Source organism: Mesorhizobium sp. B2-7-2 (assembly GCF_006440775.1).
Classification (GTDB): Bacteria; Pseudomonadota; Alphaproteobacteria; order Rhizobiales; family Rhizobiaceae; genus Mesorhizobium.
In genome coordinates, this window is the sequence record NZ_VFTZ01000029.1 from 5,001 (window position 1) to 60,764 (window position 55,764).

A 55,764-nucleotide genomic window follows, 5' to 3' on the forward strand; every position below is an offset into this window, starting at 1 on the left:
GTTCGGGATGACTTGTGGCTAGGGGTGAAAGGCCAATCAAACTCGGAAATAGCTGGTTCTCCGCGAAATCTATTTAGGTAGAGCGTCGACCGAATACCCCAGGGGGTAGAGCACTGGATGGGCTAGGGGTCCTCACCGGATTACCAAACCTAACCAAACTCCGAATACCTGGGAGTACTAGTCGGCAGACACACGGCGGGTGCTAACGTCCGTCGTGAAAAGGGAAACAACCCTGACCTACAGCTAAGGTCCCCAAGTTATGGCTAAGTGGGAAAGGATGTGAGGATCCCAAAACAACCAGGATGTTGGCTTAGAAGCAGCCATCATTTAAAGAAAGCGTAACAGCTCACTGGTCTAAATAAGGGTCTTTGCGCCGAAAATGTAACGGGGCTAAAGCCATACACCGAAGCTTAGGGTTCGTGAGCAATCACGAGCGGTAGCGGAGCGTTCTGTAAGCTGATGAAGCCGTACCCGTGAGGGGCGGTGGAGGTATCAGAAGTGCGAATGCTGACATGAGTAACGTAAGGGGAGTGAGAGACTCCCCCGCCGAAAGACCAAGGGTTCCTGCTTAAAGTTAATCTGAGCAGGGTTAGCCGGCCCCTAAGACGAGGCGGAAACGCGTAGTCGATGGGAACCACGTTAATATTCGTGGGCCTGGAGGTAGTGACGGATCACACAAGTTGTCCAATCTTATCGGATTGAAAGGGCAGCGGAGTGGTTCCAGGAAATAGCTCCTCCTTATAGACCGTACCCGAAACCGACACTGGTGGTCAGGTAGAGTATACCAAGGCGCTTGAGAGAACTATGCTGAAGGAACTCGGCAAATTGCACGCGTAACTTCGGAAGAAGCGTGACCCTTTTCTGCGCAAGCAGAGGAGGGTGGCACAGACCAGGGGGTAGCGACTGTTTATCAAAAACACAGGGCTCTGCGAAGCCGCAAGGCGACGTATAGGGTCTGACGCCTGCCCGGTGCTGGAAGGTTAAGAGGAGGGGTGCAAGCTCTGAATCGAAGCCCCAGTAAACGGCGGCCGTAACTATAACGGTCCTAAGGTAGCGAAATTCCTTGTCGGGTAAGTTCCGACCTGCACGAATGGCGTAACGACTTCCCCGCTGTCTCCAGCATAGACTCAGTGAAATTGAATTCCCCGTGAAGATGCGGGGTTCCTGCGGTTAGACGGAAAGACCCCGTGCACCTTTACTATAGCTTTACATTGGCATTCGTAGTGGCATGTGTAGGATAGGTGGTAGGCTTTGAAACCTGGGCGCCAGCTCAGGTGGAGCCACCCTTGAAATACCACCCTTATTACTATGGATGTCTAACCGCGGCCCGTTATCCGGGTCCGGGACAATGTATGGTGGGTAGTTTGACTGGGGCGGTCGCCTCCTAAAGAGTAACGGAGGCGCGCGATGGTGGGCTCAGAACGGTCGGAAATCGTTCGCTGAGTGCAATGGCATAAGCCTGCCTGACTGCGAGACTGACAAGTCGAGCAGAGACGAAAGTCGGTCATAGTGATCCGGTGGTCCCGCGTGGAAGGGCCATCGCTCAACGGATAAAAGGTACGCCGGGGATAACAGGCTGATGACCCCCAAGAGTCCATATCGACGGGGTTGTTTGGCACCTCGATGTCGACTCATCGCATCCTGGGGCTGGAGCAGGTCCCAAGGGTATGGCTGTTCGCCATTTAAAGCGGTACGTGAGTTGGGTTCAGAACGTCGTGAGACAGTTCGGTCCCTATCTGCCGTGGGTGTAGGAATATTGAAAGGATCTGTCCCTAGTACGAGAGGACCGGGATGGACGGATCTCTGGTGGACCTGTTGTGGCGCCAGCCGCATCGCAGGGTAGCTATATCCGGACGGGATAACCGCTGAAGGCATCTAAGCGGGAAACCCACCTTGAAACGAGTATTCCCTGAGAACCGTGGAAGACGACCACGTTGATAGGCCGGGTGTGGAAGAGCGGCAACGCTTGAAGCTTACCGGTACTAATAGTTCGATAGGCTTGATCGTTCTCATTACTTATATCCATCTTGTTCTCACTCACGCTTGTTCCGCCCTGCGGGGCGGCGCTACGTGGGTGCGGCGCATCGGCGCCGACGGTCGGTCGACCTTGCGAAGCTTCGCTTCGAAGGGCGCCAGGCTGAAAGAACGTCAAAGGCACAACAAAGACCAGCGAACAGCTTAGAGAAAGCAGCAAATAGGGCTCCCTATTCGCTACTCACTATTGGCTATTCGCTCAAACAGCTTCTCGATTTGAACGTGCGTTTTGCCGACCTGGTGGTTATGGCGGAGCGGCTGCACCCGATCCCATTCCGAACTCGGCCGTGAAACGCTCCAGCGCTGATGGTACTTCGTCTCAAGACGCGGGAGAGTAGGTCGCTGCCAGGTCTGCCAAGCGCACGTTCACCTCACATCCGGATCGATCCGGACGGAGACCAAATCTTCTCTCTACGATCTTAAGGCCCGCCAAACGGGAGCCTGGGCCGCGCGAGCGGCCCTTTCATTTGGCACCCTCTTGAATCCGGTAAGGTCGCACTTACCTCAAAGGACGCAAGCAAACGCTTGCTCGTAGTCGCAAGCAAACGCTTGCTCGTAGTTGACGCGGGGTGGAGCAGCCCGGTAGCTCGTCAGGCTCATAACCTGAAGGTCACAGGTTCAAATCCTGTCCCCGCAACCAAATCCAAAAACGGCCCGCATCCACGCGGGCCGTTTTGGTATGTGCGCTGCTCTTCGCAATCCGATCGGCAAGCGACCCAGGCGAACCGATGTTCCGCTCCCCGTTGTCGTATCCGTCCTAATCTATGATCGCCTTTTCCATGGACGAGCAATGGAAGTTTCTCCCGCCACCGCGGGCTCTACGGTCGGCATGGTGGCGCGTATCAGCCAGATTCGCCGCTAATCCGAAAAACCGATTGCTGCCCTGATCAGGTGAAGCGGTCGGTTGAGCGTCCTCAGGCAGAGTTCTCTCGAATTGAATGACATGATAAACGGCGCCTATGGGAATCAAGAACTACCTGATCGAAGGCGGTTCCGGCACTGGAAAGACGTCTGTCGCTACCGAACTGGAGCGGCGGGGTTACCATGTCATCCATGGTGACCGGGTCTTGGCCTATGTCGGCGACCCCGAAACAGGCAAGGCACTGCCAGGACCACCCGAAGGCGCGGATCGCATCGTTTGGGAATACGCGCACTGGATTTGGCCCGTCGACAAGGTCCGGGCCATTGCTTCCGACACTAGCCATCCTGCCACTTTCTTCTGTGGCGGCTCGCGCAATTTCCATAAATTCCAGGACTTATTCGACAAGGTCTTTGTGCTCGACGTAGACGTTGAGACGTTGAACCGACGATTAGATGGGCGACCGAATGAGCCAGGTTTCGATCCGGCCGAGCGGCGGCTGGTACTGCGCTACCATCATACCCGGGAATATCTTCCCGTTGGCATCGATATCGACACGGCGGGTACGGTCCCAAGCGTCGTCGACAATATCCTCGCTCAACTCGCCTGAAGTCCTGAACGCATCGTGAATGGGATGGGAAGCACTCGAATATTGCGGGAAGACGCCGCCTGAACGGCTCACCGGCGGCGCTGAGACTTTGTAGCGACCGGCAGCTTGCGGATCGGCAAGCCGGACGCGCAAAGACCTGAGTCGTGCGGGACCGCTGGCCGGATCGACCTCGGCTTCAGCTGGAATTCAGGGAAATTTCGGCTGGTGGTGGCATGGGGGCCGGGCTGTTCATCCTTGCTCGCCAGATCGGGCGGGATCGCCTTGCGCCAATTCCTCCAAATATGCACGCAGCGACCGCGGCTCCCGGCCCAAGATCGCATTTAGCGTCAGTGGGTTGCCGAGCAGGCCGTGGCGATCGTAGTGATCGAACATCGCCCGCAAGCCGGGAGGAACATCGCCGAGCACATCGGGATCGCGGCGCTCACTGATTTCATGGCCCAGCACATCGCTCATCAGCGCAGCGACGTCGAGGCGGTTAAGTTGCCCCGGTGCGCAGAGCTCGAACGTTCCAAAAAGCAGCCGCTCTTCGGTCAGGGCTATCGCGGCGACCTCGGCGACATCGCGATAGTCGACCAGCGAAAAGCGTGTCCCCGACGACCAGGGCTCCGCAAGCACGCCCTCCTTCACGACTTTGGGCCAGAATGCCGCGTAGTTCTGGAAGTAGCGCGCCGGATGGAGGAACGTATATTCCAGGCCGGAGTTGAGAACCGCCTCCTCGACCGGCGCTTTGGCGACATGATTGACGAGGTCCGAAAGTACCGGGTGGATCACGGCCGAGAACACAAACCGGCGCACACCGGCGTCGATAGCGGCCTCCACGACTTTCTTTCCCACATCAGCCTCGGCGGAAATGAACGCTGGGGCGATATAGAAGACGGCGCCCACATCCTTGAGCGCCGCATCCAAAGCTGCACGATCGCGCAGATCGCCGATGGCAACCTCGGTTGCGCCGTGACCGCGTACCAGTTCAGCCTGCTCAGGCTTGCGGATGAAGGCACGCACGCGCGCACCCCGCGCGGCAAGGGCCGGAATGACGCTGCCCGCAAAATTTCCCGCTGCACCGAAGGCGAGAATCATCATGATCATGTTCCTGCGCGTTTCGTGACGATCACGGATCTGTTCGGGCACCGGGGGCCCTCAACCAAATCTGGTTCCCGCGACCGGGATGTCACCTCCCCGCCGGCATATTTTTGGGTAACGCTTCAACAGGCCGCGTAAGACGAATTTGCGCGAAGGCGCGCCGCGTTCGGAGGTTCTCGTGTTTCGTCGTCGCGAAACCCATTGTAGGTAGGCTCGCCTCGGGCTTTTTGCTGACGTGCATTAACGTCCGAAATTCCGGCAAGCATTCGCCCTTGGCGATCTCGAATGAACGCAACCAAACTGACGGAGAGGAAAATGCGGCAAGCGCTGATCGTATGGGGTGGCTGGGAGGGGCATGAGCCCGAGGCCGGCGCCCGTGTCGTCAAGGCGATGCTCGAGGAAGAAGGCTTTGCCGTGCGCGTCGAAAACACGACGGCGGCGTTTGCCGACCCGGCGATCGCCGAACTCAGCCTGATCGTGCCGATCTATACCATGTCCAAGCTCACCAAGGCCGAAGAGGCGAACCTGACCGAGGCGGTCGAAAACGGCGTCGGCCTCGGCGGCTATCATGGCGGCATGGGCGACGCTTTTCGCGAATCAACGAATTATCAGTTCATGTGCGGCGGCCAATGGGTCGCGCATCCCGGCAACATTATCGACTATCAAGTGAACGTGGCGCGGCGCGACGACCCGATCATGCAAGGCATCGAGGATTTCCCCTACCGCTCCGAACAGTATTACATGCATGTCGACCCATCCAACGAGGTGCTGGCGACCACGACTTTTTCCGGCGACCACGCGCCGTGGATCGATGGTGTCATGATGCCGGTGGTGTGGAAGCGCCGGTACGGCAAGGGACGCGTGTTTTATTCTTCGCTGGGTCATGTGGCCTCGGAGTTCGAGGTCCCGCAGATGCGCACCATCCTGCGCCGAGGGCTGGTCTGGGCGGCACGCTGAGCGACCGGCTCAAGGTCGGCTAAACACTTTCGAGATAGGTCTCGATCTCGAAGTCGCTGACGTTGAGCGCGAAAGTGTTCAGCTCCTGGCGCTTGCAGGCGACGAAAGCGTCGCGCAGCACGTCCGGGAAGATCTCGGCGACACGCTGGCCCGCCTCGAAGGCAGCGATCGCCGAGGCCCAATCCGGCGGCAGCTTGGCGAGCGTCAGTCCCTGGCCTTCGCCGCCGGTCGGCTCGCCGGGCGAGAGCTGACGCTCGATGCCGATCAAGGCCGCGCCGAGAATCGCCGCAAGCACCAGATAGGGATTGGCGTCGGCGCCGGAGACGCGATGCTCGATGCGGCGCGCCGCCGACGGGCCGCCCGGAATGCGAATGGCCACCATGCGGTTTTCATAACCCCAGGCGACGGCGGTCGGCGCATAGGATCGCGGCCGCAGCCGGCGGTAGGAATTGAAATGCGGCGCGAACACCAGCGTGCTTTGGGCCATCGCGGCAAGCAGGCCGCCGACAGCGTGGCGCATGGCGTCGGAACCCTGATCTGAGCCGTCATCGAAGATGTTGCGGCCTTGCCTGTCGAGGACGCTGAAATGGACATGGAAACCGTTGCCGGCGCGTTCGCCATAGGGCTTGGCCATGAAACAGGCGGCGAAGCCATGCTTGCGGGCAATGCCCTTGACGGTGCGCTTGAAGAGCACGGCGTCGTCCGCGGCGCGCAGGGCGTCGGGCACATGGTTGAGGTTGATCTCGAACTGGCCGACGCCGTTCTCGGCGATCGCGGTGTCGACCGGAATGTCCTGCATGCGGCAGGCTTCGTAGATATCGTGGATGAAGGCCTCGAAGTCGTCGACCTCATCGATCGAAAGCGCCGCGTCGGAATCGAGACGCCGCCCGGTTACCGGCGAGACCGGTCCGACAGGCCGCTGCGACGTCGGGTCGACAAGGTAGAATTCGAGCTCGGTCGCGGTGACGGGCGTCAATCCTAGCGCGGCATACCGGTCGAGGATGCGGGCCAGCGCGCGGCGCGGATCGCCAAGGTAGGGCGCGCCGCTGTCGTCCGCCAACCAGACCGGCAACAGCGCCGTCGGATGTGCCGTCCAGTTGACCGGCAATATGCCGCGCCCCGTCCAATGGCAAAGCCCGTCGGCGTCGCCGGTCGAGAACACTTGGGCGTTGCCTTCGATGTCCTCGCCCCATATGTCGAGCCCGATGGCCGAGTAGGGCATGCGCAGCTTGCCTTCGAGCGCCTTGCGCGCCTGCTCGACCGGAATGCGCTTGCCGCGCATGATTCCGTTCAGGTCGCACACCGCCGCCCGCAGGCTCTGGATGTCGCTCCTGCTGTCCAGCCACTTCAAAACGTCTGCAATCGCATCGCTCAATTTCCAGCCCCTGTTTTTCTGGGTGCTGTAGCCCTGTCGGCTACGATATCCAATTTTCGGCTTGTGAGTTCGTGAAGGCCAACGCGGCTGATGCCGAGCGATTTTCCTTCATTTTTTCAAGTCACTAGCCGGGATATCGGGAGGCATTTCAGGTCCAAATTGTGCGATCTGCGATCGCAACATAGCGGCCCGATCCGCGAAAGCCAAGCCGGATTCGGAGGCCCGCTTGCCTGTCAGTGGCGCAGTTCCGGAAATTTCACCTGGCCGAGGATGTGGGCCGCGCCCTCGGCGATATCGCGCACGATCGCGGCCCGCGCCCTTTCGCCGTCATGAGCCTCGATCGCCGCCACGACCTCCTCGTGATAGTCGATGCCGAGAATGCCTGCCAGGTCATCCTCGAAACCGATGTGCAGATTTCGCAGGAATGGGCCGACCTGCATCCATACCGTCTCGATCAGAAAGATCATCTGCTCGTTGCCGCAATGGCGGTAGATCGAGAATTTGAAGTCATAGTTCTTGCGCAGATAGTTTTCGATTCCGCCGCCGCGGGCGGCTTCGGTAAGTTCGGCGCAGTGGCGCCGGATCGCGCGCAGATTGTTGCCGTTGATGAGTTTTGTCGCGAGCTCGGTGGCCGTGCCTTCCAGGATCGTGCGCACGGCGGTCAGTTGCTGGAAGCGGTCAGCGGAAATCAGCGGCACCTCGACGCTGCCGTTCGGCATCGGGCTCAGCGCTCTCAGCGCCTGCAGCCGCATGAAGGCGCTGCGCACCGGCATGTCGCTGGTGCCGAGCTCCTTGGCGAGCTTGCGTGAGGTCAGCTTCTGGCCGGGCTGGAGCTGCCCCGACATCAAGGCCCGCACGAGCTCCAGATAGACTTTCTCATGCAGGGGAACGGTATCGACAGCGGTCAGTCCGAATTGCGATTTGTCGGCCATTGGCGATGCGCTGCTTCACTCGTCCTGAAATCTGTCTCGTCACCTGATCCGCCGCCGGGATAGCTGGCCGGTCGTTTCGGCCGCACGATAGACGCTCAAGGCGAACCGCCGCAAGGGCGGCCGGGGTTGCTATCCGATCCGCGCGTCGATGATCTCGACGAAGCGCGCGAAGAGACCCGCCTGCGACTTGATCTTGAGCTTGCGGTAGATGTTGCGGCGGTGGACCTTGACGGTCCCCGGGACGATGCGCAGCGCCCTGGCGATCGATTCCGTGGAATGGCCCTGCAGCACCAGGTCGACGACCTGCTTTTCGCGCGAGGTCAAGGACAGGCTCTTCCAGATATGCGCGCGGTCGAGCTCGTTGGTCATCGCGATGGTATCGCCTGAGGGTTGGGCCGCAACCTCATCTGCAGGTAGAGACGGCCAGTGCTGCCTGCAGAAACCGATCACCGCCGGCGCCATGTCACGCAGCAGCCTGGCATCCGCCGTTCCGAACGGCCCAGTGGCGCGCAGCCGCATCAGCGACAGCACCAGCGCATCCTTGCCGGCTAGCGGCACGAAGAAGCCGACCTCCTCGGCAAGTTTGGTCTGGCTGTAATAGGAGCGGTAGTATTCGCTGGCATAGAAGCGGTCCGGCGCGAGCTCACGCATGCGCCAGAAACCCTCCTTGCGCTCGACCGCGGCGTGGTGGAACGGGTCGAGCAAATAGGGCCCCTCCTGGTAGAGCGCGACGAAGATGTGACTCTCCGCCGGCGAGAAGGTCTCGAACAGGAGCGGTGGCCGTGCGGCACCGCGATAGCCGAAGATCACGCAGTGATCGAAACGGACATGTCCGCTGAGCCAGCCGACGATCGCCTTGCCGAAATGATCGCCGCCGGTCTCGCGCGACGCGGCGATCACGGCGGCCAAGGCGTTGTAGTCGTCACTGCGGGAGGCCGCCAATTCATACCCCTCTAAACGATAAAATCGGCTAACTATACCACCTGCGAGGTATATACCAGGTGCATTGCCTCTGCTAGCGTCAAGGAATTGCCTCACGCTGTCGCTGGAGCCTTGGCTTGACTGCAGTGCCCGATATCGAATTTCGCGCGGTCACCAAGCGCTACGGCGCCATCACCGCGGTGAGCGATATCGACCTTGCCATCCCGCCTTCGGCTTTCGTCGCGCTGCTCGGGCCTTCCGGCTGCGGCAAGACGACGTGCCTGCGCATGATCGGCGGCTTCGAGCAGCCGAGCGAGGGCCAGGTGCTGATCCGCGGCCGCGACATGGCCGGTACGCCGCCCTACCGGCGGCCGGTCAACATGGTGTTCCAGCAATACGCGCTGTTCCCGCATCTCGATGTCGAGGAGAACATCTCCTACGGGCTGCGCCAGGCCAGGCCCAGGCTGTCGTCGCGCGAGATCGCCTTAAGGGCAGGCGAGGCACTTTCGATGGTGCAGCTCGCCGGCTACGGGCGCCGCAAGATCCACGAGCTGTCCGGCGGCCAGCAGCAGCGCGTGGCGCTCGCCCGCGCGCTGGTCAACAAGCCCGCGGTGCTGCTGCTCGACGAGCCGCTGGCAGCGCTCGACAAGAAGCTGCGCACCGACATGCAGATCGAGCTGCAGAACCTGCAGCGCGAGATCGGCATCACTTTCGTGCTGGTCACCCACGACCAGGAAGAGGCGCTGTCGATGAGCGACTTCGTCTGCGTCATGAATGGCGGCCGCGTCGTCCAACTCGGGCAGCCGAGCGAGATCTATGACGAGCCGGCCGACCTGTTCGTGGCCGACTTCGTCGGCAAGACCAATCTTCTCAACGGCAAGGTGGCCGGGCTCTCGGGTGACCTTGTCGATGTCGCGCTTGCCGACGGCACGGTGATTTCGGCGCGCAAGCGGGTGCCGCTCAGCCGCGGCGAGGCCGTCTCCGTCAGCTTGCGGCCGGAATCGCTCAGCCTTTCGGCGCCTGGAAGCGGCGCTTTTAAAGGCATCGTGCGCAACCGCATCTTCCTGGGCTCGACAGCCGAATACGCGATCGAGGTCCAGGGCATCGGATCGCTGCTCGCCAAGGCCGATCACGTGATCGGCCAGGGCAATCTGTTCAAGCCGGGCGAACCCGTCGCCATCGGCTTTGCCGCCGGAGCGCCGCTGGCGTTTCCGCACGCCAACAATAACGGGACCAACCAGAGGGAAGACCAACATGCCGAAATCCTATCGTGACGGACTGCCGATAACCCCCGATAAATTCGTCGACCAGTTGATGCGTCTGAAGCGCGGCTCGATCAGCCGGCGCGACTTTCTCGGCCTCACCGGACTCGGTGTCGCCACCGCCGTGATGGCGCGTGAGCTCGGCATCATGCCGACACCCGCCTTCGCCGCCGAGAACCTCGGCGACCGCATGTCGATCGCCACCTGGCCGAACTACCACGACCCGCAGACCTTCGAGAATTTCAAGGCCGAGACCGGCGTCGCCGTCGAGGTCAATGTCTTCGGCTCGAACGAGGAGATGCTGGCGAAGCTCCAGGCCGGCGGCTCGGGCTGGAGCCTGTTCGTGCCCACCAACTACACCATCTCGACCTACAAGAAGCTCGGCATTATCGAGGCGCTCGACATGGCCAAGCTCGGCAATTTCGACGGCAAGTCGGAAGATGCGCGCTTCACCGCGGAAGGCACGATCGACGGGACGATCTACGCGGTCCCGAAGAACTGGGGCACGACCGGTTTTGCGGTCAACACCAAGAAGCTCGCCAAGCCGATGTCGAGCTGGAAGGAATTCTGGGACACGGCCATGGCGGAAGGCGACGGCCGCGCCATGGTGCATGACTATCAGCTCACCACCATCGGCAATGCGCTGAAATATTACGGCTATTCGTTCAACTCGTTGAAGCAGGACGAACTCGCCAAGGCCGAGGAATTGCTGCTCAAGGTCAAGCCGCATCTGTTCGCGGTGTCGAGCGACTACCAGCCGGGAATGCGCGCCGGCGATGCCTGGATGACGATGTGCTGGACCAATGACGGGGCGCAGCTGCATCGCGATGTTCCCGAGATCGCCTATGTGCTGGGCAAGGAGGGCGGCGAGATCTGGACCGACTTCTACGCCATCCCGAAGGATGCGCCGAACAAGCCGGCCGGCTATGCGCTGCTCAATTACCTGATGAACCCGAAGGTGGCGGTGAAGGAGCATCTGGCCAATGGCGCGCCCTCGACCGACGCGCGCGTCAACGCGCTGCTGCCCAAGGAAGTGCTCGACAACCCGATCCTCTATCCGGCGGCCGACCTGTTGAAACCGCTCGAATTCGGCGCCGCCGCGACGCTGACCGATCCGGGCCGCGCCGAGCTGATGGCGCGCTTCAAGTCGGCTTGAGCGGGACCGGCAACAAACCAGAACCAGACAATGCGACCGGCGGACAAAAGTCCGCCGGCTCCCAACCGGCTTTCCCGATGCGCCGCAGCCTCTTTCGTAAAAATCTCGTGACGGCGCTGCTGCTCGCCCCGGCGACGCTGTGGCTGGTCGTGTTCCTGGTGTTGCCCTTCGTCGCCATCGCCGTCTTCAGTGTCGGCGAGCGGGCGCCGGAGGGCGGCTACCAGGCCGCGCTCACGTTCGCGCAATACGCCAACCTGCCGGCGCGGGCGACCGCCTTCTGGAACACGATGGTGCTGGCGCCGGCCGGCGCGCTTGCCTGCCTGCTCGTCGCCTATCCGGTCGCCTATTATCTGGCGCTGCGCGCGCCGCAGCGCTGGCGGCTGATCCTGCTTGCGCTGATCGTCATCCCGTTCTGGACCAGCCTTCTGATGCGCACCTATGCCTGGATGTACATCCTTGGCGGGCGCGGCATTCCGGCTTTGCTCGCCTATGTCGGCATCGAGGACCTCAGGCTGATCAACACGCCGGGCGCGGTGCTGCTCGGCATCGTCTACGGCTATCTGCCGCTGATGATCCTGCCGATCTATGTCAGCCTGGAACGGCTCGACCGGCGGCTGCTGGAGGCCTCCGCCGATCTCGGCGCTACGCCGCTGTCGACCTTCCTCGGCGTGACGTTGAGACTGTCGCTGCCCGGCGTCATGACCGGCTTCTCGCTGGTGATGATCCTGCTGCTCGGCGAATATCTGATCCCGACGCTGCTCGGCGGCGGCAAAGTATTCTTCATCGGCAACGCGCTGGTCGATCTCTTCCTGCAATCGCGCAACTGGCCGTTCGGATCGGCCATCGCCATCACGCTTGTGCTGGTCTCGGTGGTGGTGCTGATCGTCGCCAACCGCATCTCGACCCGGCTCTCGGGCGCACGCCGGGTGGACCTGATCTGATGCGCGCCTTCGTCGTCGCCGTCTTTGTCTTCCTCTATCTGCCGATCGCGCTGGTCGTGCTGTTCTCCTTCAACGCAGGCCACCATGCCAGCGAGTTCACCGGCTTTTCCGTGCAATGGTACGGCAAGGCGCTGTCCAATCCCTTCCTGGTCGAGGCGCTGAAGAACAGCCTGTTCATCGCCACGACGAGCGCGCTGCTCGCGGCCTTATGCGGTACCGCCGCGGCGCTCGGGCTGCAGCGAGTCGGCGTACGGACCCGGGCTCTGTTCGACGCGCTGCTGGGCGCGGCGATCGTCGTGCCAGGCGTCGTCATCGGCATCTCGACGCTGGTGGCGCTGGTGCAGCTTTTCGCTGTCGTCAATCCGTTCCTCGCTTCGCTCTGGCCGACAGACCAGCCGCCGCGGCTTTCGCTGGGCTACGGCTCGATCATCGCCGCGCACGGCCTGTTCTCGATGGCGCTGGTGACGATGATCGTCGGAACGCGGCTGAGCAGCCTCGACCGCAATCTGGTCGAGGCCTCGAGCGATCTCTACGCCACGCCGCTGACGACGTTCCGTTCGATCGTGCTGCCGCAGATCATGCCGGCGGTGATCGCGGGCTTCCTGCTCGCCTTCACCTTCTCCTTCGACGACTTCATCATCGCCTTCTTCGTCGCCGGCGCTCAGACGACGCTGCCGATCTACGTCTTCGCCTCGATCCGGCGCGGCGTGACGCCGGAAATCAATGCCATCGCCACGATCGTGCTCTGCGCGTCGGTCCTGCTCGTCCTGCTCGCGCAATGGCAGCTCGGCCGGCGAAAGCCATCGCCTTGAGAGACCAATCCATGATCCTGAAAGACCGCATCGCCGTGGTGACGGGCGCCGGGTCGGGCATCGGCCGCGCCGGCGCGATGATCATGGCCAGGGAAGGGGCGCATGTGGTCATTGCCGACCGCGATCCGGCGGCCGGCGAAGCCACCGCTTCCGACATCCGCGGGGCTGGCGGCCGGGCCGAAGCGGTCGCCACCGATGTCGGCGACGATACGGCCGTCGAAGGTCTCATCGAGGGAACGCTCGGCAGGCATGGCCGGATCGACATCCTGCACAGCCATGCCGGCATCCAGATCGGCGGCGCGCTCACCGAAGTCGGCACCGACGGGATGGACGCCTCTTGGCGCATCAATGTGCGGGCGCAATTCCTGGCGGCCAAGACCGTCATGCCGGCGATGATCGCGCAAGGCGGCGGCGTCATCCTCAACACGGCGTCCAATTCCGGCGTGTTCTACGACCGGGAGATGATCGCCTATGCCACCTCCAAGCATGCCGTGGTGGCGATGACCAAGCAGATGTCGCTCGATTACGCCAAGCACAATGTGCGCATCAATGCGCTCTGCCCGGGCTGGGTCGACACGCCGTTCAACGCGCCGTTCATTGCCCAGATGGGCGGGCGCGACGCGATCGAAAACTATGTCCGTACCAAGATCCCGATGGGGCGCTGGGCGAGCGCGGAGGAGATCGCGGAGGCGATCCTGTTCCTCGTCTCCGATCGTTCGTCTTTCATGACCGGCCAGGCGCTGGTGGTGGATGGCGGCGAGAGCATCGGCTGAGGCGCCCGTGGCACACCGCCTACCGGTCGTTGGGATTTCCGAATGTCGGATCGCGGCGCCGCGAGTAGGTGTCGATGCGCGGCAGGTCGTCGGCGAATTCCAGCCAAGGCAGCCGAAGGCGCCAATAGGCATGCGCATGCGGCTTGAACCGCTCCGGATGATCGAAGAAGCCGATCGTGACATAGAGTTCGTCGCTCAGCCCTTCGTCGCGATACGTGATCGAGGTGCCGCATTTGTCGCAGAAGGTGCGAACGACACCTTTCGTCCTCGAGAAGCTCCGGGGTTGCCCGCGCGTGAAGCGGAACTGGTCTGGCCGGTAACCGACCCAGATGGTCAGCGGGCTGCCAATCGCGCGGCGGCAGTCGTCGTCATGATCGAAGCAGATCCAGAACGGATCGCCCTGCATCTCGGCGGCAATCGCTCCGCAAAAACATGCGCCCGTATCGCTCCTGCTTTCCATCTGATCGCTCCTGGTTGCTTCGGAAATCGTTCTGTCGGCCTGCGGCGCATATGGGGGAACAGTACAAGCAGGAACCCGTTCCCTCCGTCCGTTTGGGCCAACAATGTGCAGCGGTTTCATGGGCGGGCTTGCGCTGCGGGCAACGATCGGCCAAACCATGCCAGGTTCTCGACAAGGCTTGTCATGCTAGCGGTAGAAAGGCTTTCCACCACCCGGCCGTTTCCAGTTGCGGCCGCAACGGCGCGCGCTTTGGTGGGGCGCCGCTGATCATGCGTTGCTGCCGCCACGAGAACCTGCAGCGCGCGGAGGAGACCAAGGTCGGCTCGCATGTCGTTCGCGACGGCTGGACCGAAGGGGTGCAAGGCGCGCTGACCCGGCCTTCGGCCGGTCAACAGGCGGGCGCCCGTCCTCGGATAACGCAGCTTAGATAACGCCCTACCGGAACGGACATGCCCGCCGAAGCGATCTCTCCTTCGTACGGACATGACCAATGCCTGACAATCTGAACACCTCATTTCCCGGCGCGGACACGCAAAGCTGGCTGAAAACGCACGCGATCAACGAGGTCGAGTGCTTCGTGCCGGACGTCAACGGCGTGCTGCGCGGCAAGACCCTGCCGGTCGCTAAATTCCTGAAATCGCTCGACGACCGCGCGCTCTATCTGCCGAGCAGCGCCTTCCTGGTCGCCATCGACGGCCGCTATTCCGGCTCCATCGACGAAGGCTTCGCCTACCAGGATCCGGACATGCGCATGGTGCCGGACGTTTCGAGCCTGTGTCTTGCGCCCGGCAGCGCCGGCAAAGCCTACGTTTTCGCCGACACGTTCCACATGGACGACCGGCCGTGGATGGCCTCGCCGCGCCATGTGCTGAAAGCCGTGCTCGACCTTTATGAGCGGCGCGGCTGGCGGGCGGTGGTGGCGCCGGAGCTCGAGTTTTATCTGACGGCGCCCAACCCCAACCCTGACCAGCCTTTGACCGCGCCGATCGGACGCAACGGCCGGCCGGAAAGTGTGCAGCATCCTTACGACATGCAGGCGATGGAGGAGTTCGAAGCGGTGACGCGCCAGCTCTATGAGCATGCCGCCGTCACCGGCTTGCCGGTTGAGACGCTGATCCATGAATCCGGCACGGCGCAGCTCGAGATCAATCTGCTGCATGGCGATCCGCTGACGCTTGCCGACCAAGTGCTTCTGTTCAAGCGCCTGGCGCGGCAAATCGCGCAGGCCAACGGCATGCACGCCACCTTCATGGCCAAGCCGATCGCCGCGCAGGCGGGCAGCGCGATGCATCTGCACATGTCGATCGTCGACAGGAAGGGCGAGCCCTTGTTTGCCGGCGACGACGGCGAGGACAGCGAGATGTTCGCGCACTTCATCGGCGGCCTGCAGAAATACATCCCTGAAATCATGCCGCTGTTTGCGCCGCACGCGAATTCCTACCGGCGCATCCGGCCCGGCCACAGCGCGCCGGCCAATATCGAATGGTCGCATGACAACCGCTCCTGCGGCCTGCGCGTGCCGTTGGGCGGGCGCGCCGCGCGCCGCATCGAGAACCGGCTGCCGGGGGCGGACGCCAACCCCTATCTCGCCATGGCCGGCTCGCTGATCGCCGGCTATCTCGGCATCGAGGAGAAGCTTGCGCGCTCGGACGAGGCCTTCGGCAACGCCTACAAGAGCAGGAGCACACTACCGAAGACGATGGAGGAAGCGCTTGATCGTTTCGCCGCCTGCGAGCCCGTGCGGGCGCTGCTCGGCGAGGATTTCTGCCAGACCTATCTGCGCGTGAAGAGCGTCGAGCTCGACCTGTTCCAGAGCGTCGTGACGTCCTGGGAACGCGACCATCTTCTGCTCAAGGTGTGACCATGGCTTCGCGTTCGACAGGTTTCAATTCCGGTCTCGACATCGACAAGTCCTATTATGTCGCCACCGCCAACCCGGCGCCCGACCATCCGGCGCTTGCCGGCGATGTCGAGGCCGATCTGGTGGTGGTTGGCGGCGGCTGCACGGGTTTGTCGGCGGCGCTGCATGCGGCCGAGCGTGGTCTTGACGTGGTGCTGCTCGAAGGCGGCAAGATCGGCTGGGGCGCCTCGGGGCGCAATGGCGGCCAGATGATCCCAGGCCTGCGCAAGGATGCCAAGGGCCTGGTCAGAAGCTTTGGGCCGGAACGGGCAAAGGCGCTGTTCGATCTGGCCTTCGAGGCGCGCGGGCTGGTGCTCGACATCATCGAGCGCCACAGCATCGAATGCGACTTGCGCCAGACCGGCCATCTGGTCGGCGCGGTCAGCGCTTCGGATATGCGCGACTTCGAGGACGAGGCCGAATGCCTCGCCAAGGTGATGAAGTTCACCGATGTCGAGATCCTGTCGGCGGCTGAGGCGCGGCAGATGGTCGACACACCCTATCAGGGCGCGGTGTTCGAGCGGCTCGGCGGCCACATGCATCCGCTCAACTACACGCTCGGCCTCGCCCGCGCGGCGGTCAGTGCCGGCGTTGTCATCCATGAGAACTCGGTCGCGGTGCGGCTGGAGCGCGAACCTTCCATCCGGGTGTTCACCAACAAGGGCTCGGTACGCGCCAGGCATGTGGTGTTGGCCGGCGATGCGCTGCTGAAAGGGCTGGAGCCGCGCGTCAACAGCCGCATCATGCCGGTCGGCAATTACATCGTCGCCACCGAGCCCTTGGGCGAGCGCAATGTCATCCCGGCCAATGTCGCGGTCTCGGACACGCTGTTCGTCGTCAACTATTACCGCATGTCGGCGGACGGACGCTTGCTGTTCGGCGGCGGCGAGCGCTATACGCCGTCGCCGCCGGCCGACATTGCCGGCTTCGTGCGGCCGCATATGGAAAAGATCTTTCCGCAGTTGCGTGGCTGCCGGATCGACCATGCTTGGGGCGGTCTGGTGTCCATCACCACGTCGCGCCTGCCGCATGTCGGGAATTACGGCGAGGTCTATTTCGCGCATGGCTATTCCGGCAAGGGCGTCATCCTGTCGACGCTGTCGGGCAAGCTCTTGGCGGAAGCGATCACGGGCGATGCCTCGCGGCTCGACCTGTTCTCGGCGCTGACGCCGCTGCCCTTCCCAGGCGGCACGGCGCTGCGCGGCCCGCTCTATGTGCTCGGCATGTTGTGGTATGCTATGCGCGATCGCTTAAGGCATTAAGGGTCTATTGATATTCAGGTGAGGCCGGCCTGCAAATGGCGGCTTCCTGCGCTTCCGGTGCTCACGTACTTCAAGTACGCTCCGCTCCGGCCTTCGCCGGGCCGAAGCCCTCACAAGCGTCTTCGCTCTACGAAGGCCACGGACGGCGTAGGCCGGTTCTCGGAAGCCACCACTTTCGGCTCGGCCTGACTTGAATCTCGACAGATCCTGGGCTGGCTTTCGTATCCCTGGGGTGGCTATGTCTGCACGCCAGGGACGAAATCCCGGGAAGGAAGAGCGATGAATATCGAGCCGGGCCGGCTGACCAAGAAAGAACGCCACGAGCTGATTCTGTCGGAGGTTCGGCGCTCGGCCTCGATCCGCATCTCGAAGCTTGCGCGTCGCATCGGCGTCGCCGGCGAGACCATCCGCCGCGACCTGATCGAGCTTGGCGATGCGGGGCTCATCAACCGCACCTATGGCGGCGCCACAATTTCACTGGTGACGTCGGAACCGGTGATCGCCGAACGCGGCCTCACAATGGTCGAGGAGCGGGCCCGTGTCGGGCGAGGTGCGGCCGGACTGATCGAGAAAGGCAGCATCGTGATGATCGACGGCGGATCGACCACCTACGAGGTCGCGCGCAGCCTTTCGCAGCACGGCCGGGACCTGACGATCATCACCAACTCCGTCGGCGTCGCATCGGTGGCTGGCGCCAACTCCAGCTTCCGCGTCATCCTTTGCCCCGGCACCTATGACAGCCGCGAGGCGGCCGTGCTCGGCGAGGACACGGTCGAGTTCGTGCGCCGCTACAATGCCGACGTCGCCATCATCGGCGCCTCGGCGCTGAACGCCGAAGGGCCGAGCGACATGATCTCGGGCGCTGCGGCGGTGAAGCGCGCGATGATGGCACGTTCGCTGTCGACGATGCTGGTCGTTACCAACGACAAGTTCGGCCGCAGCGGCCTCGAACGCGTCTGCGCGCTGAGCGAGATTTCCGATATCGTCACCGATCGCGAACCGGCTGCCGAGATGAGCGCGGCGATCGAGGAGGCAGGCGGCGAGCTGCACGTCTTTGCCGAGAGCTGAATAGGTTAAGCGTCGCGGTTTGTCAGCGCGATATGGCAGCAGCCGGAGCCATGGCCCGGGGTCCAGGTGACATTGTCGAAGCGCACGCCCGTTGCCTCGAACAGGCCGCGATCGAAGGCGCCGGCGATGCGGCAGAGCGTGGCGAGTTTCTCCTCGCCGACGCCGGCCTCGACCCAGGCATCCTTCAGCGGGCAGCGCTTCACCTTGAAGGCGATGTGGCCAGGCCCGCGTTCGACATCGGTCGGATACATGCGGCCGCCATCCGGGCTGACGGCGAGGAATGCCTCGCCGATCGCCGCCGCATCATTGGGGCCGAAGCCGGCGAACGCCGCAGCCGCGACTTCCCGGCCGCGCTTCTCGATGCTGCGGATCATGACCGCCTCGGCTTTCTCGGCGCCAAGCTCGGCGGTCAGCTCGTCGAGGAAGAGACGATAGAGGTCGGCCCGGTTGCGGAAGGCGGAGTCGAGCTCGCGCGACAGTTTTTCGGCTCTGGCTGCTTCGGGATCGGTCATGCTGTGTCCTGATTTTGTCGTTTGACCATGATCTGTCCGCAAACCGGTTCCCACTTTGGAGGATCATGGTCGGTTCCTGGTCAATCTTGGCGTCGCCTCGACCAGCGCCTTGCCGATCGCCGATTGCGGGTTGGCAATGACGGCGCGGGCATCGCCGCTCTCGGCGACCCGGCCGGCGTCGAGGATGACGACGCGATGCGCCACGGCACGGATGACGCCGAGATCATGCGAAATGAACAGGTAGGCGATCCGTTCCTGCCTTTGCAGGTCGAGCAGCAATTCGAGGATCTGGCCGCGCACCGAAACATCGAGCGCCGACACCGCCTCGTCGAGCACGATCAGCGACGGCCGCGTGGCGATGGCGCGGGCGATCGCCACGCGCTGGCGCTGGCCGCCGGAAATCTCGTGGATGGCACGAGCCGCGAGACCGGCATCGAGGCCGACGCGCTCCAGCAGTGCTGCGATCCGATGTCGGCGCTCAGCTCGCGGGGCGATGTTGTGGATGCGCAGGGGATCGTCAAGCACGCGCGCCACGGTGGCGCGTGGATTGAAGGCGGCGAGCGGATCCTGGAACACCATCTGCAGACGGGCGCGCCGCGCGCGCAGAGCGGCGCCGGATAGCGCGAGGAAGTCCGTGCTTTCGAAATCGATGCGACCGGCATCGGGCTCGGTCAGCCGCAGCACCAGCCTAGCGATCGTCGATTTGCCGCTGCCGGACGGGCCGGCGAGCGCCAGCGTCTCCGCCGGTCCGATTTCGAAGGAGACGTCGTCGACCGCCGCGAAGGGCTTGCCGCCGCGACGGTAGCGTTTGGCCAGATTCGAGACCGCAAGCACGGTCATGCCGACGCGCCTTGCCGGTGAAACAACGGCTCGGTGTCGAGGCCGAGATGAGCGTCGAGCAGGGCGCGCGTATAGGCATGGCGCGGCGCGTTGAGGATCTGGTCGGTCTCGCCAAGTTCGATCAGCTCGCCGTGGCGCAGCACTGCGATGCGGTCGGCAAGCGTGGCGGCAAGCGCGATATCGTGGCTGATGAAAAGCAGCGTCATGCCGTCCTCGGCCACCAACCGGCGGATCAGGGAAACAATCTCGGCCTGGACGATGGTGTCGAGCGCGCTGGTCGCTTCGTCGGCGATGAGCAGCTTCGGCCCGGCCGCGATTGCCGCCGCGATGGCCACGCGCTGCTTCTGGCCGCCGGACAGCTGGTGCGGGTAGACGTGGAGGACGGCTTCGGGGTCGGGAAGGCGGACGCGGTCGAGGAGGGTTTTGGCTTGGGCGAAGGAGTCAGGCCAGCTGAGGCCGAGATGGGTGTGGACGACTTCGGCGATCTGCTTGCCGATTGGCATGACCGGATCGAGGCTGGAAGAGGGGTCCTGGAAGACGAAGCCGATGTCGCGGCCGAGGCGGGCAGGTTTATCGTGAAGATGAAAAAGCTGGCGCTCTACGGCGCCCCCCTCTGTCCTGCCGGACATCTCCCCCTCCAGGGGGGAGATTAGCTCGTGATCTCTGCCTTCGCCAATTTTCGAGGTCGCAAGAGGAGAGCCGGCGACGGAACTGCCCATCTTCCCCCTTGAGGGGGAGATGTCCGGCAGGACAGAGAGGGGGGCCTTGGCGCCAGCGCTTGCCGGCAGGAACCAGTCTACCAGCCCGCCAATCTCGGCACCCCCCGCCAACAGCCCCGCGACCGCCAGCGCCAGTGTGCTCTTTCCCGAACCGCTCTCGCCGATGATCGCCAGGCGCTCGCCGGCCTCCACGTCGAGGCTGATACCCTTCAGCGCCGGCACCTCGATACCGTCGCGGCGATACGCCACCCTTAAATCCCGAATCGACAGCAGCGCGGTCACGACAGGCTCCTGCGCACCGCGGTGCTCTCCACCACGCCTTCGCCGACGAGGTAGACACCGAGCACCGTCAGCACGAGCGCCACGCCGGGAACGATCGACAAAAACGGCGCGGTGCGCAGCACCGTGCGGCCCTCGGCGATCATGCCGCCCCAGGTGACGCGGTTGGGATCGCCGAGGCCAAGGAAGGACAACGCGGCCTCGGTGAGGATCGCGGCAGCCACGATCACCGAGGACAGCGCCAGCACCGGCGGCAAGGCGTTGGGCAGCACCTCGCGGAAGGCAATTTCAAGTGGATGCATGCCGATGACGCGGGCGCCGGCGACGTAATCGCGCTCGCGGATCGACAGGACCTCCGCGCGCGCCACCCGCGCGGGTCCGGTCCAGGCGCCGAGCGCGATCGCCGCGACGACGACGCCGAGCGAGGGGCCGACGATGCTGACGAAAGCGAGCGCGAGCAGGAAGCTCGGCACGGTCTGGAAGGCGTCGGTGATGCGCATCAGCACTTCGTCGATCAGGCCGCCGGCGAAGCCGGCCAAAGTGCCGACCACCGAGCCGATGAGGAGCGCGGCGGCGGCCGCCGCCAGCCCCACCGCCAGCGACGTGCGGGCACCATGGAACAGCTCGGCCAGCACGTCGCGGCCGAGCCGGTCGGTGCCGAGCGGCAGCGACCAGTCCTGGAACGGCGGCAGCAGCGCCGGTCCGGCGATGGCCTGCGGGTCGCCGGGAAACAGCAGCGGCGCCGCCAATGCCATCGCGGCCAGCAGGGCGAGGATAAGCGCGCCGGCGATCGCCTCCGGCGTGCGGAAGAAGCGGCGCAGGCGGCTCATGCGCTTGCCTCGCCGGCGCCGACGCGCGGATCGAGGACAGCGTAGGCGACATCGACGAGAAGATTGATCACGACGACCAGGACGGCGCTGACCAGGATGATGCCGAGCAGCAGCGGCACGTCGCGTCCCGCGACGGCTTCCTGCGCCAGACGGCCGAGACCCGGCACGGCAAACACACTTTCAATGACGACGCTGCCGCCCAGCATCTGCGCCGATTGCAGGCCAAGCATGGTGACCAAGGGCAGGAGCGCGTTGCGGGCGACATGGGCAAGCACGATGCGCCGGCGCGGCAGGCCCCTGGCGCGGGCGGCAAGGATAAAGTCCTGCCGCCAGGCTTCCGCCATGCCGGCGCGCATCATGCGCAAATAGAGCGCCAGATAGATGAAGCCGAGCGCCGAAACCGGCAGCACGAGATGGATGCCAATGTCGACGGCGCGCGCCAGTCCGGTCTTGCCGGAAGCGATGGTCTCGATGCCGCCGATCGGCAGCCAGCGCAGGTCGACGGCGAAGACGACGATGAGCACGAGGCCGAGCCAGAAGCCGGGCACGGCATAAAGTGCCAGCGAGCCGATCGAGAGGAAGCGGTCGCGGATGCTGCCGGGTCTCGCGCCGGCATAGATGCCGAGCGCCGAGCCGAGGCCGAAGGAGAGCACGGTGGCGCTGCCCATCAGGATCAGCGTGGTCGGCAGGCGTTCGAGGATGATGTCGCGGATCGGCCGCGAGAAGGTGACGGACTGGCCGAGGTCGAGATGCAGCAGCGCCCAGAGATAGTTTGCGAGGCGCGTCAACTCCGACTGGTCGAGGCCCCAGCGGTGGCGCAGCAATTCGATCATGCCGGCATCGCCGCCGGTCGAGACGATATAGGCGTCCACCGCGTCGCCGGGAGCGGCTTCGAGCAGCAGGAAGCTGCCGACGACGACGATGAGGAGCACGAAGACGCTACCGACGACGCGGCGGCGCAGGAGGCGGAGGGCGCGGGTCATGGCGATGCCTGGTTGAGGCCAAACCACGGACGTTGCGCTCTACGGCGCCCCCCTCTGTCCTGCCGGACATCTCCCCCACGAGGGGGGAGATCAGCTGTCTCGCCGGCTTTCGCCAACCGCAGATGCTGCAGGATTGAGCGGGGCGCGGAAGCCGCCAATCTCCCCCCTTGTGGGGGAGATGTCCGGCAGGACAGAGGGGGGCGCGAAGGAACTCTCACCGTGGAAGCTGAGCACCCGATCAAGCGATCTGCAAGCCTTGGGAAAACGTTAGCCCGCGAGGTAAGTGTCCGCCCAGTTGGAAACAGCCCAGCGCGGGTTGTTGGCGATGTTGCCGACCGTGTCGCGGGCGACGGAAATAAAGCTCCACTCCGCAACATTGATCAGCGGCAAATCGGCCGCCACCTTCTTCTGGAACTCCTTGTAAAGCTCGGTTCGGGCCGCTGTATCCAGCGTCTCCGATGCTTTCGCGATCAGCGCGTCGAGGTCGGCGTTCTTGTAGCCGCCCTGGTTGGAGAAGGGCACGCCGTCGGGGATGCCGCTCTGGACCAGGATGGTGGTCGAGATCGCCGGGTCGCCGCGGAACACCGGCGGGCCGACGGCGAGGTCGAAGGCGTGGTCTGTGTAGACGGCCTTGATATGCGCGGCCGCATCGTTGTTGACGATCTCGGCGTCGATGCCGATCGCGGCGAGCGCCTGGCGCAGATAATCGCCGAACTGTTTTGTCTCGTTGAAGTAAGGCGCCGGCAGCAGCTTCAGCGCGAAGCGCTTGCCGTCGTCGGCGCGCTTGTAGCCGGCTTCGTCGAGCAGCGCATTGGCCTTGGCGACGTCGAAAGGATAGGTCGGGACGTCGGCGGTGTAGAATTGCGGATCGTTCTTCGGCACCGGGCCGGTGGCGGTCGCGGCGTAGCCAAGGAAGATTGTCTTGACGACGAAATCCTTGTCGATGGCATGCGCGATCGCCTGCCGCACCTTGAGGTCGGCCAGTTCCTTGCGGCGGTGGTTGATCTCGACGACGAGCTGGTAGATCAGCCCCTCATAGCCCTTGGTGATGACCTTCAGGCCTGGCACCTTGGAGATGCGGTCGAGGTCGGCGAGCGGCACGGCGGAGAAGGCGGCGAGCTGGATCTCTTCGGCTTCCAGCGCGGCCGCGGCCGAGGTGCGGTCCGGCAGCACCTGATAGACGATCTCGTCGAGATAGGGCTCGTCCTTGGCCCAATAGGCGTCGTTCCGGGTCAGCCGGTAATACTGGCCGGCCTTGTACTCGGCGAATTTGAACGGACCGGTGCCGACCGGCGCGTTGTTGGCGGGGTTCTCCTCGATCTTGCCCACCTCATAGAGGTGCTTCGGCACGACGCTCGACAGCGCCGGCAGCGCATTGCGGATCAGCTGGAACGGCGTCGGCTTGGCGAATTTGAAGATCGCGGTGAGATCGTCCGGCGTGTCGACGGCGGCCAGGTCCTTGAACACGGTGCGGCCGAGATTCTGCAGCGGCTTCCAGATCTGCAGCGCCGAGAAGGCGACGTCGGCGGAGGTGAAGGGCTTGCCGTCATGCCATTTGACGCCGTCGCGCAATTTGAAGGTGACCGACAGGCCGTCGGCAGCACCCTCCCAGGAAAGCGCCAGGCGCGGCTGAAGGCCATCTTTGCCGTCGAAGGAGGCTTCGGCCAGGGTCTCGATGATCTTGCTGGAGATGAAGAAGACGCCGTTGGAAGCGACGATAGCGGGGTTGAGGTTGCGCGGTTCGGAATCGGCAGCCAGCACGAGGCGGCCACCCTTCTTCGGCGTCTGCGCGAAGCCGATGGTCGGCAATGCGGTCGAGGCCAGTAGCAGCGCCGAGCCGGCCAGCAGGCCGCGGCGTGAAATCGTCAAATCGGACATCGCTCAAACTCCCCTCTTCGCACCGTGGCCGGCGCGGCAATCCGGTGATTATGGCCCTTGGCAAAGGTTTCGCCAGAGACGGATTTGGCGCATCATGGCTTGGCTTTGAAATTTCCGTCCGCTGGACCAGCCAGTTGAAAGAAGCACCGTATCATAATCTGGTCGGACCAGATTATGATGATGCTGAATCAGGATAGGACGGAAAAGCGCGTCTAGCGCGAGAGCGATCAATTCTGGCTGGACCAGAGCGGCCAAAAGGATGCAGATTTAGCCAACAGCCATCCATCATGACGTTCGGCGCTCCTGCGGCCGATGAAAAATAGGGAGAGGCAGATGAACATCGCTCCGGGCAAAACCGAGGTCAGCAATGTCCCGTTCGACCAGGCGCGGGTGGACCGGCTGATGGAGGAGGCCGGCATCGACGTGCTGTTCGCCACGTCGAAGCACAACACGCAATATCTGCTCGGCGGCTACAAGTTCATCTTCTTCGCGGCGATGGACGCCATCGGTCACAGCCGCTATTTGCCGATCGTCCTTTACGAGAAGGGCGGGCCGGAGCACGCCGCCTATATCGCCAACAAGATGGAAGGCGGCGAGCACCAGAACCATCCGTTCTGGACGCCGACCTTGCACGCCGCCTGCTGGGGCACGCTCGATGCCGCCAATCTGGCGGTGGAGCATCTCAAGCAGATCGGCAAGCAAGCCGCCCGCATCGGCATCGAGCCGGGTTTCCTGCCGTCGGATGCCTATACGCTGATCCGCAAGGCGCTGCCGGATGCAAAGCTGATCGACGCGACCGACATGCTGGAGCGCATGCGCGCCATCAAGACCGAGGCTGAGCTGGAACAATTGCGCATCGCCTCCGAGCTGATCACCGATTCCATGCTGGCGACAATTGGCTGGGCGCGCGAGGGCACGAGCAAGACCGACATCATCGAGCGGCTCAGGCGCGAGGAAACCCATCGCGGCGCGCATTTCGAATATTGCCTGCTGACACTGGGTTCCAGCCACAATCGCGCGGCGTCCAGCCAGGCGTGGAAGAAGGGCGAGGTGATGTCGATCGATTCCGGCGGCAACTATCACGGCTATATCGGCGACCTCTGCCGCATGGGCGTGCTCGGCGAGCCGGATGCCGAGCTGGAGGATCTTCTGGCCGAAGTCGAAGCAGTGCAGCAGGCGGCATTTTCCAAGGTGAAGGCGGGCACGCTTGGTGGCGACATGATCGCGCATGCGGAGAGTGTGCTGAAGGCCTCGAAGGTTGCGGCCTTTACGGATTTCTTCGCCCACGGCATGGGGCTGATCACGCATGAGGCGCCGTTCCTGATGACCAATCATCCGGTCGCCTATGAAGGTACTTACGCGGCAAAGCCGCTGGAGAAGAACATGGTGCTGTCGGTCGAGACCACCATGCTTCATCCGACACGCGGCTTCATCAAGCTGGAGGACACGGCAGCGGTGACAGACGCCGGTTATGTGATGTTCGGAGATCGCGGACGCGGCTGGAACAGGGGCGGGACGGCAGCATAGAATCGACGGCACTCCCCCTCACCCGGATTGCCAACCGAATTGCGAAGGGCAATTCGGGGCAATCCGACCTCTCCCCGAGGGGAGAGGAGGGGTGGCGCCGGCGCCAACCTCTTCTCCCCGCCGGGGAGAAGGTGGCCGCGAAGCGGCCGGATGAGGGGGCTGCAACGCTGAAGATTATTTGCCCGCCGGCAGCAGCCTGAAATCCGCCAGGTCGCGCAATGCCAGCTCGGGTCCGGCGGGCGAATAGACGACGAAGAGCTGCATCGGCTGGCCGCCGGTGTTGAGCGTCGAATGGAAGCGGCTTTCCGGCACATATATGGTGCAGCCGGGGCCGACTTTCGCCACCACCGGATTGCCCTGTTCGTCCTCGACCATCTGCTCGCCATTGCCGGAGATGACGAAGATGATCTCTTCGGCGCCCGGATGGTTGTGGCGGGTATGCCCTTTGCCGGGCGGCAGGTCGACGACGCCGCCGGAGAAGCGGGCGGCGCCGTTCACTTCCGGCGCGACGGTCAGCGACAGCTTGCCCCAGTCGAAGCCGAAGGCGCTGACATCCTTCGGATAGACGAACACCTTGCTCCTGTCGGCCATTGCCTCATCCCTTCTTTTTCGTGATCGCGACTGTCTTGAAATCCGCCGTCTGCCTGGCGATCGCCGCTTCCGCCGGCAGCCGCTCCATCGAGCTTGCGCCATAGAAGCCGTGCAGCCCCTCGCAGCGTTCGAGAATGTAGCGCGCATCGTCGGGCATCGAGATCGGTCCGCCATGGCAAAGCAGGATGACGTCCTCTCGCACTGAGCGCGCCGCATCGGCAATGGCGTCGATTTCCTTGACGCAGGCGTCGAGCGTTTTCGCCGAGGTGGCGCCGATCGAACCGCCGGTCGTCACACCCATATGGGCGACGACGATGTCGGCGCCTGCCCTGGTCATGGCGCGCGCCTCGTCCGGGTTGAAGACATAAGGCGTCGTGAGGAGGTCGAGCTTGTGCGCCTCGGCGATCATGTCGATCTCGAGCCCAAAACCCATGCCGGTCTCCTCGAAGCTTTGGCGCATGGTGCCGTCGAACAGGCCGACGGTCGGAAAATTCTGCACGCCGGAAAAGCCCATCGTCTTCAGCTCTGCGAGCAGCAGCGGCATGATGACGAAAGGGTCGGTGCCGTTGACGCCGGCCAGCACCGGCGTCTTCTTCACCACCGGCAGCACCTCATAGGCCATCTCCTTGACGATCTCGTTGGCGTTGCCATAGGCAAGCAGGCCGGCGGCCGAGCCGCGGCCGGCCATGCGGTAGCGGCCGGAATTGTAGATGATGATCAGGTCGATGCCGCCGGCTTCCTCGGCCTTGGCCGACAGGCCGGTGCCGGCGCCGCCGCCGACGATCGGCACGCCGTCGGCGATCATCTTGCCGAATTTTTCCAGGATCGTTTTGCGCGGAATGGCAGCCATGCTTGTCTTGTCTCACTTCTTGGCGATGTCGAGGAAGGCCTCGGCCGCAGCCTTGGCGAAGGCGGGATCGTTGATATGCAGCGGCAGGCGAGTGACGGTGCGGTTCCTGGTCGGACCGATCGTGCGCTCAATGGCGTCAAACAGCTCGGCGTCGGCTTCCGGATCGAAGAAGGCGCCGCCTTCGATATCGAGCGCCGAGACGCCCTTCTCCGGGATCAGGAAGCGGATCGGACCGTCGCATCGGGCAAGGCGACCGCCGATCCATCCGCCGATCTTGCGGCATTCCTCGGCCGTGGTGCGCATCAGCGTAACGTTGGGATTGTGCTCGTAGAAGAGCCGCCCACGATATTGTTCCGGGATCGTCGGCGGCGCCCAGAAGTTCACCATGTCGAGCGCGCCGACCGAGCCGACATAGGGCAATTTCGTGCGCGCAATCGCGCCGAAGCGATCCTCGGTCGCCGGCAGCACGCCGCCTAACAGGAAATCGCAGATTTCCGTCGTGGTGATGTCGAGGACGCCGGCAAGCAGGCCGCTGTCGGCGAGCTTCTCCATCGAGCGGCCGCCGGTGCCGGTGGCATGGAAGACCATACAGTCATAGTCGGGGCGCAATCGGTCGACGATCGCCGTCACACAGGGCGTGGTGACGCCGAACATGGTGAGCCCGAGCGCCGGCTTGCCGGCGGCGGCCGAGGCGGGCTTCGCCGCCATGCCCGCGATCGCCTGGGCGGCATTGTGCAGCACCGTGCGGGAGAGCCTGTTCAGTCCCGCCATGTCGGTGACCGACGGCATCATGATGATGTCGGAGATGTCGACGTAAGGCGCGGTATCGCCGGAGGCCAATGTCGAGACCATGATCTTCGGCAGGCCGAGCGGCAGCGCCCGCATGCCGGCGGTGACGATCGAGGTGCCGCCGCCGCCGCCGATGCCGATCGCCCCGGCGATGTCGTTACGTGACTGGATGAAATTCGCGAAGGCCGCGCCCATGCCGGCAACGGCGGCCCCGCGATCGTCGATGCCGAGAACAGCGCCCGCTCCCTTGGGATGATGCGCGGCGACCTCGCTGGCGGGGGTATCCACCGGGACGGTCGCGCCGCGCGTGCCGATATCGACACGGACGACCGCGCCGCCGGCCTTGGCGACGGCATCGGCCAGGAAGGCGAGTTCCTCACCTTTGGTGTCGGCGGTGCCGATCACATAGATACGCTTCATGGATGCGTCTCTCGGCTGGGCGGGCCGGAGATAGCGATGCTTAACGCATGAGAGCCTGTTGCTCTTCGGCGCCCCCCTCTGTCCTGCCGAACATCTCCCCCACAAGGGGGGAGATTGGCTTGCCTTGATGCCGCCGCTTCTCCTGCGACGCTCAAGATTGGCGAAAGCAAGCCGGAAATCCGATCTCCCCCCAAGTGGGGGAGATGTCCGGCAGGACAGAGGGGGGCGCCGTAGAGCGTCAACGTGGCCAATCCGGGAGCCATTGCAAATTTTTGAGACGCGCGTATCGTATTGATATGGATGTCTCACGTCAACAAGCCGCCTCCGCCGATGATGCCACGCAGGCGCCGGCCGCAGAGAAGGGGCCGCGCGCCCGCACGAAGAGGCTGATGCTGGAAACGGCGACGAGGCTGATGCAGTCCGGCATGACCCCTTCGGTCAGCGAGGTCGCGGAGGCGGCAGAGGTGTCGCGCGCCACCGCCTACCGCTATTTCCCGAGCCAGGCGGCGCTGGTGCAGGCGGTGGTCGATCAAGGGCTCGGCCCGATCCTCACCTGGAAGTCGGCATCCGACGATGCCGAGCGGCGCGTGGCGGACCTGTTCGCCACCGCGATGCCGCGCATCGAAGCCTTCGAGGCGACGTTCAAGGCGGCGCTGAAACTGTCCCTCGACCAATGGGCGCGGCGCCAGGCAGGCACGCTCGGGTCCGAACCGGCCTTCATTCGCGGCCATCGCGTCGACCTGTTGAAAGATGCGATCGCACCGCTCAAGGGGCGCTTGAAGCCGCGCCAGTTGAGGCGCCTGGCCCAGGCGCTGTCGCTGATGTTCGGCGTCGAGGTGGTCACGGTGCTGAAGGACATCTGGGGGCTGAACAGTACCGAGATGATGTCGGTCGCGCAGTGGGCGGCAGGCGCCTTGGTGCGCGCCGCGATGGCGGAATCGGAGGCAAAATCGGCAGGAATGGCTACGGCGCCTGAGGCGACGATCGGTTAAATCTGGTTCGACCAGATTGTGAGGGCGATTTTGAATGTTAAATGGGGTGAGCGGGCCCTCACAAGGGATCGGCGTATCAAGGAGTAGGAAAAACGAGGGAAAACAGGCAGATGCCGCATTGGTGGGCCCGTTCGCCTGCTCCTAGCCTCCCAAGAAAGCGCTTGACGTCAAGCGGGAATTGGTAATACCAGATTTAGGACCGATAAAGCGGATCAAAGTGAAGGCTGCGATCCATTTCCGACAGGGTGGGAGGCCTGGACCGGAGAGGTGCCATCACAGGAGGAACTACCAAGGCCGGCTTCGCCGCCGGCTCGCATGAGACGGTAGAATGCGCACAAGGGAGGAAAACTATGCGCAAGATTATGACCAGCGTGATTGCTGGTATTGGGCTGGCGCTTGCCTGCGGGACATCCGTCCGCGCGCAGGATAAGGAACTCACCATCTTCTGGGCGGAATGGGACCCGGCGAACTACCTGCAGGAACTGGTCAACGACTACACAGCCGAAACCGGCGTGAAGGTCACGGTTCAGACAACGCCGTGGCCCGACTTCCAGACCAAGGCCTTCACCGAGTTCAACGCGCATGGCGACGCCTACGACATGGTCGTCGGCGACTCGCAATGGCTGGGCGCCGGTTCGACGCAAGGCCACTATGTCGACCTGACCGACTTCTTCAACCAGCACAAGCTTGGCGACGTGATGGCGCCCGCGACCATCAAATATTACGCCGAGTACCCGGGCGGTTCCAGCAAGTACTGGGCAATCCCGCTGGAAGGCGACGCGATCGGCTGGTCCTATCGCAAGGACTGGTTCGAGGACCCGAAGGAGAAGGAAGCCTTCAAGGCCAAATACGGCTACGACCTCGCGGTGCCGACGACCTATGCGCAGCTGCGCGACATCGCCGAGTTCTTCCACCGTCCGGACCAGAAGCGGTACGGCGTGGCCATCTACACCGACAATTCCTATGACGCGATGGCGATGGGCGTCGAAAGCGCCATCTTCAGCTATGGCGGCGATCTCGGCGACTACGCGACCTACAAGGTCGACGGCATCACCAACTCCAAGGAAGCCGCCGCCGGCCTCGACATGTACAAGCAACTCTACAAGTTCACGCCTCCCGGCTGGGGCAAGACTTTCTTCGTGGAAGACAACCAGGCGATCACCGGCGGCCTGGCCGCGATGAGCATGAACTTCTTCGCCTTCTTCCCGCCGCTGGTGAACAAGGCCACCAACCCCTACGCCGACGTCACCGGCTTCTTCGCCAATCCGGCCGGCCCGGACGGCAAGCGCTTCGCCGCGCTCGGCGGCCAGGGCATCTCGGTCGTCTCATATTCGAAGAACAAGGACGAGGCGATGAAGTTCCTCGAGTGGTTCATCAAGGACGAGACCCAGAAGAAGTGGGCCGAGCTCGGCGGCTACACCTGCAGCCAGGCCGTGCTGAAGTCGGAGGCCTTCCAGAACGCGACGCCCTACAACAAAGCGTTCTACGACACGATGTTCATGGTCAAGGACTTCTGGGCAACGCCTGAATACGCCGAAGTGCTCGACCAGCTGAACCAGAACATCTATCCGTTCGTGGTCGGCGGCAAGGGCACCGCCCAGGAGGCGCTCGACAAGACGACCGCCGACTGGAAGGCGACTTTCACCAAGTACAACCGTTACAAGTAAGCATCGCAGTCAGAATGCCGGAGGAGGTTTCCCCCTCCGGCATTCCTGTTTTCAGGAGACAAAGTTGGCTTCGGTAGCCCTTACCAATCTTGATCCAGCGTCCAGGGCCGCCGCTCGCGGCTGGTCCGATCTGACCATCCGCAACCTGTTCATCATCCCGACGCTGGTCTTTCTGATCGTCTTCAATATTTTCCCGCTGATCTATTCGCTCGGCTATTCCTTCACGAACTTCGCCGCGAACCGCAGCGAACCCTGGCAGTTCGTCGGCTTGCAGAACTATCGTGAGCTGCTGAGCGACGATCATATCTGGTCGAACTTCGTCATCACCGCCAAATATGTGATCGTTTCGGTGGCTGGGCAGATGATCGTCGGCTTCGGCCTTGCGCTTCTGCTCAACCGCAGCTTTCCGATGAAGGGCCTGATCACCACGCTTCTGCTGCTGCCGATGATGATGTCCGCGGCGGTCGTCGGCCTGTTCTGGCAATTGCTCTACAGCCCGTCCTGGGGACCGATCAACTATGTCTTCGGCCTTGGCGACTTCGCCTGGCTCTCCAATCCCGACAGCGCGCTCTACGCAGTCGCGATCACCGATATCTGGATGTGGTCGCCTTTCGTCATGCTGCTGTCGCTCGCCGGTCTCTCGGCCGTGCCGCAGCATCTCTACGAGGCGGCCGCGATCGACCGCGCCGGCTGGTGGTACACCTTCACTCGCATCACCTTGCCGCTGGTCTCGCCGATCCTTTTGATCGCGCTGATCTTCCGCACCATGGAAGCCTTCAAGACCTTCGACATCGCCTACACGATGACCACCCAGCCGACCGCCGAGCTGATCGCGATCCGGCTCTACAAGCAGGCCTTCCAGCAGTGGGATACGGGCAAGTCCTGCGCGCTGGCCTACATCGTGCTGATCATGGTGCTGGCGATCACCAACCTCTACGTGAAGTATCTCAACAAGGTGAAGGAGCGCTGACATGGCCGCCGTTCGCACTTCTTCCGAAGTCGCCTTCAACCGCATCGCCATCGCCGCGGTGCTGATCGCGACGCTGATCTTCCTGGCACCGATCTACTGGATCGCTTCGACGGCCTTCAAGCCGAAGGAGCTCGCCGTCAGCGTCCCGCCCACCGTGCTGTTCGAGCCCGAGGTGACGCCGTTCGTGCGGCTCTTCACCAAGCGCGTGCAGATGCAGAAGCCCGTCGATCCGCAAGTCTACGATGCCGCGCCCTGGTGGGAAAAACGCATCTATGACGGCGGCGAGCGGGTTCTCAAGGTCGGCAAGGACGTGCAGCTTTCGCAATATCCCGACCGGTTCATGAACAGCCTGATCGTGGCGGTGATCAGCACGGTGCTGGCTGTGGGCATGGGAACCTTCACCGCCTATGGCTTCTCACGCTTCAAGATCGCCGGCGAGGCGGACCTGCTCTTCTTCATCCTGTCGACCCGCATGCTGCCGCCGGTGGTGGTCGCCATTCCGATGTTCCTGATGTACCGGGTCGTGGGCCTCAACGATTCGCATATCGGCCTGATCATCCTCTATGTCGCCTTCAATCTTTCCTTCTCGGTCTGGCTGATGAAGGGCTTCATGGACGAGATCCCGAAAGAATATGAGGAGGCGGCGCTCGTCGACGGCTACACGCGCATGCAGGCCTTCTTCAAGATCGTGCTGCCGGAAGCGGCGACCGGCATCGCCGCCACCGCGGTGTTCTGCTTCATCACCGCCTGGAATGAATACGCCTTTGCGCTGATCATGACCAACCGGCGCGCCCAGACGGCGCCGCCCTTCATCCCCTCGCAGATCGGCTCCGGCCTGCCGGACTGGACGACGATCGCGGCGGGTACCTTCCTGTTCCTGTTGCCGGTCGCAATCTTCACCTTCCTGCTGCGCAACCATCTGCTTCGCGGCGTGACGTTCGGAGCAATCCGCAAATGAGTTTTCGCTCCACCAACGAGAAGTACCTGCTGCCGGCCTCGCAAATCCTCATGGTGCTGGGCATCGTAGCGCTCTGCCAACCATGGAGCCTCGGCCTGCATTCATACGGTGTGACGATCATCCTGATCGGGCTGATCGGCTTCAACATCACGTCCAAGATCGCACCGGAGCAGAGCGAGGAAACCGGCGCCGCGACGCATGAGGGAGCCCGCCAGTGACGCAGATCGAACTTCGCGGCATCGAGAAATTCTTCGGTGCCGTCCAGGTCATCCATAATCTGAACCTGGCCATCGCCGACAACGAGTTCATCGTGCTGCTCGGCCAGTCGGGCTGCGGCAAGACCACGACGCTGCGCGCCGTGGCAGGGCTGGAGACGATCGACCAGGGCGATATCCTGATCGACGGCAAGCCGGTGCAGCACCTCAAGGCGGCCGACCGCGACATCGCCATGGTGTTCCAGTCCTTCTCGCTCTACCCGCATATGACGGTGTTCGAGAACGTCGCCTTTCCGCTGCGTGCAATGCGCATGAGCAGCGGCGAAGTCGACAAGTCCGTGCGCGAGGTCGCCCGGGTCCTGCGCATCACCGATCTGCTCGACAAGAGGCCGTCGGCGCTCTCGGGCGGCGACATGCAGCGCGTGGCCATCGGCCGTGCGCTGGTGCGGCGCCCGAAGGCGATGCTGATGGACGAGCCGATCGGCGCGCTCGACGCCAAGCTGCGCGAGGAGATGCGCGCCGAGATCAAGCGCCTGCACGTCAAGCAAGGGTCGACCACGATCTATGTCACGCACGACCAGATCGAGGCGATGAGCCTCGCCGACCGCATCGTCATCATGCATGAAGGCTTCATCCAGCAGGTCGGCACGCCAGACGATGTCTATTCGCATCCGGCAAACCTGTTTGTGGCGCAATTCGTCGGCAGCCCAGTGATGAACATCGCCGAGGCCAGTGTCGCGGATCAGGCGGGCGCTGCCTCCGTAACCGTCGGCGATGCGCCGGCTGGCTTCGAGTTCCCGCGCCAGCTCCTGTCCAGGCTCAACGGGCATGCAGCCAATGGCGGCCTGACGCTCGGCATCCGCCCGGAGGGCGTACTCGTGCGGCACGATGCGGCGGCCGGCTACATGCCGGTCGAGGCGAGCATCATCGAGCCGCTCGGGTCCTTCGACATTGTCGATCTCAGGGTCGGCTCCACAATGCTGCGCGCCCGCACCAAGGCGGGCTACGTCTCGGGCCCCGGCGAGAAAGTCCATGTCCGCATCGATCCCGAGCAGGCGCACTTCTTCGACACGGCAAGCGGCAAGTCGCTGGGAGTAAGGCTGTAATGGCCCATATCGAACTGAAGAACATCACCAAGAAATACGGCAGCCACACCGCGCTGACGGGTCTGAACCTCGACATAGCCGACGGCGAGTTCTTCGTGCTGCTTGGCGAGACCGGCGCCGGCAAGACGACGACGCTACGCCTGATCGCCGGACTGGATAAGCCGACCGAGGGGCAAGTTCTCATCGATGGTGTCGACGTTGCCGGATGGGGTGCGGCCGAGCGCGACGTCGCGCTGGTGCTGCAGCAATATTCGCTTTATCCGCGCTACACTGTGCGGCAGAACCTCGAATTTCCGCTGAAGCCGAAGATCCGCAGGCTGCCGGATGCCGAGATCAAGGACCGTGTCGCGCGCGCCGCCCGCACGCTCAGGATCGAACACCTGCTCGACCGCAAGACCGACCGGCTTTCCGGCGGCGAGATGCAGCGCGTCTCGATCGGCCGCGCCATCGTGCGCAAACCGCGCGTGTTCCTGATGGACGAGCCGCTGTCGGCGCTCGACGCCAAGCTGCGCGAGGCGCTGCGCACGGAATTGAAGAACCTGCAGATGCAACTCGGCGCCACCTTCCTGTTCGTCACGCACGACCAGATCGAGGCCATGTCGATGGGCGACAAGGTCGGCGTGCTCAACCATGGCCGCATCGTCCAGACGGGCACGCCGCATGAGATCTACAACAACCCGCGCGACACCTATGTCGCGAGCTTCGTCGGCTCGCCGCCGATGAACCTCATCGACGGCAGACTTGTCGACGACCGCGCGGTGATGGCGCCGATGAATTTCGAACTGCCGCTCGCAATTGGGGCCAAGGCTTTCGGGGGAGCCAAGGCAAGCGGCGCGACCGACGGTCGCCCGCTCGTCTTCGGCATCCGTCCGGAGGATGTCTACCTGGAGAGCGGCGCGCCGGTCGAGGCACGGGTCCACGATGTCGAGAACCACGGCGTGGAGAAGATCCTGACGCTGAGGGTCGGCGACACGATGCTGCGGGCCACGGTGCCGGCCAGGACCGACGTCGCGATCGAAGAGCCGGTGCGCTTTGCCTGGAACCCGGACAAGGTGGTGATGTTCGACAAAGGTAGCGGTGTGAGCCTGCGGCACGCGGGATAGAAGTCGGGCTTAGCCCGCAGTCTTATTTCGGCAGATAGGTCTCGTAAGGCGTGTCGTTGATCAGCAGGATCACGCATTCGGTGTCCGACAGGCAGGCGTCGTCATGCATTTCGTCGGCCTTCTGGGTCCAGTAGGAGCCGGGCGGCAACTCGACCTTTGTGGCTTCGCCGCCCTGCATCTGCCAGTGCGCCCAGAGACCCTTGATGACCACTGCGCGGTAATCGGCGGTGTGGGCATGGACGGGCGCGCGCCAGTTGCCGGGAACCTTCAGCAGCGTGCCGGCCGGTCCTCTTGCCCGTTCGCCCCATAGCGGGCCAAGGCGCTGAGGCTGGCCTGGCGCTTCGACGGCATAAGGGATCTTGTCGGCGGACAAATAGCTGTCTTCCAGCGCGAAAGCGGGGCTCGGCAAGATGGCAAGTGCGGCAAGGGCAAGCGGTGCAAGATGATTGGGCATGGCGGTTTCCTCCGCCGGCCAGCTTATGCGGCCTCGGCCGACGCGGAATGACGCGGCGTCCAAAAGACTTGGCAATTCCTCCAGCCCGACAGCCGCGATCAGGATTGTTCGTCGCCGCTGGCATTGCGGAAATGGCTCGGCGCCACGCCCATCACCCGCTTGAAGGCGCGGCTGAAGGAGGCTTCCGAATCATAGCCCAATCTCGAGGCCGTGACCGAAACCCTCGTGCCGTCGCGGGTAAGCCATTGCCGCGCCTGATGCATGCGCACGCGCAGCACGTATTTGGCCGGCGTCTCGCCGACCACGGCGGCGAAGCGCTGCGCAAAGGCGGAGCGCGAGGCGCCCATCATCCTGGCCAGCGCCTCGACCGTCCAGTCGCGCTCCGGCTGCAGGTGGATGGCGGCGAGCACCTTGCCGACATCGGGGTTGCGCACGGCGGCAATCCATCCGGTGGCGTCGCCGCAGCCGTTTTCCACCCAGGAGCGGATGATGGTGGCGGCCAGCACGTCGGCCAGGCGAGCAAGAATGCCGCCGGAGCCGACGCGGTCCATCGCCACCTCGCCGGCCATGGCGTCGAGCAGATGCTGGATACCGGGCGCATTCGCCATCAGCTTATGCGCCTGCATGAGATCGGGCATCATCTCCAGCAGCGGATGCGAGCCGTCGAGGTTGAAATGCATCGAGCCGCAAAACAGCAAGGTCTTGCAGCCGTCGCAGCCGTTCGAGACGTCGTAGATGTTCTCGCATACCGGCTCGATGGTGTAGCGGCCGATCGGCACCGGCGGCACGCCGGGCGCGCTTGCCAGCACATGCTCGTCGCCGCGCGGGATCAGCAGCGCGTCGCCCAGCGAGAGCTCGATCCATTCCTTGGCCGGCGAGAAGAGCCAGCAGCCCTGCTGTCCGATGAAATGGAAACGCGCGGCCTTCTGCGCGGGGAAGGAGACGGCCCAGGGCTCGCCCAGCACGCAGCGGCCATAGTCGACGCCATCGAGGCGCAAGCCACGCAACATGTCGGTGAGCGGGTCGCCCGAAGTCTCCAAAACCGATTTGGACGAATTGTAATTCATTTCGGCGTTTCTAGCATGGAAACTCCAGATAGTCACTCCCTATGTTGCATTGCAGCTCAAATGTTGCGCTGCAACTCACCGGAGATTTGCCATGACCGAGCCCGCCACAGGCGCCATCGACGCCGCTGTCCTCGACAGAACCGAACCTGAAGAACGAAGTGAGCCTGCGTGGGCCGCGGTGGTCTCGCTGGCGCTCGGCGTTTTCGGCCTGGTCACCGCCGAATTCCTGCCCGCCAGCCTGTTGACGCGATTGGCGCAAGACCTGGGCGTCAGCGAAGGCGCCGCCGGACAGGCGGTGACCGCGACGGCTGTCGTCGGGGCAATTGCCGCGCCGACCATGGCGATCGTTACCAAGCGGCTCGACCGCCGGCTGGTGATGTGGATCCTATCTGTCCTGCTGATCGTCTCCAATCTCGTCGCCGCCTTCGCCTCATCGCTCACCATGCTGCTTCTCGCCCGTGTCGTGCTGGGCGTCGCGCTCGGCGGCTTCTGGTCGATGTCGGCGGCCATGGCGCTCAGGCTGGTGCCGATGCGGCTGATGCCGCGCGCCATGTCGATCATTCTCACCGGCGTCTCGGTCGCCACCGTGACGGCGGCTCCGGTCGGAGCCTATGTCGGCGACATCTGGGGCTGGCGCACGGCGTTTATGATCGCCGCGGTCGTCGGCGGGCTGGCGCTTCTGGTGCAACTCGCCACCCTTCCCGGCCTGCCGCCGACGACCGTGGCAAGCTTCCGCACGCTGGTCGAGGTGCTGAAGCGGCCTATGATCCGCATCGCGCTGCTGGTGGTGCTGCTGGTCGCTTCCGGACAGTTTGCCGGCTTCACTTATGTGCGGCCGTTCCTGGAGACCGTCCCGGCGATGCCGATCGAGACCATCTCGCTGGTGCTGCTCGCCTATGGCATTGGCGGCTTCTTCGGCAATTTCGCCGGCGCGTTCCTGGCCGAGCGCAACCTGAAAATGGCCGTGGGCCTGGCGCCGCTGCTGATCGCCCTCTCGGCGGCTGCGCTGCTTGCGCTCGGCGCTTCGCCGATTGCGGCGGCGGTCGCCGTCACCGCCTGGGGCTTTGCCTTCGGCGCCGTGCCGGTCGGCCTGCAGACTTGGCTGGTGCGCGCCGCGCCAGACCAGGCCGAAAGCGCCGGCGGGCTGATGGTCGCGACCTTCCAGGTGGCGATCGCGCTGGGCGCCATCTTCGGAGGGCTGCTGGTCGATCACGCCGGCGTGGCCAGCGCTTTCGCCTATGGCGGCGTGGCGACCTTGCTGGCGGCGCTGGTGGCGTTCCTGATGGGGCCCAAGCAGGCGGCGGAGTAGGCCAGACCGCTTGCCCTTCCGAGCATCGGCCCGGCTCTCACGAGCGCCGGGCTGTTAATTCTAGCTTCAAGCCGAGCGGCCGTCGAACTCGAACACTTCGATGCTGGCGATGTCGACGCCGTCGAGGCAGTTGATGTTGATATAGGCGGACCGTTCGTTGCCTTGGCCGACATCCTCGGCGAAGGGGTGGATGCCGCAGGTGCGGCAGAAGCGGTGCGCGATTTGAACCTTGCCGAAGGTGTAGCGTCCGAGGTCGTCGCCCCAGGCAACCAGATTGAGCTTCTCATGCGGCACGGCCCACAAAAGCGCGCCCTTGCGTGAGCAGATCGAGCAGTTGCAGCGCACGGCCATGCCGAGCTCGCCCTTGACCTCGAACGCCACCTTGCCGCAGTGGCAGCTGCCTTTGTACAGCATCAGCATCTTTCCATCGCTGGCAGGGTGCAAAGGCACACTTGCCGGGTTATCTCTTTGCCGGCCAACACCAGGCCGCACGCCTAAAAGACGTTGCAATTTTGCAAGGCCCGACATCGAAAATGCAATCCATCCGCGACCGCCTCGAAATCATCCTGTCACGTCTTGCCAATCGGGCGGCGGATGAGAAGGTCTATACGAAGCTCTATGCCGAAGCCGCGCGGGCAGCCGCCGATGCGTCCGATGCCCGCCGCAAGGCCGGCGTCAGCCTTGGGCCGCTCGACGGGCGCATCGTTTCGATCAAGGATCTGTTCGACGTCGCCGGAGAGCCGACGACGGCCGGATCGCTGATCCGCGCCAGCGCCGAACCGGCGGCGCGGGACGCGGCGATCGTGCAGAGGCTGCGCCAGGCGGGCGCGGTCATCCTCGGCAAGACCAACATGACCGAGTTCGCCTTCACAGCGATCGGCGACAATCCGCATCACGGCACACCGGGCAACGCTGCCGATGCCGGCCTGATCCCGGGCGGCTCGTCATCTGGAGCCGGCGTTGCGATCGGCGAGGGCACAAGCGACATCTCCATCGGTTCGGACACCGGCGGTTCGGTGCGCATTCCCGCCTCGCTCAACGGCATCGTCGGCTTCAAGCCGACGGCGCGGCGCGTGCCTTTGACGGGCGCCTTTCCGCTGTCGATCACGCTGGATTCCATCGGTCCGCTTGCCCGCAGCGTCGCCGATTGCGCCATCGCCGATGCGGTCATGGCGGGGGAAGAGCTTGCGGCCCTTCAGCCGGTCTCGCTCGCCGGCCTGCGCGTCGGCATTCCACGCGGCGTGCTTTTCGACGAGACGCAGGAGCAGGTCGCCGAAGCTTTCGAGGCCTGCATCGACAGGATCGGGCGGGCCGGCGCCCGTGCAGCCGATTTGTCCATCGACGATCTCATCGCCGAGATGCGCGCGGCAACCAGGCGCGGCACGATCGCGTCGATGGAAGGCGCCGAAATCCATGCCGATTGGTTGGCGAGCGGCGCCTCGGTGCCGGTCGATCCGCATGTCACCGGGCCATTGACGCGCGCGCTGGCTGTCCCTGCCTCGGCCTACATCCGGACGATCCGCCGCCGCGCCGAACTGGCCGCCTTGATGGACGAACGGCTGGAGGCGGTCGATGTTCTGGCATTGCCGACCGTGCCGATGGTCGCGCCGTCCATCGCCGCCATGGCCGGCGACGAAGAACTGCGCGACAAGACGGAAGGGCTGCTCTTGCGCAACACGCAGGTCGCCAACCAGTTCGACCTTTGCGCGATCTCGCTGCCGATGACCGGCACGAAACTGCCGGCCGGATTGATGCTGGTGGGCAAGCACGGGCATGACAGTCATCTGCTGCGCATTGCCGCCGCGGTCGAGACTTTGCTTGGCCGTTGATTGCGGAGGCCATCAGGATGCAAGTCCGGAAAGGCTGGCGGGAATCTCAGGTCTGCACCTGTCGCGATGTTCGCCTCGGAACTATTCGCCGACCGGAAAGCGCCGCCGGTAGTGCTCGATCACTTCCGGATTGCGCAGGTTGACCGGCAGCTTGCCGGCGAGCACCAGCAAGGCCTCGCCGGCGGCGCCGACACCCATGCGCATCATTGATTCCTCGGTGATGCCGGCCATATGCGGGGTGACGATGACGTTGTCGAAGCCGAAATAGGGATGGTTCGGCGGCAGCGGTTGGGTCGCAAAAACGTCGAGCGCAGCGCCGCCGATGCGGCCGGCACGCAGGGCTTCGATCAGCGCCTCATCATCCACCACCGGGCCGCGCGAGACATTGATCAGCAGCGTGTTGGGTTTCATGCGGGCAATGCGCTCTCGACTGATGAGGCCGCGCGTTTCCTGCGTCAGCGGGCAGCAGAGCACGATGATGTCGCTCTGCTCGACCAGCGCATCGATCGACAGGAAGCCGACACGCTCGGGCGCGGGGCGCAGGCTGCGCGTGGTCGCCACGACATTGAGGTCGAAGCCGTGCGCGGCGATGTGGCCGACAGCCTGGCCGACCGCGCCGAGGCCGACGATGCCGATGGTCTTGCCGGCCAGCTCGCTGGTCGAGTTGGCGTGCTCGCGGCCGGCAAGCCAGCCCTTGGCGCGCAGGTCGCGGTCCATCATTCGGAAGCGCCGCAGCAGGGCAAGTGTCACGAACATCACATGCTCGGCGACCGAGCGGGCGTTGACGGCGGGCACGTTCGCCACCAGCACGCCGGCGGCGGTCGCGGCCTCGACCGGGATCATGTCCAGCCCGGCGCCGTGGCGGATCGCGGCGCGCAGGCTCGAAGCACCCGCAAACAGCTCCGGCGGCAGCGGCGCGCGCACGATGACGATGTCGGCGTCGCTGGCCTCCGCGGTCAGTGTCTTGGCATCGAGCGCGGAAGCGATCGCAAGCCGTCCGGCGCCGGCCAGCATCGCCGTGGCGCGAGGATGCAGCGGATGCGTCGACAGTATCTTGCGCATGGGGTTCCATTCCCGCATTTGTGCGATGCCAAGCTAAACGTCTGGCTGCAAAATGCTCAAGGGCATTTCGCCGTTTCACGGAAACGGAGAACTGCCCTGTCTCTGTGGGTTCACTTTCGGACGGAAGGCTACGGCGAAGGTGCCGAACCTGACCGTCCACACTTTCCTGAAATTGCTCAAGCCTTCTCGAGCGCAGCGCTTTTCGGCTCCATTCCGCGGCCTTCGATAATCCCCTTCCAGTAGCTCTCGGCGCCCTGCAAATGGGCATTCATCAGGGCCTGGGCGAGGTTGCCGTCGCGGCGCAACAGCGCTTCGTAGATCTGGATATGCTCGGCATGCGAACGCACCGAGCGTTCGGGATCGTTGAAATAGATCGGCAGGCGCTGCTCGCCCATCAGGTAATAGACGCTGCAGATATTGTGGAAGACGCTGTTCTTGGTCGCGCGCACGATCTCGAGGTGAAACTCGCGGTCTTCCTTGGCGAGGCCTTCGCCGGCGGCGATGCGCTCTTCGGAAGCCTTCAGGATTTCGCGCAGGCGCTCGAAGTTCTCCTCGGTGGCGCGCGAGCAGGCAAGCTCGGCCGCCTTGATCTCGTGGATCTTGCGCAACTCGACGGTTTCGTAGATCTGCACCGGATCGAGCGGCAAGCCGGCGCGGGCGAACAGCGCCAGCGCTTCCACGCTCGCCTGCTTGGTGTCGATATAGATGCCGGATTTGGCGCGGCGCTCGACGATGCGCATGGCCTCGAGGATGGCGAGCGCCTCGCGGATCTGGCCGCGGCTGACACCGAAATGTTCCGCCAGCTCTCGCTCGGAGGGCGTGCGGCCGGACTCCTTGTCCGAGTTGGAAAAGAGATAGGCGGCGAGTTCCGCGAGAAGGTTCTTTTCTTTCATCGTCAAATACGTTGCGCGTGCGCCTCCAGGAATCGCTCGGAGATGGTGAATCCCAATCCAGGCTTTTCAGGGATCGCTATCATACCGTCCTTCGCCTCGACAGTCTCCTCGACGAGGTCGTGGATCATCGGGTTGGCGCCGAGCGAATATTCAATGGTGAAGCTGGCGGGTGAGGCGGCACACACATGCAACCCGGCAAAGAAGCAGGGCGCGCCGGCCCATAGATGCGGCGCGAATCGCAGGTTGAAGGCGCTGGCGATGGTGCCGATCTTCATCGCCTCGCTGATGCCGCCGCAGAAGGCGGGATCCGGCTGGAAGATGTCGGCCGACTTCAGCACAGCCAGATCGCGGAAGGCATAGCGCGTCGCCTCGCTTTCGCCAGTGGCGATCGGCGTCGATCCCGAGGCGCGCACGTCGGCCATGCCCGGCTTGTCGTCGGCGGTCACCGGTTCCTCAAACCAGGCAAGGTCGAGATCGGCGGTGAGGTTGATGAAGCGCTTGGCCTCGGCGACGGTATAGGTGCCGTGCGCGTCGACCATCAGATCGACGTCGGGACCGATCGCCTGCCTTGCGGCGCGCACGCGCGCGGCCGAGGCATGTGGGGCACCATCCATGGCGCCGATGCGCATCTTCAGCGCCTTGAACCCGCCCTTGGCGATGTAGGATGTCAACTGCTCGCCGATGGCGTCGGCTGAGGCCCAGCCGCCCGAGGCATAGGCCTGCATGCGCTCGACCTTGCGGCCGCCGAGCAGCCGCCACACCGGCTGCCCCAGCGACTTGCCGAGGATGTCCCACAGCGCGATGTCGACGGCGCTGATCGCCGCCACACTCATGCCGCGTCGCGCCAGCTGCGGCATGGCATGGCCGGCATGCGCCGCCGTCTCATGCCGCACGCCGTTGTAGAGCATTTCCCAGATGATGCCGATGTCGGCCGGATCGCAACCGATCAGCTGCGGGCCGATCTCGTGGTTGAGCATATGGACGAGCGCGCCATAGCTGCCAGCGCTGCCGGCGGCGTTCTTGCCCTCGCCCCAGCCGACAAGGCCGTCAGCGGTCTCGATGCGCAGAATGGCGGCGTCGAACGTCGTCACCTGACCGAAGTCGCTGCGATGCTGCTTCGCGACTTCGATCGGGATACGAACCCACCAGGCCTGGACGCTCTTGATGCGCATGTTTTCCCTTCGGCCCCTCCGCCCGCCGGGTGGAAGGGACAGGTTTCGATCGGAGGCCTACTTGATCAGCGGCAGCAGCGTTTCGGCGGTGATGCGCATCTGGTCGGTGTAGAATTTTTCCGTGAGCACGCTGGAGCCGTGGTCCTGGATGAATTTGAGCTGCTCGGGCGAGATGTCGACCGGATTGCGCTCGACCATCTCCGGATAGGGCGCCGCCGGCGTGCGGTCGACGGGCGCGACGAACTCGTTGGTCAGCGCGCCGTCATAGCCGACTTCCTTCAACGTGCGCACGATCTTCGGCCAGTCGATCTGGCCAAGGCCGGCTGCGAAGCGGTTGTTGTCAGCGACATGGAAATCGAACAGGCGCTTTCCGACCTGACGGATCGCGTCATAGACGTTAAATTCCTCCATGTGGATATGGTAGGCGTCGAGGCAGACGCCGCATTCGGGGCTCACCGCATCGGCGAGCGCCAGCGCCTGGGCGCCGCGGTTGAAGAGGTAGGTCTCGAAGCGGTTGAGCGGCTCGACGGCGATCCTGACGCCGACCTTCTGGGCATGGCTGAAACATTCGCGCGTGGCATCGACCACCCAGCCCCATTCCTCCGCCTCGGTGCCGTCCGGCACGACCTTGCCGACGGTCGCGGGCACCAGCGTGATGATCTCGCCGTCGAGCTCGCTGACCATGGTGAGCACGTCCTTGACGTATTGGACGGAGCGCTCGCGCTGGCCCTGGTCCCTTGCGGCGAGGTTGCGCTCGCCGAGCATCAGAGTCACCGAACCCCAGCAGCGGATGCCGTGCTCCTTCAGGAGCGCGCGCGTCTCCTTGGTCTTGTACTGCTCGGGCTCGCCGGAAATCTCGATCGATTCGTAGCCGAATTTCTTGATGCGCTTGAGCGTCACCTCCAGCGGTTCCGCCCGCATCCAATTGTGCGTCGAAAGATGCATGGTCTATCCTTCCCAGAATTCGCCTGTCACATTCTACCCCGCGACGCCTCCAGTAGAGGCGGGCGCATGATTCCTCCCCAAGGCGTTGCCAGCGTTTTCCTCGAAACTGGTTCGACCAATTGGGCCCTTCATGACCTCTACAGCAAATTTTCATGCACGGCAACAAGTGGGCGGCTGAAGCTCTATCGGCCGAGCAATAGTCTGATTTTACGTGGTAATTCCACTTATCTATTTGCAAGCTCGGCTCGCCTCCGCGGTTTTCGGCCGCTTGACCGAATTCCGGGATTTGGTAATACCAGAATGGCGCAATGCATAGACGCCGACAGGGTTGACCAAACAGGCTGGCCCTCATTTCAATAGGCGCTATGCTTGGTCGCGAAAACAAACGAGGGAGGATGCCGATGCCGACGACGATGAAGGGCCCCGGCCTGTTTCTGGCGCAGTTCGCGGGCGACGCCGCGCCATTCAATTCGCTGGGTTCCATCACCAAATGGGCAGCAGGGCTGGGCTATAAGGGCGTGCAGATCCCGAGCTGGGACGCACGCCTGTTCGACCTCGAGAGGGCAGCGTCGTCGAAGGCCTATTGCGACGAGGTGAAAGGCGTCTGCGCGGATGCAGGCGTCGAGATCACCGAATTGTCGACGCATCTGCAGGGGCAACTGGTCGCGGTGCATCCCGCCTATGACGCGCAGATGGATGGCTTTGCGCCGCCATCGGTGCACAACAATCCCACCGCACGGCAAAAATGGGCTGTCGAGCAGATGAAGTTCGGCGCCAAGGCATCGCGCAATCTCGGGCTGAACGCTTCGGTGTCGTTCACCGGCTCGTTGGCTTTCCCTTACCTTTATCCGTTCCCGCAGCGCCCGGCCGGCCTCATCGAGGAAGCTTTCGGTGAACTCGGCAAACGCTGGAAGCCGATCCTCGATGTCTATGAGGACAATGGGGTCGATGTCGGCTACGAGATCCATCCGTCCGAGGACGTGTTCGACGGCGCTACGTTCGAGATGTTCCTCGACGCGGTCGGCGGCCATAAGCGCTGCAACATCAACTACGACCCGTCGCATTTCCTTTTGCAGCAGCTCGACTATCTCGAATTCATCGACATCTACCACGAGCGGATCAAGGCGTTCCACGTCAAGGACGCCGAGTTCAACCCGACCGGGCGGCAAGGCGTCTATTCCGGCTATCAGGGCTGGGTGAACCGTGCAGGGCGCTTCCGCTCGCTGGGTGACGGGCAGGTCGATTTCGGCGGCATCTTCTCCAAGCTCACCCAGTACAATTACGATTCCTGGGCGGTGCTGGAATGGGAGTGCTGCCTGAAACATCCCGAGGACGGGGCGGCGGAAGGGGCGCCTTTCATCCAGCACCACATCATCCGGGTGACGGAGAAGGCCTTCGACGATTTCGCCGCCGGCACGACCGATAAAAAGCTGCTGCGGGCGATGATGGGGATTTGACTGCAGCTCCCTTGAGGAGGTTCGGCCGCAGGTCCGGGTGGGGTTGAATCCCAAGTCGCAGCGGACTCTTATACCCCCACCCCGACGCTGCGCGTCGACCCTCCCTACAGGGGAGGGTGAGGAACTAAAGAGAGAGGACAAGAATGGTCGGCGCATCGAAGTCGGAAGCGGGAGGCGGCCCGATCCGCTATGGCATGGTCGGCGGCGGGCAGGGCGCCTTCATAGGCGCGGTGCATCGCATCGCGGCGCGCATGGACAACGACTTCGTGCTGGTGGCCGGCGCGCTGTCGTCGGATCCGGCGCGGGCCAAGGCATCGGCCGAAGAACTCGGGCTCGATCCCGCGCGCAGCTATGGCTCCTACGCCGAGATGGCCAAGGCCGAAGCCAAGCGTCCCGACGGTATCGAGGCGGTGGCGATCGTGACGCCAAACAACGTGCATGTGCCGGCGGCGAAAGCCTTCCTCGAGGCTGGCATCCACGTCATCTGCGACAAGCCGCTGGCGACCTCGCTGGCCGAGGCGAAGAAGCTTGCCGGCCTGGTCGAAAAGACCGGCAAGGTGTTCGTGCTGACGCACAATTACACCGCCTATCCGATGATCCGGCAGGCACGCGAGATGGTGGCCAAGGGCATGCTCGGCGACATCCGCATCGTGCAGTCGGAATATCCGCAGGACTGGCTGACCGAGGACCTTGCCGCCACCGGCCAGAAGCAGGCCTCCTGGCGTTCCGACCCCAAGCAGGCAGGCGCCGGCGGGGCGCTCGGCGACATCGGCACGCATGCCTATAATCTCGCCCGCTTCGTGTCCGGGCTAGAACTGGACACTTTGTCAGCCGATCTCGACGCCTTCGTGCCGGGGCGCCAGCTCGACGACAATGTCAACGTCATGCTGCGCTTCAAGCCAGTCGGCAAGTCGCATCCGGCCAAGGGCATGATCTGGGCCAGCCAGGTGGCGCCCGGCCACGAGAACGGGCTGAAGCTGCGCATCTACGGCTCCAAGGGCGGGCTGGAATGGGTGCAGGCCGACCCGAACTATCTCTGGTACACGCCGTTCGGCCAGCCGAAGCAGCTTTTGACGCGTGCCGGCGCGGGCGCGATGCCCGTGGCTGCGCGCGTCAGCCGCGTGCCGTCCGGTCATCCGGAGGGCTACCTTGAAGGTTTCGCCAACATCTACCAGGAGGCCGCGCGCGCCATTCGGGCGGCGCGCAGGAAAGGCGGCAAGCCGGCTAAGGATGTGGTCTTCCCGACGGTCGCGGACGGCGTCGAAGGCATGGCCTTCATCGAGGCCTGCGTGAGGTCGTCGAAGAAGAATGGGGCGTGGACGAAGCTGTAGGGAATCCCCCTCACCCGGATTGCCAGCCGAATTGCGAAGAGCAATTCGGGGCAATCCGACCTCTCCCCGAGGGGAGAGGAGGTGGCAGGCGCCGGCGACAACCTCTTCTCCCCTTGGGGAGAAGGTGGCCGCGAAGCGGCCGGATGAGGGGGAGTGCGGCCCGCTAGCGCAAATGGCTGGCGGCAAGCGGGGAGGGGGTGTCGATGAAAATCGGCATGTGCATGTTCTTGTGGACCACCAGCGTCTCGAAGAAGCACGAGGCGCTGCTCAAGGACATCAAGGCGACCGGCTTCGACGGCGTCGAGATACCCGTCTTCGTCGGGGTGCCCGACGACTATAAAAAACTTGGCGCGATGCTCGACCACATCGGCCTGGAGCGCACCGCTGTCTCGGCCATGGGCGATCCGGCGATGAACCTGATCTCGCCGGACGCCGCCACCCGCAAGGCCGGCATCGACTATATGAAATGGGCGATCGACTGCAGCGCAGCCCTCGGCGCGGACACGCTCAGCGGACCGCTGCATTCGACACTCGGCGCCTTTTCCGGCCGCGGGCCGACTACCGCCGAAAAGAAGCGCTCGGTCGCCTCGCAGCGCGCCATCGGCGACCATGCCGGCAAAAGGGGCGTGACCATCGGGCTCGAAGCGCTCAACCGCTTCGAATGCTATCTCGTCAACACCATGGCCGACCTGTCGGAACATGTCGACGCGATCGACCGGCCGCACATCAAGGCGATGTACGACACGTTTCACGCCAATATCGAGGAGGCCGATCCGATCGGCGCCTATACGAAGCATCGCCGAAATGTCGTTCATATCCACATTTCGGAGAATGATCGTGGCGTGCCGGGGCGCGGCAACATCCCGTGGAAGGAGACGTTCTCCGCCATCCGGAAAAGCGGCTACGACGACTGGCTAACCATCGAATCCTTCGGCCGCTCGCTGAAGGACCTGGCGGCGGCGACCAAGGTGTGGCGCGATTTCGCCGAGAGCCCGGAGGCGGTTTATCGCGAGGGGTATCGGCATATCAGGGACGGGTGGAAGAACGCGGCGTAAGCTGCTCACTTTGTCATCCACGGGCGGAGCAAAGTCGTCCAACATCCGCCGTCGCGATCCTTCGCGCCCCCCTCTGTCCTGCCGGACATCTCCCCCACAAGTGGGGAGATTGGCGGCTTCGGCGCTCCGCTCAATCCTGTTACGTGGGCGATTGGCGAAAGCCGCGATGACGGCTGATCTCCCCCCAAGTGGGGGAGATGCCCGGTAGGGCAGAGGGGGGCGCTGTCCCGCCGACCTCTCCTTAGAAGCAGCAGTCCAACTACACCTGCGCCGCCTGCAGCCGATTGTAATCATGCAGCGTGCGGCTCAGCCTGCGGCGCAGGAAGTTCGAGATGTTGTCGAAGATGAAGACGACAAGCAGCGTCAGCAGAACCATGTAGAAGACGTTGGCCCAGTTCGAATTGGTGCGCATCGCTTCCCAGAGCTTCAGGCCGATGCCGCCGGCGCCGACGGCGCCGATGATGGTGGCGCCGCGGGTGTTGGATTCCCACTGGTAGAGCGTCTGGCTGATGAAGACCGGCACCACTTCCGGCAGCACGCCGTAGCGCTGCACCAAAATGCCGTTGGCGCCGGTCGAAAGCACGCCTTCGCGCGGCTTGTCGTCGATGTTCTCCAGCGCCTCGGAATAGGTTTTGCCCAATGTGCCGATCTCGGTGAAGAAGATCGCCGCACTGCCGGCCAGCGGTCCGGGGCCGAAGGCGCGGGTGAAGAACAGCGCCCAGATCAGCATGTCGACCGAGCGCATGAAATCGAAGAAGCGCTTCAGCACCTGGCCGAGCAGCCCGCTCGGCGTGATGTTGCGGGCGGCGAAAAAGGCAAGCGGGAAGGCGACGATGCCGCCAAGCAGCGTGCCGAGGAAGGCCATGACGATGGTCTGCAACAGCTTCGTCCAGACATCGCCGTGCTGCCACTGGGCGTTGTTCCAGATGTTGTCGGCGGCCAAGGCGAGGTTTGAGGTGCCCGGCCTGAGCTCTGGCCCGGAGGCGATGAGCGAGATGACCTCGCCGGTCGACTTGCCGAAGAAGGGCGAGCGCGTGTCGAAGACGAAATTGGCCCAGCCGAGGAAGCGCTTGCGCACCTTGACGCGATCGACGGTGACGCGCACCTCGCCGACAAAGCCCATCTTGGCGACGATCTCGTCGTCATGGACGGTCACCCAGTCGGGCACCGGGCCTGTAACCACCGGCTTGCCGCCGGTCAGCGACACCGGCACCGTCTGGCCGTTGGCGACGATCGTTGCCCTGACCTTGTCGAAGGTGACGGATTTGTCCCGACCGTCGATCAGGACGGTGAAGGTGCCGTCCGGATTCTTGATCACCCAGTCGGGATCAGGATGCTCGCCGAGCGCCGAGAAGCGCGGATATTTCGGCGTGATCTCGGGCTGGTCGAGCCGGAACTCCGGCTGCAAATCGTAGCTGATCCATTGCGACAGGAAGAGCGGCAGGCGCTCCCAGTGCGACTCGCGCAGCACCTGCGGCAGGCTGAAGAACCACAAGGCATAGGCGAGATAGAGCACGGTGCCGGCGATCAGCAGCAGCGGCCAGAAACGCTTGTAGGCCGGCCGCTGGAATATCTGCGGATGGCGGTCTTCGATGGCGCTCAGTTCAGAGGCGGTCATGGCCATAGCTTACTCTTTGGTCCTGACCATGATCTTGTCCGAAAACCGGCATCGATTTTTCGCTAACGCGGTCCTTCGGTTCGGGATCATGGTCACGCGCTCATCAGGAAAGCCTGCTCGCCGACGAGCTTGCGGCGCAGCCAAGCGGAGAACTGGTCGACGAGGAAGATGGTGACGAAGAGCAGGAGCACCATCGCCAGCGTCTTGGCGCCGAAGCCGCGTGAAATGGAAAGCTTCAGCTCCTCGCCGATGCCGCCGCCGCCGACCGCACCCATGATGGTCGAGATGCGCACGTTGATCTCGATCCGAAGCAGCGTATAGGACATGAAATTGGGCAACACCTGCGGCAGGTCGGCGAAGCGCACGCGCTCGAACCAGTTGGCGCCGACAGCGCGCAGGCCCTCTTCCGCGCGCATGTCGATGTTCTCGTTGATCTCATAGAACAGCTTGCCCAGCGCGCCGATCGAATGCAGGCCGATGGCGATGATGGCGGCGACCGGGCCGATCGAGACGATGGCCGCGAACAGGCCGGCGATGACGATCTCGGGGAAGGCGCGCAGCAATTCCATGAAGCGCTTGACGATAAGCCGCAGGATCGGGCTCGGCGTCAGGTTGCGCGCGGCGATGAAGGAGAAGGGAACGGCGAAGACGAAGCCGATGAAGGTCGAGACCAGCGCCACGTTCACCGTGGTCAGCATAAGCTCGAAATATTCGGGGATGTAGAAGCCGCCCCAGACATAGACGCGGCCGAGCGGGAAGTTGAATTCCTGCGTGCCCTTGTCGCTGGGCGAGGCGATGTCGAACAGGGCGCGCCAGACATCGTTCCAGTCCTTCGGGACCAGCCAGCTCAGGAAATCGAGGATGTGCGGCAGCCGGTCGAAGAAATGCCCGGCATTGGCTTCGTCGGCGAACCACATGGTGGCGCACATGGCGACAAGCAGCAGGCCGACGCCGAGCGCGGTGTAGAAACGTCGCAGCGAGGTCTGGCGCCGCCAGGCGTCGGCCTGCTGGCGGGTGGCGTCGGAATGAAGTGTCGCTGATGTCATGATCGGGACATGCAAAAAGGGCGGCGTCGCCGCATCGGCCCGAAAATCGAAATCCCGATCTTCGGAAAAAGCCGATGCGGCCATTCAAAGTGCTAAAGCGTACTTTGTGCGTCCAACTGGACGCACGCCGCTTTAGAGGAAGCCGCCGCCCTTTCTGATCTTGCCGTCAGCCGCCGATGGCGGCTTTGCGGGCTTCGACGATGACGCTGTAGAAGTCAGGCTTCACCGGGACGTAGCCGGTGAAATCGCCACCCTCGACGCCTTCGAAGCAAGCCTTGTCCTTGGCCGGCAGCGCGGTGAAGAAAGCGGTGAGCTTGGCGGCCATGTCGTCGCCGAGCGCGGTGCGGACAACCAGCGGGCCGTTCGGGATCAGGCCCGAGCGCCACACTTCGACGAAGTCGTTCGGGTCGACGGCGCCCTTGGCGACTTCCTTGTGGAAGGTACCTGAGGTGTAGCCGTTCTTGAAGTCGCCGATGCCGGAGGAATCGTCCACCGCCACGTCGACCTTGCCGTCGCGCACGGCCAGCACGTTGTTCTCGTGGCCGCCGTTGAACTGGGTCGAGGCGAAGTAGGTTTCGTTGGAAGCGCCGGTGTCCTTCGGAATCTGGGTCAGCGGGATCAGATAGCCGGAGGTCGAATCCGGATCGGCATAGCCGAGCTTCTTGCCCTTGGCCGACTTGATGTCGGTGATCCCCGAGGTCTTCAGCGCCAGGCCGATCGAGAAGTAGCCGGTCGAGCCGTCGGTCTGCTTGGTGGTGAGGATCGGCGTGACTGCCTTCGGGTCCTTGAGATAGACGCTGGCATAGCCGGAAGCGCCGAGCTCGGCGAAGTCGAGCGTGCCGCCGAGCAGGCCCTGGATGACGCCGTCATAGTCGGCGGCCGGGAACAGCGACACCTTCTCGAAGCCGAATTCCGACTTCAGGTGATCGGCGAGGCACTGGTAGTTGCGCAGACGGTCGGTCTCATTCTCGCCGCCGAGGATGCCGACGCGGAATTCCTTGACGTCAGCGGCGTGCGCGGCGCTTGCCGCCATGGCGAGCAGCGATACCGCCCCAAAAACCATCTTCCTGAACATTTTGTCTCTCTCCTGTTGCTCCGGCTGCGCCGGCGGCGTTCTGATTTTTCAAGTCTTGCCTTTGACGCTGGCGGGCGATCCGGGTTGCTCTGCTGAAATCCACGATTTGCCCGCACCGGCTGGGGCCGGGACGGTGGATTCAGTAGCCAGGAAAGGCTGGTTCGAGCGGTCCGGCGGATGCGGTGATCTTCGGCTTGATGGTCACGCTGGTCGACGTGATGGCTTCCGAGATCTCGGCGCCGCTGGCATCGGCGCCGTAGACGGTGCGCACGGCATCGCGGTCGAGGTCTTCCGGAGCGCCGTCGAAGACGACCTTGCCGGCCGCCATGCCGATGATACGGGTGCAATAGGCGCGCGCCGTGTCCAGCGTGTGCAGGTTGGTGACGACGGTGATGCCTTCGCGCAGATTGATGTCGCGCAGCGAGTCCATCACCACCTTGGCGTTGAGCGGGTCGAGCGAGGCGATCGGCTCATCTGCCAGAATGACCTTCGGCTGCTGCATCATGGCGCGGGCGATCGCCACACGCTGCTGCTGACCGCCGGACAGCGTGCCGGCCGGCTGCAGCGCGGTGCGGGCGATGTCGAGGCGCTCGAGCGCGGCCACGGCCTCGGCGCATTCGGTGCGTGTGAACATGCCGAGCAGATTGGAAACCGTCGAGCGATGATTGAGACGCCCGAGCAGCACGTTGGTCAGCACGTCGAGACGCGGCACGAGGTTGAACTGCTGGAAGATCATGGCGCAGTCGCGCTGCCAGCGCCGCAGCGGCGATCCCTGCAGGCTGGAAACCTCCGCGCCCTCAAAAAAAATCGATCCTTGGCTCGGATCGATGAGACGGTTGATCATGCGCAAAAGCGTCGACTTGCCGGCGCCGGAACGGCCGATGATGCCGACCATCTGGCCGCGCGGGATCGAGATGTTGATATCGCTGACGGCGGTGTTCTTGCCAAATCGTCGGGTTACGCCGCGGATCTCAAGCGTGGCCGATGATGCTGACATACCAAAACTCCAGTCCGTCGCGCTTCGCAGGTCTGTTAACCTTCGCTAGCGCAGGCCGATGAAGCTGGGGTGTCGGATTGATGTCAGTTTTGTTACGTCCCACAGGCTTGGAGATTCAAGCAAGCACCAGCAATTCCTCGAAATGCTTCATGTCCTTGAAGCTGCAGAAGGCCGGAGGCTTGAGCTCGATCACAGGAGCCTCGCGTTCGAGGAACGACAGGCAGTCATCGAACAGATCCTGCCAGGCCGCGGCTCGCTCGCCGCAGAGACGGCGGATCTGATAGGCGAAGGTGATGTGGAAGACATAAGCGTCGTGGTCCGGATGGCGGTAGCCGAACGGCACCGATAGCGCATCGCGCCACAGGCGCAGGATGCGCTCGTCCTCAGCGGAAGCACCGGCAACCGTAAGGCCGTTCGGCGTGATGCCGACGGTCTTGACGCGGAAGGATGGACAGGCCTCGAAGTCCTCCAGGCGCTGCAGATAGAGGCCGGTCATGTCGTCGATGCTGGTGTCGAGCGGCACGTCGGAGGGCCAGTAGGGGAGCCGGCGCCGGTACTCGATGATGCCCTGGAACAGGGTCATGTGCAGGCTGGAGATCGGGGTGAAGGCGAGGCGGTCCGCGTCGGGCATGGCGCGGATGCGCTCGCGCACCTCGATGATCGCGGCTTGCGAAGGCGAGCCGCCGACGAGGTGACTGACGACCGTGTTGCCCGGTTCGGGGAGGAAGTTGCCCGAGCTGTCGTAACGGGTGCCGAGATGCACCGGCGCCGTCGGGTTGGTGCCTTCGAAAAATCCGGCGAGCGAGGGTATGACCGTGGCGAACATCGCGATCTCCTTGGGGAGATGGCGTCCTGTCCGAGTCATGTGTCAACGGTGTGAATGGTGAATGGTGAATGGTGAATGGTGAATGGTGAATGGTGAATGGTGAGAAGGAAGGGCTTCGTTGCATTCACTATTGACCGGTTCACCATTCACCGCGCCTAGCCGCCATGCTTCTCCAGGAAAGCCTCCGCCGACAACTCGCGGAAATCGTCGAGCGCAGAGCGCAGCCTTGCATGATCCCAATCCCACCAGGCCAAAGCCTGGTAGCGCTCGGCGGTGCGGCGGTCGAAGCGCTCGCGGATCGGCTTCGCCGGCACGCCGCCGACGATTGTGTAGGGCGCGACATCCTTCGACACCACGGCGCCCGCGCCGACCGCCGCGCCATCGCCGACGGTGACGCCGGGCAGGATGGTCGAGCCATGGCCGAGCCAAGTGTCGTGGCCGATGGTGACGCGTTTGGCGCGGCGCTCGGCGAAGAACGCGCTTTCATGCTCGGCGTCGTCCCAATAGTCCGATGCGCGGTAGGTGAAGTGATGCAGCGTCGGACGCCATGTCGGATGGTTGGTGGCGTTGATGCGCACACTTGCCGCGATGTTGGAGAACTTGCCGATGGTCGCGCACCACACGGCGCAGTCCTGCATCATGTAGGAATAGTCGCCGAGCTTGCATTCGGCGACGCGGCTGCGCTCGGCGATCTCGGTCCAGCGGCCGAGCGTCGAGTTCTCGACTTGCGCCGTCGGATGGATCAGAGGCGCCTCCGAAAGCTTCTTCATGCGGCGATCTTTCCGGCGGCGAAGGCGGTGACATCGATGACGCGGTCGGCGACAGCCTCGCGGACATCCTGGTCATGGAAGATGCCGAGCAGGGCAACGCCCGCCGCCTTCTTGGCGGCGATGAGCTCGACCACGACATCGCGGTTCTTCGCGTCGAGCGAAGCGGTCGGCTCGTCGAGCAGCAGGATTGGATGCTCGGTTATGAAGCCGCGTGCGATGTTGACGCGCTGCTGCTCGCCGCCCGAGAAGGTGGCCGGCGGCAGCGCCCAGAGCTTTTCAGGCAGGTTGAGCTGCGCAAGCAAGGAGCGAGCCTTTGCCCGCGCGGCCTCGCGATCCTCGCCGCGCTCGACCAAAGGCTCGGCGACGACGTCGAGCGCGGAAACGCGCGGCACGGTGCGCAGGAACTGGCTGACATAGCCGATGGTATGGCGGCGCACGGAAAGCACGGTGCGCGGGCTGGCGGAGGCGAGGTCGATCAATCCGTCGCCATGCTGGACAATGATCTGACCTTCATCGACGGCGTAATTGCCGTAAAGCATCTTCAGGATCGAGCTTTTTCCGGCGCCGGACGGGCCGCCGAGCACCGCGCATTCGCCGGCGCGGATCGAGAAGGAGACAGCCGCCACCACCGGCAGCGTGACGCCGTCGCGCAGATGCATGGTGAAGCTTTTGGCGACGTCCGAGACAACGAGAGGCGTAGCCATCAGAAAATCCTCCAATTTGTCGGCGGGACAGCGCCCCCCTCTGTCCTGCCGGACATCTCCCCCTCAGGGGGGGAGATCGGCTGTCGCATTCGGTTTCGCCACTCTCCCGCGTTGCAGAAAAAGCGGGGCATGAAAGCTGCTAATCTCCCCCCCTGAGGGGGAGATGGCCGGCAGGCCAGAGGGGGGTGTTCAAGCGCCATCGTCACACCTGCAAAATCGAAGAAACCAGCAACTGCGTATAAGGCGCGCGCGGATCGTCGAGCACGCGGTCGGTGAGGCCGCTTTCGACGACGCGGCCATCTTTCATCACCATCATGCGCTGCGACAGCAACCGCGCCACGGCGAGGTCGTGGGTGACGACGATCGCGGCAAGCCCAAGATCGGTAACCAGCCCGCGCAGAAGGTCGAGCAGGCGCGCCTGCACCGAGACGTCGAGACCGCCGGTCGGCTCGTCCATGAACACCAGGCGCGGGCCGGTGACCAGGTTGCGGGCGATCTGCAGGCGCTGGCGCATGCCGCCGGA

At 63.8% G+C, this 55,764-nt stretch carries 53 protein-coding genes, 1 tRNA gene and 2 rRNA genes (2 of these 56 running past the window's edge); 27 read left to right on the forward strand and 29 right to left on the reverse strand.

Annotation, left to right across the window (positions count from 1 at the left end; all coding sequences use genetic code 11):
* The 4 genes from FJ425_RS27415 to FJ425_RS27430 all read left to right on the forward strand — a co-directional run.
* Positions 1–2,007, forward strand: a 23S ribosomal RNA gene (locus FJ425_RS27415); it begins 817 nt to the left of the window's first position.
* Positions 2,008–2,270: 263 nt separating this feature from the next.
* Positions 2,271–2,385, forward strand: a 5S ribosomal RNA gene (gene rrf, locus FJ425_RS27420).
* A 212-nt stretch (positions 2,386–2,597) separates the two neighbouring features.
* A tRNA-Met gene (locus tag FJ425_RS27425) sits at positions 2,598–2,674 on the forward strand.
* A gap of 319 nt (positions 2,675–2,993) precedes the next feature.
* On the forward strand, positions 2,994–3,503 hold the full coding sequence (locus tag FJ425_RS27430) for an AAA family ATPase (RefSeq protein ID WP_140545815.1): 510 nt from the start codon (positions 2,994–2,996) through the stop codon (positions 3,501–3,503).
* A 228-nt stretch (positions 3,504–3,731) separates the two neighbouring features.
* Here the strand turns inward: FJ425_RS27430 and FJ425_RS27435 are convergent, their stop codons facing one another.
* Positions 3,732–4,583 carry an NmrA family NAD(P)-binding protein gene (locus FJ425_RS27435; protein ID WP_140635492.1) on the reverse strand — a complete coding sequence of 284 codons (852 nt, stop codon included), beginning with the start codon at positions 4,581–4,583 and terminating at the stop codon, positions 3,732–3,734.
* A gap of 315 nt (positions 4,584–4,898) precedes the next feature.
* Between FJ425_RS27435 and FJ425_RS27440 the strand changes: the two genes are divergently transcribed.
* Complete coding sequence (locus FJ425_RS27440) at positions 4,899–5,540, forward strand: ThuA domain-containing protein (RefSeq protein WP_140635637.1); 642 nt, start codon at positions 4,899–4,901, stop codon at positions 5,538–5,540.
* Between the two features lie 19 nt (positions 5,541–5,559).
* Here FJ425_RS27440 and FJ425_RS27445 read toward each other — a convergent pair whose 3' ends face one another.
* The 3 genes from FJ425_RS27445 to FJ425_RS27455 form a co-directional block, all read right to left on the reverse strand.
* Complete coding sequence (locus FJ425_RS27445; RefSeq protein ID WP_140727350.1) at positions 5,560–6,915, reverse strand: glutamine synthetase family protein; 1,356 nt, start codon at positions 6,913–6,915, stop codon at positions 5,560–5,562.
* 233 nt (positions 6,916–7,148) lie between these two features.
* Positions 7,149–7,847, reverse strand: a complete 699-nt coding sequence (locus FJ425_RS27450; protein ID WP_140545818.1) for a GntR family transcriptional regulator — start codon at positions 7,845–7,847, stop codon at positions 7,149–7,151.
* A 129-nt stretch (positions 7,848–7,976) separates the two neighbouring features.
* A complete protein-coding gene (locus tag FJ425_RS27455) occupies positions 7,977–8,789 on the reverse strand; it encodes a helix-turn-helix transcriptional regulator (protein ID WP_140727352.1) in 813 nt (270 codons plus the stop codon).
* Positions 8,790–8,905: 116 nt separating this feature from the next.
* On the opposite strand from FJ425_RS27455, the gene FJ425_RS27460 reads away from it, so the two are divergent.
* The 5 genes from FJ425_RS27460 to FJ425_RS27480 all read left to right on the forward strand — a co-directional run bounded on the left by FJ425_RS27460 (position 8,906) and on the right by FJ425_RS27480 (position 13,712).
* Positions 8,906–10,042, forward strand: coding sequence for an ABC transporter ATP-binding protein (locus FJ425_RS27460; RefSeq protein ID WP_140727353.1), 1,137 nt, complete (start codon positions 8,906–8,908; stop codon positions 10,040–10,042).
* Positions 10,023–11,186: a spermidine/putrescine ABC transporter substrate-binding protein gene (locus FJ425_RS27465; protein ID WP_140727355.1), complete on the forward strand. Its 1,164-nt coding sequence runs from the start codon at positions 10,023–10,025 to the stop codon at positions 11,184–11,186. Before FJ425_RS27460 ends, FJ425_RS27465 begins: the two co-directional genes overlap by 20 nt.
* Positions 11,187–11,263: 77 nt before the next feature.
* Complete coding sequence (locus FJ425_RS27470) at positions 11,264–12,127, forward strand: ABC transporter permease (protein WP_140545822.1); 864 nt, start codon at positions 11,264–11,266, stop codon at positions 12,125–12,127.
* Positions 12,127–12,939, forward strand: a complete 813-nt coding sequence (locus tag FJ425_RS27475; RefSeq protein ID WP_140545823.1) for an ABC transporter permease — start codon at positions 12,127–12,129, stop codon at positions 12,937–12,939. The genes FJ425_RS27470 and FJ425_RS27475 overlap by 1 nt, the downstream gene beginning before the upstream one ends.
* An 11-nt stretch (positions 12,940–12,950) precedes the next feature.
* Positions 12,951–13,712, forward strand: a complete 762-nt coding sequence (locus FJ425_RS27480; protein ID WP_140727357.1) for a glucose 1-dehydrogenase — start codon at positions 12,951–12,953, stop codon at positions 13,710–13,712.
* 19 nt (positions 13,713–13,731) lie between these two features.
* On the opposite strand, the gene FJ425_RS27485 is transcribed toward FJ425_RS27480, so the two are convergent.
* Positions 13,732–14,172, reverse strand: a complete 441-nt coding sequence (locus FJ425_RS27485) for a GFA family protein (protein WP_140727359.1) — start codon at positions 14,170–14,172, stop codon at positions 13,732–13,734.
* A gap of 490 nt (positions 14,173–14,662) precedes the next feature.
* On the opposite strand from FJ425_RS27485, the gene FJ425_RS27490 reads away from it, so the two are divergent.
* The 3 genes from FJ425_RS27490 (at position 14,663) to FJ425_RS27500 (ending at position 18,402) form a co-directional block, all read left to right on the forward strand.
* On the forward strand, positions 14,663–16,033 hold the full coding sequence (locus FJ425_RS27490; protein WP_140727361.1) for a glutamine synthetase family protein: 1,371 nt from the start codon (positions 14,663–14,665) through the stop codon (positions 16,031–16,033).
* Between the two features lie 2 nt (positions 16,034–16,035).
* Positions 16,036–17,334, forward strand: a complete 1,299-nt coding sequence (locus FJ425_RS27495; protein WP_140727363.1) for an FAD-binding oxidoreductase — start codon at positions 16,036–16,038, stop codon at positions 17,332–17,334.
* Between the two features lie 279 nt (positions 17,335–17,613).
* Positions 17,614–18,402 (forward strand): DeoR/GlpR family DNA-binding transcription regulator, encoded by a 789-nt coding sequence (locus tag FJ425_RS27500; protein WP_246678035.1) that lies wholly within the window; start codon positions 17,614–17,616, stop codon positions 18,400–18,402.
* 5 nt (positions 18,403–18,407) lie between these two features.
* Here the strand turns inward: FJ425_RS27500 and FJ425_RS27505 are convergent, their stop codons facing one another.
* The 6 genes from FJ425_RS27505 to FJ425_RS27530 form a co-directional block, all read right to left on the reverse strand.
* On the reverse strand, positions 18,408–18,914 hold the full coding sequence (locus tag FJ425_RS27505) for an L-2-amino-thiazoline-4-carboxylic acid hydrolase (RefSeq protein ID WP_140727365.1): 507 nt from the start codon (positions 18,912–18,914) through the stop codon (positions 18,408–18,410).
* Between the two features lie 63 nt (positions 18,915–18,977).
* Positions 18,978–19,754: an ATP-binding cassette domain-containing protein gene (locus FJ425_RS27510; RefSeq protein WP_140727367.1), complete on the reverse strand. Its 777-nt coding sequence runs from the start codon at positions 19,752–19,754 to the stop codon at positions 18,978–18,980.
* Positions 19,751–20,755 carry an ABC transporter ATP-binding protein gene (locus tag FJ425_RS27515; protein ID WP_140727369.1) on the reverse strand — a complete coding sequence of 335 codons (1,005 nt, stop codon included), beginning with the start codon at positions 20,753–20,755 and terminating at the stop codon, positions 19,751–19,753. Before FJ425_RS27515 ends, FJ425_RS27510 begins: the two co-directional genes overlap by 4 nt.
* Positions 20,752–21,582, reverse strand: coding sequence for an ABC transporter permease (locus FJ425_RS27520; RefSeq protein WP_140727371.1), 831 nt, complete (start codon positions 21,580–21,582; stop codon positions 20,752–20,754). Before FJ425_RS27520 ends, FJ425_RS27515 begins: the two co-directional genes overlap by 4 nt.
* The gene (locus tag FJ425_RS27525; protein ID WP_140727373.1) at positions 21,579–22,565 is read right to left on the reverse strand and encodes an ABC transporter permease; all 987 of its coding nucleotides are present in this window, start codon (positions 22,563–22,565) and stop codon (positions 21,579–21,581) included. Before FJ425_RS27525 ends, FJ425_RS27520 begins: the two co-directional genes overlap by 4 nt.
* A gap of 267 nt (positions 22,566–22,832) precedes the next feature.
* A complete protein-coding gene (locus FJ425_RS27530; RefSeq protein WP_140727375.1) occupies positions 22,833–24,443 on the reverse strand; it encodes an ABC transporter substrate-binding protein in 1,611 nt (536 codons plus the stop codon).
* A 50-nt stretch (positions 24,444–24,493) separates the two neighbouring features.
* Here FJ425_RS27530 and FJ425_RS31730 point away from each other — a divergent pair, with 50 nt between their 5' ends.
* Both FJ425_RS31730 and FJ425_RS27535 read left to right on the forward strand, forming a co-directional pair.
* Positions 24,494–24,640, forward strand: coding sequence for a hypothetical protein (locus FJ425_RS31730; protein ID WP_181176078.1), 147 nt, complete (start codon positions 24,494–24,496; stop codon positions 24,638–24,640).
* A gap of 136 nt (positions 24,641–24,776) precedes the next feature.
* Positions 24,777–25,970 carry a Xaa-Pro peptidase family protein gene (locus FJ425_RS27535; protein WP_140727377.1) on the forward strand — a complete coding sequence of 398 codons (1,194 nt, stop codon included), beginning with the start codon at positions 24,777–24,779 and terminating at the stop codon, positions 25,968–25,970.
* Between the two features lie 174 nt (positions 25,971–26,144).
* Here the strand turns inward: FJ425_RS27535 and FJ425_RS27540 are convergent, their stop codons facing one another.
* From FJ425_RS27540 to FJ425_RS27550, 3 genes are read right to left on the reverse strand one after another with little or no spacing between them, the layout of a single operon-like run.
* Positions 26,145–26,561: a cupin domain-containing protein gene (locus tag FJ425_RS27540; protein WP_140727378.1), complete on the reverse strand. Its 417-nt coding sequence runs from the start codon at positions 26,559–26,561 to the stop codon at positions 26,145–26,147.
* 4 nt (positions 26,562–26,565) lie between these two features.
* A complete protein-coding gene (locus FJ425_RS27545) occupies positions 26,566–27,411 on the reverse strand; it encodes a phosphoenolpyruvate hydrolase family protein (protein ID WP_140727380.1) in 846 nt (281 codons plus the stop codon).
* Between the two features lie 12 nt (positions 27,412–27,423).
* Positions 27,424–28,620: a Tm-1-like ATP-binding domain-containing protein gene (locus FJ425_RS27550; RefSeq protein WP_140727382.1), complete on the reverse strand. Its 1,197-nt coding sequence runs from the start codon at positions 28,618–28,620 to the stop codon at positions 27,424–27,426.
* 296 nt (positions 28,621–28,916) lie between these two features.
* On the opposite strand from FJ425_RS27550, the gene FJ425_RS27560 reads away from it, so the two are divergent.
* The 7 genes from FJ425_RS27560 to FJ425_RS27590 all read left to right on the forward strand — a co-directional run bounded on the left by FJ425_RS27560 (position 28,917) and on the right by FJ425_RS27590 (position 35,631).
* The gene (locus tag FJ425_RS27560; protein WP_140727402.1) at positions 28,917–29,612 is read left to right on the forward strand and encodes a TetR/AcrR family transcriptional regulator; all 696 of its coding nucleotides are present in this window, start codon (positions 28,917–28,919) and stop codon (positions 29,610–29,612) included.
* Between the two features lie 350 nt (positions 29,613–29,962).
* Complete coding sequence (locus FJ425_RS27565) at positions 29,963–31,279, forward strand: extracellular solute-binding protein (RefSeq protein ID WP_140727384.1); 1,317 nt, start codon at positions 29,963–29,965, stop codon at positions 31,277–31,279.
* Positions 31,280–31,343: 64 nt separating this feature from the next.
* Positions 31,344–32,249, forward strand: a complete 906-nt coding sequence (locus tag FJ425_RS27570) for a sugar ABC transporter permease (protein ID WP_095769195.1) — start codon at positions 31,344–31,346, stop codon at positions 32,247–32,249.
* Between the two features lies 1 nt (position 32,250).
* Entirely contained in the window at positions 32,251–33,207 is a 957-nt protein-coding gene (locus tag FJ425_RS27575; protein ID WP_140545886.1) for a carbohydrate ABC transporter permease, read from the forward strand.
* Entirely contained in the window at positions 33,204–33,425 is a 222-nt protein-coding gene (locus FJ425_RS27580) for a hypothetical protein (RefSeq protein ID WP_095769197.1), read from the forward strand. Before FJ425_RS27575 ends, FJ425_RS27580 begins: the two co-directional genes overlap by 4 nt.
* Positions 33,422–34,528: an ABC transporter ATP-binding protein gene (locus tag FJ425_RS27585; RefSeq protein WP_140727386.1), complete on the forward strand. Its 1,107-nt coding sequence runs from the start codon at positions 33,422–33,424 to the stop codon at positions 34,526–34,528. Before FJ425_RS27580 ends, FJ425_RS27585 begins: the two co-directional genes overlap by 4 nt.
* A complete protein-coding gene (locus tag FJ425_RS27590) occupies positions 34,528–35,631 on the forward strand; it encodes an ABC transporter ATP-binding protein (protein WP_140727388.1) in 1,104 nt (367 codons plus the stop codon). Before FJ425_RS27585 ends, FJ425_RS27590 begins: the two co-directional genes overlap by 1 nt.
* Positions 35,632–35,653: 22 nt before the next feature.
* Here the strand turns inward: FJ425_RS27590 and FJ425_RS27595 are convergent, their stop codons facing one another.
* Together FJ425_RS27595 and FJ425_RS27600 are read right to left on the reverse strand one after the other, a co-directional pair.
* Complete coding sequence (locus FJ425_RS27595; RefSeq protein ID WP_140727390.1) at positions 35,654–36,085, reverse strand: DUF4437 domain-containing protein; 432 nt, start codon at positions 36,083–36,085, stop codon at positions 35,654–35,656.
* Positions 36,086–36,183: 98 nt separating this feature from the next.
* Complete coding sequence (locus tag FJ425_RS27600) at positions 36,184–37,152, reverse strand: AraC family transcriptional regulator (RefSeq protein ID WP_140727392.1); 969 nt, start codon at positions 37,150–37,152, stop codon at positions 36,184–36,186.
* 91 nt (positions 37,153–37,243) lie between these two features.
* Here FJ425_RS27600 and FJ425_RS27605 point away from each other — a divergent pair, with 91 nt between their 5' ends.
* A complete protein-coding gene (locus FJ425_RS27605) occupies positions 37,244–38,461 on the forward strand; it encodes an MFS transporter (protein ID WP_140727394.1) in 1,218 nt (405 codons plus the stop codon).
* A 66-nt stretch (positions 38,462–38,527) separates the two neighbouring features.
* Here FJ425_RS27605 and FJ425_RS27610 read toward each other — a convergent pair whose 3' ends face one another.
* A complete protein-coding gene (locus FJ425_RS27610) occupies positions 38,528–38,875 on the reverse strand; it encodes a GFA family protein (protein ID WP_140727396.1) in 348 nt (115 codons plus the stop codon).
* Between the two features lie 119 nt (positions 38,876–38,994).
* On the opposite strand from FJ425_RS27610, the gene FJ425_RS27615 reads away from it, so the two are divergent.
* The gene (locus FJ425_RS27615) at positions 38,995–40,290 is read left to right on the forward strand and encodes an amidase (RefSeq protein ID WP_140727398.1); all 1,296 of its coding nucleotides are present in this window, start codon (positions 38,995–38,997) and stop codon (positions 40,288–40,290) included.
* 81 nt (positions 40,291–40,371) lie between these two features.
* Here FJ425_RS27615 and FJ425_RS27620 read toward each other — a convergent pair whose 3' ends face one another.
* From FJ425_RS27620 to FJ425_RS27635, 4 genes are all read right to left on the reverse strand, one after another.
* Positions 40,372–41,352, reverse strand: coding sequence for a hydroxyacid dehydrogenase (locus FJ425_RS27620; protein WP_140635532.1), 981 nt, complete (start codon positions 41,350–41,352; stop codon positions 40,372–40,374).
* A 176-nt stretch (positions 41,353–41,528) separates the two neighbouring features.
* On the reverse strand, positions 41,529–42,245 hold the full coding sequence (locus FJ425_RS27625; RefSeq protein ID WP_140545878.1) for a FadR/GntR family transcriptional regulator: 717 nt from the start codon (positions 42,243–42,245) through the stop codon (positions 41,529–41,531).
* Positions 42,246–42,247: 2 nt separating this feature from the next.
* Positions 42,248–43,417, reverse strand: coding sequence for a mandelate racemase/muconate lactonizing enzyme family protein (locus FJ425_RS27630; protein WP_140635534.1), 1,170 nt, complete (start codon positions 43,415–43,417; stop codon positions 42,248–42,250).
* Positions 43,418–43,474: 57 nt separating this feature from the next.
* Positions 43,475–44,362, reverse strand: coding sequence for a sugar phosphate isomerase/epimerase (locus tag FJ425_RS27635; RefSeq protein WP_095769204.1), 888 nt, complete (start codon positions 44,360–44,362; stop codon positions 43,475–43,477).
* Positions 44,363–44,763: 401 nt separating this feature from the next.
* On the opposite strand from FJ425_RS27635, the gene FJ425_RS27640 reads away from it, so the two are divergent.
* The 3 genes from FJ425_RS27640 to FJ425_RS27650 all read left to right on the forward strand — a co-directional run bounded on the left by FJ425_RS27640 (position 44,764) and on the right by FJ425_RS27650 (position 48,205).
* Complete coding sequence (locus FJ425_RS27640) at positions 44,764–45,819, forward strand: sugar phosphate isomerase/epimerase (RefSeq protein ID WP_140635535.1); 1,056 nt, start codon at positions 44,764–44,766, stop codon at positions 45,817–45,819.
* 143 nt (positions 45,820–45,962) lie between these two features.
* Positions 45,963–47,150: a Gfo/Idh/MocA family oxidoreductase gene (locus tag FJ425_RS27645; protein WP_140545875.1), complete on the forward strand. Its 1,188-nt coding sequence runs from the start codon at positions 45,963–45,965 to the stop codon at positions 47,148–47,150.
* A 203-nt stretch (positions 47,151–47,353) separates the two neighbouring features.
* Positions 47,354–48,205 carry a sugar phosphate isomerase/epimerase gene (locus tag FJ425_RS27650; RefSeq protein WP_140635537.1) on the forward strand — a complete coding sequence of 284 codons (852 nt, stop codon included), beginning with the start codon at positions 47,354–47,356 and terminating at the stop codon, positions 48,203–48,205.
* A gap of 259 nt (positions 48,206–48,464) precedes the next feature.
* Here the strand turns inward: FJ425_RS27650 and phnE (FJ425_RS27660) are convergent, their stop codons facing one another.
* The 8 genes from phnE (FJ425_RS27660) to phnK all read right to left on the reverse strand — a co-directional run.
* Positions 48,465–49,823, reverse strand: coding sequence for a phosphonate ABC transporter, permease protein PhnE (gene phnE / locus FJ425_RS27660; RefSeq protein ID WP_246673582.1), 1,359 nt, complete (start codon positions 49,821–49,823; stop codon positions 48,465–48,467).
* A 92-nt stretch (positions 49,824–49,915) separates the two neighbouring features.
* Complete coding sequence (gene phnE, locus FJ425_RS27665) at positions 49,916–50,869, reverse strand: phosphonate ABC transporter, permease protein PhnE (protein WP_140635541.1); 954 nt, start codon at positions 50,867–50,869, stop codon at positions 49,916–49,918.
* Positions 50,870–51,035: 166 nt separating this feature from the next.
* Entirely contained in the window at positions 51,036–51,944 is a 909-nt protein-coding gene (gene phnD, locus FJ425_RS27670) for a phosphonate ABC transporter substrate-binding protein (RefSeq protein WP_140544502.1), read from the reverse strand.
* 139 nt (positions 51,945–52,083) lie between these two features.
* The gene (gene phnC, locus FJ425_RS27675) at positions 52,084–52,941 is read right to left on the reverse strand and encodes a phosphonate ABC transporter ATP-binding protein (protein WP_140635543.1); all 858 of its coding nucleotides are present in this window, start codon (positions 52,939–52,941) and stop codon (positions 52,084–52,086) included.
* Between the two features lie 115 nt (positions 52,942–53,056).
* Positions 53,057–53,767: a DUF1868 domain-containing protein gene (locus FJ425_RS27680; protein ID WP_140635545.1), complete on the reverse strand. Its 711-nt coding sequence runs from the start codon at positions 53,765–53,767 to the stop codon at positions 53,057–53,059.
* Between the two features lie 155 nt (positions 53,768–53,922).
* Positions 53,923–54,537, reverse strand: coding sequence for a DapH/DapD/GlmU-related protein (locus FJ425_RS27685; RefSeq protein ID WP_140635547.1), 615 nt, complete (start codon positions 54,535–54,537; stop codon positions 53,923–53,925).
* Positions 54,534–55,241: a phosphonate C-P lyase system protein PhnL gene (gene phnL / locus FJ425_RS27690; protein ID WP_140635549.1), complete on the reverse strand. Its 708-nt coding sequence runs from the start codon at positions 55,239–55,241 to the stop codon at positions 54,534–54,536. The genes FJ425_RS27685 and phnL overlap by 4 nt, the downstream gene beginning before the upstream one ends.
* Positions 55,242–55,443: 202 nt before the next feature.
* On the reverse strand, positions 55,444–55,764 hold the 3' end of the coding sequence (gene phnK, locus FJ425_RS27700) for a phosphonate C-P lyase system protein PhnK (protein ID WP_140544515.1). 456 nt of this gene lie beyond the right edge of the window; 321 of the gene's 777 nt are visible here — the last part of the coding sequence; its start codon lies off the right edge, out of view; its stop codon occupies positions 55,444–55,446.

Excerpts from the sequence above, each read along its gene's own strand:
- FJ425_RS27430 (WP_140545815.1), top strand. The coding sequence starts at position 2,994 with ATGGGAATCAAGAACTACCTGATCGAAGGCGGTTCCGGCACTGGAAAG.
- FJ425_RS27435 (WP_140635492.1), bottom strand. The coding sequence starts at position 4,583 with ATGATGATTCTCGCCTTCGGTGCAGCGGGAAATTTTGCGGGCAGCGTC.
- FJ425_RS27440 (WP_140635637.1), top strand. The coding sequence starts at position 4,899 with ATGCGGCAAGCGCTGATCGTATGGGGTGGCTGGGAGGGGCATGAGCCC.
- FJ425_RS27450 (WP_140545818.1), bottom strand. The coding sequence starts at position 7,847 with ATGGCCGACAAATCGCAATTCGGACTGACCGCTGTCGATACCGTTCCC.
- FJ425_RS27465 (WP_140727355.1), top strand. The coding sequence starts at position 10,023 with ATGCCGAAATCCTATCGTGACGGACTGCCGATAACCCCCGATAAATTC.
- FJ425_RS27470 (WP_140545822.1), top strand. The coding sequence starts at position 11,264 with ATGCGCCGCAGCCTCTTTCGTAAAAATCTCGTGACGGCGCTGCTGCTC.
- FJ425_RS27475 (WP_140545823.1), top strand. The coding sequence starts at position 12,127 with ATGCGCGCCTTCGTCGTCGCCGTCTTTGTCTTCCTCTATCTGCCGATC.
- FJ425_RS27480 (WP_140727357.1), top strand. The coding sequence starts at position 12,951 with ATGATCCTGAAAGACCGCATCGCCGTGGTGACGGGCGCCGGGTCGGGC.
- FJ425_RS27485 (WP_140727359.1), bottom strand. The coding sequence starts at position 14,172 with ATGGAAAGCAGGAGCGATACGGGCGCATGTTTTTGCGGAGCGATTGCC.
- FJ425_RS27490 (WP_140727361.1), top strand. The coding sequence starts at position 14,663 with ATGCCTGACAATCTGAACACCTCATTTCCCGGCGCGGACACGCAAAGC.
- FJ425_RS27495 (WP_140727363.1), top strand. The coding sequence starts at position 16,036 with ATGGCTTCGCGTTCGACAGGTTTCAATTCCGGTCTCGACATCGACAAG.
- FJ425_RS27500 (WP_246678035.1), top strand. The coding sequence starts at position 17,614 with ATGAATATCGAGCCGGGCCGGCTGACCAAGAAAGAACGCCACGAGCTG.
- FJ425_RS27505 (WP_140727365.1), bottom strand. The coding sequence starts at position 18,914 with ATGACCGATCCCGAAGCAGCCAGAGCCGAAAAACTGTCGCGCGAGCTC.
- FJ425_RS27510 (WP_140727367.1), bottom strand. The coding sequence starts at position 19,754 with ATGACCGTGCTTGCGGTCTCGAATCTGGCCAAACGCTACCGTCGCGGC.
- FJ425_RS27520 (WP_140727371.1), bottom strand. The coding sequence starts at position 21,582 with ATGAGCCGCCTGCGCCGCTTCTTCCGCACGCCGGAGGCGATCGCCGGC.
- FJ425_RS27525 (WP_140727373.1), bottom strand. The coding sequence starts at position 22,565 with ATGACCCGCGCCCTCCGCCTCCTGCGCCGCCGCGTCGTCGGTAGCGTC.
- FJ425_RS27530 (WP_140727375.1), bottom strand. The coding sequence starts at position 24,443 with ATGTCCGATTTGACGATTTCACGCCGCGGCCTGCTGGCCGGCTCGGCG.
- FJ425_RS31730 (WP_181176078.1), top strand. The coding sequence starts at position 24,494 with ATGGCCCTTGGCAAAGGTTTCGCCAGAGACGGATTTGGCGCATCATGG.
- FJ425_RS27535 (WP_140727377.1), top strand. The coding sequence starts at position 24,777 with ATGAACATCGCTCCGGGCAAAACCGAGGTCAGCAATGTCCCGTTCGAC.
- FJ425_RS27540 (WP_140727378.1), bottom strand. The coding sequence starts at position 26,561 with ATGGCCGACAGGAGCAAGGTGTTCGTCTATCCGAAGGATGTCAGCGCC.
- FJ425_RS27545 (WP_140727380.1), bottom strand. The coding sequence starts at position 27,411 with ATGGCTGCCATTCCGCGCAAAACGATCCTGGAAAAATTCGGCAAGATG.
- FJ425_RS27550 (WP_140727382.1), bottom strand. The coding sequence starts at position 28,620 with ATGAAGCGTATCTATGTGATCGGCACCGCCGACACCAAAGGTGAGGAA.
- FJ425_RS27560 (WP_140727402.1), top strand. The coding sequence starts at position 28,917 with ATGGATGTCTCACGTCAACAAGCCGCCTCCGCCGATGATGCCACGCAG.
- FJ425_RS27565 (WP_140727384.1), top strand. The coding sequence starts at position 29,963 with ATGCGCAAGATTATGACCAGCGTGATTGCTGGTATTGGGCTGGCGCTT.
- FJ425_RS27575 (WP_140545886.1), top strand. The coding sequence starts at position 32,251 with ATGGCCGCCGTTCGCACTTCTTCCGAAGTCGCCTTCAACCGCATCGCC.
- FJ425_RS27580 (WP_095769197.1), top strand. The coding sequence starts at position 33,204 with ATGAGTTTTCGCTCCACCAACGAGAAGTACCTGCTGCCGGCCTCGCAA.
- FJ425_RS27590 (WP_140727388.1), top strand. The coding sequence starts at position 34,528 with ATGGCCCATATCGAACTGAAGAACATCACCAAGAAATACGGCAGCCAC.
- FJ425_RS27595 (WP_140727390.1), bottom strand. The coding sequence starts at position 36,085 with ATGCCCAATCATCTTGCACCGCTTGCCCTTGCCGCACTTGCCATCTTG.
- FJ425_RS27600 (WP_140727392.1), bottom strand. The coding sequence starts at position 37,152 with ATGAATTACAATTCGTCCAAATCGGTTTTGGAGACTTCGGGCGACCCG.
- FJ425_RS27605 (WP_140727394.1), top strand. The coding sequence starts at position 37,244 with ATGACCGAGCCCGCCACAGGCGCCATCGACGCCGCTGTCCTCGACAGA.
- FJ425_RS27610 (WP_140727396.1), bottom strand. The coding sequence starts at position 38,875 with ATGCTGTACAAAGGCAGCTGCCACTGCGGCAAGGTGGCGTTCGAGGTC.
- FJ425_RS27615 (WP_140727398.1), top strand. The coding sequence starts at position 38,995 with ATGCAATCCATCCGCGACCGCCTCGAAATCATCCTGTCACGTCTTGCC.
- FJ425_RS27620 (WP_140635532.1), bottom strand. The coding sequence starts at position 41,352 with ATGCGCAAGATACTGTCGACGCATCCGCTGCATCCTCGCGCCACGGCG.
- FJ425_RS27625 (WP_140545878.1), bottom strand. The coding sequence starts at position 42,245 with ATGAAAGAAAAGAACCTTCTCGCGGAACTCGCCGCCTATCTCTTTTCC.
- FJ425_RS27630 (WP_140635534.1), bottom strand. The coding sequence starts at position 43,417 with ATGCGCATCAAGAGCGTCCAGGCCTGGTGGGTTCGTATCCCGATCGAA.
- FJ425_RS27635 (WP_095769204.1), bottom strand. The coding sequence starts at position 44,362 with ATGCATCTTTCGACGCACAATTGGATGCGGGCGGAACCGCTGGAGGTG.
- FJ425_RS27640 (WP_140635535.1), top strand. The coding sequence starts at position 44,764 with ATGCCGACGACGATGAAGGGCCCCGGCCTGTTTCTGGCGCAGTTCGCG.
- FJ425_RS27645 (WP_140545875.1), top strand. The coding sequence starts at position 45,963 with ATGGTCGGCGCATCGAAGTCGGAAGCGGGAGGCGGCCCGATCCGCTAT.
- FJ425_RS27650 (WP_140635537.1), top strand. The coding sequence starts at position 47,354 with ATGAAAATCGGCATGTGCATGTTCTTGTGGACCACCAGCGTCTCGAAG.
- phnE (WP_246673582.1), bottom strand. The coding sequence starts at position 49,823 with ATGACCGCCTCTGAACTGAGCGCCATCGAAGACCGCCATCCGCAGATA.
- phnE (WP_140635541.1), bottom strand. The coding sequence starts at position 50,869 with ATGACATCAGCGACACTTCATTCCGACGCCACCCGCCAGCAGGCCGAC.
- phnD (WP_140544502.1), bottom strand. The coding sequence starts at position 51,944 with ATGTTCAGGAAGATGGTTTTTGGGGCGGTATCGCTGCTCGCCATGGCG.
- phnC (WP_140635543.1), bottom strand. The coding sequence starts at position 52,941 with ATGTCAGCATCATCGGCCACGCTTGAGATCCGCGGCGTAACCCGACGA.
- FJ425_RS27680 (WP_140635545.1), bottom strand. The coding sequence starts at position 53,767 with ATGTTCGCCACGGTCATACCCTCGCTCGCCGGATTTTTCGAAGGCACC.
- FJ425_RS27685 (WP_140635547.1), bottom strand. The coding sequence starts at position 54,537 with ATGAAGAAGCTTTCGGAGGCGCCTCTGATCCATCCGACGGCGCAAGTC.
- phnL (WP_140635549.1), bottom strand. The coding sequence starts at position 55,241 with ATGGCTACGCCTCTCGTTGTCTCGGACGTCGCCAAAAGCTTCACCATG.